Source organism: Pseudomonas sp. 8(2025), from assembly GCF_052665325.1.
Genome location: NZ_JBQOIE010000016.1, coordinates 55624 through 113294 on the forward strand (window position 1 = coordinate 55624; position 57671 = coordinate 113294).

26 protein-coding genes (1 of these 26 running past the window's edge) are annotated in these 57671 nt (G+C 67.6%); 8 read left to right on the forward strand and 18 right to left on the reverse strand.

Features of this window, described 5'->3' with window-relative positions; translation table 11 throughout:
- From ACUXVH_RS25955 to ofaA, 5 genes are all read right to left on the reverse strand, one after another.
- Positions 1 to 895 carry the 5' end (the start) of a MacB family efflux pump subunit gene (locus ACUXVH_RS25955; RefSeq protein ID WP_041117091.1) on the reverse strand. Its footprint begins 1064 nt before the window's first position, so 895 of the gene's 1959 nt are visible here — the first part of the coding sequence; its start codon is at positions 893 to 895; the stop codon falls past the left edge of the window.
- A 2-nt stretch (positions 896 to 897) separates the two neighbouring features.
- Positions 898 to 2049, reverse strand: coding sequence for a macrolide transporter subunit MacA (gene macA / locus ACUXVH_RS25960; RefSeq protein ID WP_011060449.1), 1152 nt, complete (start codon positions 2047 to 2049; stop codon positions 898 to 900).
- A 150-nt stretch (positions 2050 to 2199) separates the two neighbouring features.
- Complete coding sequence (ofaC, locus tag ACUXVH_RS25965) at positions 2200 to 16905, reverse strand: orfamide A non-ribosomal peptide synthetase OfaC (protein WP_123397596.1); 14706 nt, start codon at positions 16903 to 16905, stop codon at positions 2200 to 2202.
- Positions 16902 to 30005, reverse strand: a complete 13104-nt coding sequence (ofaB, locus tag ACUXVH_RS25970) for an orfamide A non-ribosomal peptide synthetase OfaB (protein WP_065363500.1) — start codon at positions 30003 to 30005, stop codon at positions 16902 to 16904. Before ofaB ends, ofaC begins: the two co-directional genes overlap by 4 nt.
- 317 nt (positions 30006 to 30322) lie before the next feature.
- Positions 30323 to 36688: an orfamide A non-ribosomal peptide synthetase OfaA gene (gene ofaA, locus ACUXVH_RS25975; protein ID WP_065363499.1), complete on the reverse strand. Its 6366-nt coding sequence runs from the start codon at positions 36686 to 36688 to the stop codon at positions 30323 to 30325.
- Positions 36689 to 37283: 595 nt separating this feature from the next.
- On the opposite strand from ofaA, the gene ACUXVH_RS25980 reads away from it, so the two are divergent.
- Both ACUXVH_RS25980 and ACUXVH_RS25985 read left to right on the forward strand, forming a co-directional pair.
- Positions 37284 to 38084, forward strand: a complete 801-nt coding sequence (locus ACUXVH_RS25980; protein WP_011060444.1) for a helix-turn-helix transcriptional regulator — start codon at positions 37284 to 37286, stop codon at positions 38082 to 38084.
- 59 nt (positions 38085 to 38143) lie between these two features.
- A complete protein-coding gene (locus ACUXVH_RS25985) occupies positions 38144 to 39574 on the forward strand; it encodes an efflux transporter outer membrane subunit (protein ID WP_011060443.1) in 1431 nt (476 codons plus the stop codon).
- Positions 39575 to 39926: 352 nt separating this feature from the next.
- Here ACUXVH_RS25985 and aepX read toward each other — a convergent pair whose 3' ends face one another.
- The 4 genes from aepX to ACUXVH_RS26005 all read right to left on the reverse strand — a co-directional run bounded on the left by aepX (position 39927) and on the right by ACUXVH_RS26005 (position 44507).
- The gene (gene aepX, locus ACUXVH_RS25990) at positions 39927 to 40817 is read right to left on the reverse strand and encodes a phosphoenolpyruvate mutase (RefSeq protein ID WP_011060442.1); all 891 of its coding nucleotides are present in this window, start codon (positions 40815 to 40817) and stop codon (positions 39927 to 39929) included.
- Positions 40818 to 40859: 42 nt separating this feature from the next.
- Entirely contained in the window at positions 40860 to 42245 is a 1386-nt protein-coding gene (gene fumC, locus ACUXVH_RS25995) for a class II fumarate hydratase (RefSeq protein ID WP_065363498.1), read from the reverse strand.
- A gap of 81 nt (positions 42246 to 42326) precedes the next feature.
- Positions 42327 to 43157, reverse strand: a complete 831-nt coding sequence (locus tag ACUXVH_RS26000) for a hypothetical protein (protein ID WP_015634930.1) — start codon at positions 43155 to 43157, stop codon at positions 42327 to 42329.
- Positions 43158 to 43277: 120 nt separating this feature from the next.
- Positions 43278 to 44507, reverse strand: coding sequence for a pyridoxal phosphate-dependent aminotransferase (locus ACUXVH_RS26005; protein WP_019094691.1), 1230 nt, complete (start codon positions 44505 to 44507; stop codon positions 43278 to 43280).
- Positions 44508 to 44673: 166 nt separating this feature from the next.
- Between ACUXVH_RS26005 and ACUXVH_RS26010 the strand changes: the two genes are divergently transcribed.
- The gene (locus ACUXVH_RS26010; RefSeq protein ID WP_065363497.1) at positions 44674 to 45609 is read left to right on the forward strand and encodes a LysR substrate-binding domain-containing protein; all 936 of its coding nucleotides are present in this window, start codon (positions 44674 to 44676) and stop codon (positions 45607 to 45609) included.
- Positions 45610 to 45680: 71 nt separating this feature from the next.
- On the opposite strand, the gene ACUXVH_RS26015 is transcribed toward ACUXVH_RS26010, so the two are convergent.
- The 3 genes from ACUXVH_RS26015 to ACUXVH_RS26025 form a co-directional block, all read right to left on the reverse strand.
- The gene (locus ACUXVH_RS26015; protein ID WP_065363496.1) at positions 45681 to 46916 is read right to left on the reverse strand and encodes an MFS transporter; all 1236 of its coding nucleotides are present in this window, start codon (positions 46914 to 46916) and stop codon (positions 45681 to 45683) included.
- Between the two features lie 102 nt (positions 46917 to 47018).
- Positions 47019 to 47843, reverse strand: a complete 825-nt coding sequence (locus ACUXVH_RS26020; RefSeq protein WP_011060436.1) for a hypothetical protein — start codon at positions 47841 to 47843, stop codon at positions 47019 to 47021.
- A 2-nt stretch (positions 47844 to 47845) separates the two neighbouring features.
- Positions 47846 to 49072: an MFS transporter gene (locus ACUXVH_RS26025; RefSeq protein WP_011060435.1), complete on the reverse strand. Its 1227-nt coding sequence runs from the start codon at positions 49070 to 49072 to the stop codon at positions 47846 to 47848.
- Between the two features lie 95 nt (positions 49073 to 49167).
- On the opposite strand from ACUXVH_RS26025, the gene ACUXVH_RS26030 reads away from it, so the two are divergent.
- Positions 49168 to 50085, forward strand: coding sequence for a LysR family transcriptional regulator (locus ACUXVH_RS26030; RefSeq protein ID WP_011060434.1), 918 nt, complete (start codon positions 49168 to 49170; stop codon positions 50083 to 50085).
- Here the strand turns inward: ACUXVH_RS26030 and ACUXVH_RS26035 are convergent, their stop codons facing one another.
- Both ACUXVH_RS26035 and ACUXVH_RS26040 read right to left on the reverse strand, forming a co-directional pair.
- Positions 50086 to 50784, reverse strand: a complete 699-nt coding sequence (locus ACUXVH_RS26035; RefSeq protein WP_065363495.1) for a pentapeptide repeat-containing protein — start codon at positions 50782 to 50784, stop codon at positions 50086 to 50088.
- A gap of 99 nt (positions 50785 to 50883) precedes the next feature.
- Positions 50884 to 51804, reverse strand: a complete 921-nt coding sequence (locus ACUXVH_RS26040; protein WP_254616247.1) for a hypothetical protein — start codon at positions 51802 to 51804, stop codon at positions 50884 to 50886.
- 254 nt (positions 51805 to 52058) lie between these two features.
- On the opposite strand from ACUXVH_RS26040, the gene ACUXVH_RS26045 reads away from it, so the two are divergent.
- A complete protein-coding gene (locus tag ACUXVH_RS26045) occupies positions 52059 to 52610 on the forward strand; it encodes a GNAT family N-acetyltransferase (protein WP_053157395.1) in 552 nt (183 codons plus the stop codon).
- Positions 52611 to 52720: 110 nt separating this feature from the next.
- Here ACUXVH_RS26045 and ACUXVH_RS26050 read toward each other — a convergent pair whose 3' ends face one another.
- Together ACUXVH_RS26050 and ACUXVH_RS26055 are read right to left on the reverse strand one after the other, a co-directional pair.
- Positions 52721 to 53563 (reverse strand): putidacin L1 family lectin-like bacteriocin, encoded by an 843-nt coding sequence (locus ACUXVH_RS26050; protein ID WP_011060428.1) that lies wholly within the window; start codon positions 53561 to 53563, stop codon positions 52721 to 52723.
- A 244-nt stretch (positions 53564 to 53807) separates the two neighbouring features.
- Entirely contained in the window at positions 53808 to 53978 is a 171-nt protein-coding gene (locus tag ACUXVH_RS26055; RefSeq protein ID WP_072444854.1) for a Com family DNA-binding transcriptional regulator, read from the reverse strand.
- 109 nt (positions 53979 to 54087) lie between these two features.
- Here ACUXVH_RS26055 and ACUXVH_RS26060 point away from each other — a divergent pair, with 109 nt between their 5' ends.
- The 3 genes from ACUXVH_RS26060 (at position 54088) to ACUXVH_RS26070 (ending at position 55467) form a co-directional block, all read left to right on the forward strand.
- Positions 54088 to 54816: an XRE family transcriptional regulator gene (locus tag ACUXVH_RS26060; protein WP_011060427.1), complete on the forward strand. Its 729-nt coding sequence runs from the start codon at positions 54088 to 54090 to the stop codon at positions 54814 to 54816.
- A 59-nt stretch (positions 54817 to 54875) separates the two neighbouring features.
- Positions 54876 to 55160: a hypothetical protein gene (locus tag ACUXVH_RS26065; RefSeq protein WP_019094684.1), complete on the forward strand. Its 285-nt coding sequence runs from the start codon at positions 54876 to 54878 to the stop codon at positions 55158 to 55160.
- 97 nt (positions 55161 to 55257) lie between these two features.
- Complete coding sequence (locus ACUXVH_RS26070) at positions 55258 to 55467, forward strand: hypothetical protein (protein ID WP_011060426.1); 210 nt, start codon at positions 55258 to 55260, stop codon at positions 55465 to 55467.
- A 284-nt stretch (positions 55468 to 55751) separates the two neighbouring features.
- Here ACUXVH_RS26070 and ACUXVH_RS26075 read toward each other — a convergent pair.
- Together ACUXVH_RS26075 and ACUXVH_RS26080 are read right to left on the reverse strand one after the other, a co-directional pair.
- Positions 55752 to 56887 (reverse strand): IS3 family transposase gene (locus tag ACUXVH_RS26075; protein ID WP_220803016.1). Its coding sequence is split into 2 segments (ribosomal slippage): positions 55752 to 56635 and positions 56635 to 56887, totalling 1137 coding nucleotides; the frame shifts between segments, so codons are not numbered across the junction.
- Positions 56888 to 57043: 156 nt separating this feature from the next.
- A complete protein-coding gene (locus tag ACUXVH_RS26080) occupies positions 57044 to 57352 on the reverse strand; it encodes a DUF2513 domain-containing protein (protein ID WP_065363492.1) in 309 nt (102 codons plus the stop codon).
- Positions 57353 to 57671 lie beyond the last annotated feature (319 nt).

Here is a 57671-nt window from a genome sequence, read left to right on the forward strand (position 1 = left end):
CCTCGCCGATGGCCACGATGGACACCACCGAGGTGATGCCGATGACGATCCCGAGCATGGTCAGCAGGGTGCGCATGCGGTGCGAGACCAGCGCCACCCAGGCCATCACGAAGGCCTCCTTGAACAGCCCCAGGCTGGCCACCAGGCGCCGCGCACCGGCGGGCCGCACGCTGACCGGTGGCTCGCTCGGCGCCTCGTCCGCCGGGCGCGGGTTGGCCCGGTCGCTGACGATCTCGCCGTCGCGCACTTCGATGATGCGCTGGGCGTTGGCCGCCACCTTGGGGTCGTGGGTGACGATGATCACCGTGTGCCCCAGGCCGTGCAGTTCCTGGAGGATGTTCATCACCTCCTTGCCGCTGGCGGTGTCCAGGGCACCGGTGGGTTCGTCGGCGAGTATCACTTCGCCGCCGTTCATCAGCGCCCGGGCGATGCTCACTCGCTGCTGCTGGCCGCCGGAGAGCTGGTTGGGCCGGTGGCCCAGGTGCCCGGACAAACCCAGGCGCGCCAGCAGTTCCCGGGCCCGGCCATGGCGCCTGACTTGCGGGGTACCGGCGTAGATCGCCGGCATCTCGACGTTGTGCATGGCGCTCAGGTGCGGCAGCAAGTGGTAGCGCTGGAAGATGAAGCCGAAGTAGTCGCGGCGCAGTTCCGCCAGGGCCTGGTCGTCGAGGTCGCGGGTTTCCCGGCCGTTGACCTTGTAGCTGCCGGCGGTGGCGTAGTCCAGGCAGCCGAGGATGTTCATCAGGGTCGACTTGCCCGACCCCGAGGCCCCGGTGATCGCCACCATTTCCCCGGCCTGGATGCTCAGGTCGATGTGCTTGAGGGCCAGGAACTCCCGATCCCCGGCGGTGAAGCTGCGGCTGATGCCGGTGAGGTGCAGCAGGGGCTCGCTCATGCTCAGGCCCCTGCCGTGCCGGGCAGCGGATCACCGATCACCACCCGGTCACCCTCCGCCAGGCCGTCCTTGATCTGCACCTTGACGTTGTTGTTGATCCCGGTGCTGACGTTGCGCGCCTGGGCATGGCCCTTGGCGTCCAGCACCCGCACCGCGAAGCTGCCGTCGGCATTGCGCGGGCCCAGGGCCGCCACCGGTACCATCAGCACGTCCTTGGCGGTATCCAGCACGATGCGTACCTGGGCAGTCATGGAAATGCGTAGCCTATGGTCCGGGTTGGGCACGTCGAACAGCGCGTTGTAGAACACCGCGGTGTTCTGCTTGGGGGTGCCGGCGGTCTGGGTTTCGAGAAAGTTCTGCGGCGCCGGCTCAGTGCCCCGCAGTTTGGCGTAGTAGCGTTTTTCCGCCTCGCCGAGGATGGTGAAGTACACCTGTTGGCCGGGGGCGATATGGATCACATCGGCCTCCGAGACCTGGGCCTTGACGGTCATGGTGTCCAGGTCCGCCAGTTTGAGCAGCACCGGCGCCAGCTGGTTGGCGATCACCGTCTGGCCTTCCTGGGTCACCACCCCCACCACATCGCCATCGATCGGCGCGACGATGCGGGTGTAGGCCAGGTTGACCTTGGCGGTGTCGATCTGGATGTGCGCGCTCTTGATCTGCGCGTCCAGGGACAGCAGGTTGGCCCGCTGCACCTCGTAGTTGGATTCGGCGGTCTCGTAATCCTGCTGGGAAATCGAGGCGTCGGACTGCAAGTCACGGTAGCGCTCGTAGATGGCCTTGGTTTCCTTGAGCTGGGCCGCAGTGGCGCGGCGCTTGGCCTGCAGGTTCTCCTCGTCCACCTGGGCCTGGCGCAGGGTGTTCTGCAGCACCAGCGGGTCGATTTCCGCCAGCCACTGGCCCTTTTTCACCTTGTCCCCGACCTTGACCTTGAGCGACTTCAACTGCCCGGAGACCTGGGCCCCGACATCCACCTGCTTGATGCCTTCGAGCAGGCCCGAGGCCAGGACCGCGTTCTCGATATCCCCCCGTTCGACCTTGGCGGTCAGGTACTGCGGCGGCTCCGCCGGCGCCTGCACCGTATAGAAAATCAACCCGGCCACAACCACCAGCAACAGCCCCATACCGATTTTGCGAAACTTCGACTTTTCCATAGATGACCACAAGTCCGTTGAGGGCGGGCTGCACCGGCCAGCGGCGAGCCCCCTTACAGAACACCGTGCTGCCGTAGTGAGCGGTGTTCCAGATGAATGAAACCGGGTGTCCAGGCGCCGGCAGGGCCAGCGCCTGTGTTGCCCCGCGCCCTATGACATGACCTCCCCCTGGGGCAGCGCCAGGCCGTCATGCCACCAGGCCGCCAGGTGGTAGACGTTGGGCGCCTTGAGCAGGCTGAAGTGGTTGCCCGGGCCGTACCACACCTGCAAGTGCGCAGCCTGCCGGCGCCAGCCCTGGACCATCCCCTGCTGCTCCCGGCGGTTGCCGGCGGCGTCCAGGCTCGGGTCATCCGCCAGCACCAGGCGCACCTTGCCCTGGTACGGGCGCAGAGGCTGGTAGCGGGTGCGCAGGGCGCTGGCGAAGGTTCGCGCCGGGCCGTGCATGGCCCGCGGGTCGGCGCGCGGGGACAACAGCCCGACCCGTACCATGCCGGCATGCAGCAGGTGCATCTGCATGCCGTCGTCCTCGGCGGCGAAGCGCTCGGGGTCGATGCCCATGTCCTGGCCTGCAGCCAGTTGCATGGATTCGATCAAGCGCCACAGCGCCGCGGTGGTGGTATAGGGCCGCCCTAGCGCGCCATTGCCTCCGGGAGCCTCACTGTCGATCAGGGTCAGCGACACCACTTCGCGACCGGCGGCCTGCAGGGCCCCGGCCATCTCGAATGCCACCCAGCCGCCGAAGGAATGGCCGATCAGGTGCAGCGGCCCGTCGGGGTACTCGGCGGTGATGGCCTCCAGGTAATGCCGGGCCGCCACTTCGACCTGGCCATGGGGCACCCCGCAGCCGTCCAGGCCCCGGGCCTGCAGGCCGAGGATCGGCCATTCGGCCCCCAGGGCCTCGCTCAGGCCGATAAAGCCGGTGATGCTGTCACCGGCCCCGGGCACGCAGAAGATCGGCGTGTGCCCGGGGCGCCCGCTCTGGATCCGCAGCAAGGGCTGGTGCGGCACAGCGCTCACCGCGCCCTTGGCCCTGGCAGCCGCCAGGGCCTGGCCCAGGGCGTGCCCCAGGGCCTGGATATGCGGCGCCTTCATCATGCTCAGGTGGTCCCCGGGTACGCTGATGCAGTGCAGTTCGCCCGCCGGCAGGATCTCGCCCCAGCCCAGGGTCGGGCTGCGCCGGGACAGCTCGGTGGGCCGTTCGGCGGCGCAGAACAGATGCACCGGCATGCCCAGGGGATGGACCCGGTAATGGGCCAGGGCATGGCCGTGGGCGACCTCGCGGTCCAGGTAATGGCCGAGCGCTTGCGGTGGCGCCGTGGCCAGTTGCTCGAACAGCAGCCCCTGGTCGCGGCAGCGTTGCAGCAGGTCGGCAAAGTCCAGTGGTTCCAGCAGCGCCTCCAGTTGTTCCAGGTGCGCCAGGGGCTGCACCCCGGCCGCGCCCTGGGCGCTCCAGTAGGCGCGGCACTGCAACAGCAGGTGGCGCTTGTGCGCGTGCTCGCCAGACCAGCGAGCCTTGCCCTGGTCGGTCAGGCGCGGCACGTAGCTGTCGATCAGGCCGAGGAACTCCACCTCCTGGTCCAGGCCCAGCAACTGCTGGGCGATCTCATAGGCCAGGACCCCACCGAAGGACCAGCCGGCCAGGCGATACGGCCCCTGTGGCTGGGCCTTGCGCATCACGTCAAGCAAGCGTGTGGCCAGGCATTCCAGGGTGCGCAACTGCGGCTCGCCGACCGCCACGCCGGGCAGGCCGTAGATCGGGAAATCGCCTTCCAGGTGCTGGCCCAGGGCCGGGAAATACACGTCCAGCCCGGTGAACTCATGGACCAGGAACAGCGCCGGGCCACTGCCGCCGGTGCGCACCGGGATCAGCTCGGTGGAGCGCGGCGCGGCCGTGCGCTCGCTCAACAGGCGCGCCATGGCCGCCACCGTGGCGTGCTGGAACAGCTCCGCCAGGGTCACGTCGAACGCCGCCTGTTGCAGGCGGTTGATCAACTGGATGGCCGAGAGCGAATGCCCGCCCTGTTCGAAGAAGTGGTCGTGGCGACCTACTTGCTCGAGCTTCAGCACCGCCGCCCAATGCCCGGCCAGGGCCTGCTCAAGCGCGCCCTGGGGCGCGGCATAGGCCTGGGCGAGCTGGGCCGCGCTGCCGGGCGCCGGCAGCGCACGGCGGTCCAGCTTGCCGTTGCGGGTCAGGGGCAAGGCCTGCAAGTGCACATAGGCCAGGGGCACCATGTAGTCCGGCAACTGCTGTTGCAGGTGGCTGCGCAGTTGCTCGGCATCCGGCGCCGGGGTGTGCTCGTGCAGGGTGTAGTAGGCCACCAGGCGCTTGTCCCCGGGGCTGTCTTCACGCACCACGACCACGCCGTCCCGCAGGCCGGGGAAGCGGGCCAACTGCGCCTGGATTTCCCCGGGTTCGATGCGCAGGCCGCGGATCTTCACCTGCTCGTCATTGCGCCCGATGCATTCCAGAAGACCATTTTCCAGCCAGCGGCCCAGGTCGCCGGTGCGGTACATCAGGGCCGGCGCAGCGGTGCCCTGGGTTTGCTGGTGAAACGGGTCGATGAGGAACTTCTGCGCCGACAGGTCCGGACGGTTGAGGTAGCCCAGGGCCACGCCATCACCCCCGATGTACAGCTCCCCCACCACCCCCACCGGCAGCGGCTGGCCCAGGGCATCGAGCACGTACACCCGGGTGTTGGACAGCGGCCGGCCAATGGGCACGCTGTCGGCATCCGCCGCCAGCTCACCGGGCTCATGGGTCACGGCAAAGGTGGTGGTCTCGGTGGGCCCGTAGCCGTTGACCAGGCGCAAGTGCGGCAGCTCGGCCTGGATCCGCCGGAAGGCCGTGGCATCCGCCCGTTCGCCGCCACAGAGCAGCATGCGCAGCCCCTTGAAGGCCTGGGGAATCAGTTGCACGTACTGGTTGAACAGGCTGGTGGTGAGGAACAGCAGGCTGACCCCGGTGCGTTCCAGCAGCGAGCCGAAGGCGTGCGGGTCCAGCAATGTCGCGTGGTCCACCACCACGACCCGGCCACCGTTGAGCAGCGGCCCCCAGACCTCCAGGGTGCTGGCGTCGAAGGCCGGGTTGGAGGCGAAGGCCACCCGGTCCTCGGGGTTGAAATCGGCATAGCCGTTGTTGATCACCAGCCGGGTGATGGCCCGGTGCGGCACCCGCACGCCCTTGGGCGCTCCAGTGGAACCGGAGGTGTACATGACGTAGGCCACCGCCTCGGACGACAACGCCAGGTTCGGGTTGTGCCCGGCCAGCCGGTCGAAGCGCAGGCGGTCCAGGTCGACCCGTTGCACCGCGGCTTCCAGCACCCGCTCGCTGTGGCTGAGCAGCACCGGCGCCCCGCTGTCGGCCAGCATGAACCCCAGGCGCTCGGCCGGGGCATTGACGTCCAGCGGTACATAGGCGGCGCCGCACTTGCTCACCGCCAGTTGGCTCACCAGCAGGTCCAGGGAGCGCGGCAGCAGCAGCGCCACGTGATCCCCGGGCTGCACCCCCAGTTGCAGCAGATGCTGGGCCAGCTGGTTGGCCCGGGTGTTGAGCTGGATATAGCTGAGCTGTTCGGCGCCCTGCACCGCCGCCACCTGCTGCGGCCGGGCCAGCACCTGCTCCTCGAAACACTGGTGCAGGGCCTGCTCGCGCGGGTAATCGCGCACCGTGTCGTTGAAGCCCTCCAGTACCTGTCGGCGCTCGGCCTGCGGCAGCACCGGCACCTGGCCGATGGCCTGTTCCGGTTGCTGCTCCAGGGCCAGCAGCAGCTGTTCCAGGGTGCCGTGCAGGTAGTCGCAGATGCGCCGGGCATCGATCCCGGCGGCCACGGCGGTGAGCATGAAGCCGTCCCCCAGGTCGTCGATGCTCAGGGTCAGCGGGTAGTTGCTGCGCTCCTGGGCATTGAGCAACTGCATGCCCTCCCAGGCACTGCCGGCCTGCCCCGCCTGGTTTGCCGCCGGGGCACTGTGGCGGTAGTTGAGCAGGCTGCTGAACAACGGTGTACCCGGCTCCACCCCACTGCAACGCTGGACCAGGGCCAGCGGCGCCTGTTCGTGGCCAAGCAGCTGTGCCAGCCGCTCATGGGTGGCCAGCAGGGCCTCGCGCACCGGCAACTCGCCCAGATCGACCCGCAGCGGCAAGGTGTTGATGAACACTCCCAGGGCCCTTTCGGCGCCCTCGCCGCCCTGCATCCGCCCCAGCAGCACGGTGCCGAACACCACCTGCTGCTGCCCCGCCAGGCTGCCCAGCACCCGGCCCCAGGCCAGGTGCATCAGGCTTGCGGCACTGACCCCCAGTTGCCGCGCCTGCAAGCGCAGGCGCCGGCTCAGCAGGCGGTCCAGGGGCTGGCGCGCTTCGCTGAGTTCGGCGCTGCCTCCCGGTACTTCCTGCAGGCCCAGCGGCAGGGTCGGCTGGTCGATATCACCGAGCATCTGGCGGAAGAACGCCTCATGCTCGGCCTCGCCGATGCCCAGGCGCGCCTGGGCCACGTAGTTGCGGTACGGCACCGCTTCCCCCAGGCGCTGCTGCTGGCCCAGGAGGAAGGCTTGCAGTTCGTGCTGCAGCACCTCCAGGGCCACGTGGTCCATCACCAGGTGATGGAACAGCAGCAGGGCCACCACTCGCTGGTTCACCGGGTCGGCGGCATACACCAGGCGCAGCAGCGGCGCCTGGGCGATGTCCAGGCGGTAGCGACGGCTGTCGAAGCGCGCCTGCAACTGGCCCAGCACCTCGCCGTCGCCAGGCTCCAGGGCGATCTCTTCGCAGCACAGCGGCGCCTGGCGCCAGACCACTTGCAGCGGCTGCTCCAGGCCTTCCCAGAGCACCGCGCTGCGCAGGATGTCATTGCGTTCGATCACCCCCTGCAAGGCCTGGGCGAAGGCCTGCAAGCGCTCGGTGCTGGCAAAGGCGAACTGCGCCTGCAACACGTAGGGGTCACCCGCTCCAGCCGCCAGATGGTGGAACAGGATGCCGGCCTGCAACGGCGCCAGCGGGTAGATGTCCTGCACATTGGCGGTACCGCCGGGCACCGTGGCCACCACCCGGTCGATGGCGGCCTGGTCCAGTGCCAGCAGCGGCAGCAGGTCCGGGGTGATGCGCGGGCAGTCGCGGTAGATCAGGTTGGCCGGTACCTGCACCTCGCGACCGCGGCCCACGGCAGCGGCCAGGGCCGCCAGGGTCGGCTGGCCGAACAGCACCCGCACATCCGCCGAGAGCCCGGCCCGGCGCATGCGGCCGATCAGGCTCACCGCCAGCAGCGAATGGCCGCCCAGTTCGAAGAAGTGGTCGTGGCGCCCCACCCGCTCGACCTTGAGCAGTTCGGCCCAGAGTTGCGCCAGGAGGATCTCGGTGTCGCCCACCGGGGCCTCGTACTCGCGCACCTGGGCCGCCTCCAGCCCCGGGGCCGGCAGGGCCTTGCGTTCCAGCTTGCCATTAGGGCTCAGGGGCAGCGCCGCCAGGTGCACGAACAGCGCCGGCACCATGAACTCCGGCAGGTGTTCCAGCAGCGCCCGGCGCAGTTGTTCCACCGCCAGGGCCGGCTGCCCGGCAACGGTGGTGTAGTAGGCCACCAGGCGCTGGTCGCCCGGCACATCTTCCCGGGCCAGCACCACCGCTTCCTTGACCCCTTCGAGCTGGGTCAGGCGCGCCTGGATTTCCCCCAGCTCGATGCGCAGGCCACGGATCTTCACCTGGTCGTCGTTGCGCCCCAGGTACTCGATAGTGCCGTCGGCCAGGTAGCGGGCCAGGTCGCCGGTGCGGTACAGGCGCGCGCCCGGTTCCTGGCTGAACGGGTCCTTGAGGAAGCGTTCGGCGCTCAGTTGTTCGCGGTTCAGGTAACCCCGGGCCACCTGCACCCCACCGATGTACAGCTCGCCCACCACGCCCCGGGGCACCGGCTGCATCTGCCCGTCCAGCAGGTAGATGCGGGTATTGGCGATGGGCTTGCCGATGGGGGTGTTGTCCGGGGTCTGTGCCAGCGGGCCGGCGCAATCCCAGGCGGTGACGTCCACCGCCGCTTCCGTGGGGCCGTAGAGGTTGTGCAGCGCCACCTGCGGCAACTGCTGCTTGAAGCGCCGCACCAGGCTGCCCGGCAGCGCCTCGCCGCTGCACATCACCTGGCGCAGGCCGGCGCATTCGCGGGTGTCGCCATAGGCCAGGAATACATCGAGCATCGAGGGCACGAAGTGCAAGGTGCTGATGCGTTCATCACGGATCACCTGGCGCAGGTAAGCCGGGTCCTTGTGCCCATCGGGGCGCGCCATCACCAGCCGTGCGCCGGTGAACAACGGCCAGAAGAACTCCCAGACCGAGACGTCGAAACTGAACGGGGTCTTCTGCAATACCGCGTCCTCGGCAGTGAGACGGTACTGCTCCTGCATCCACAGCAGGCGGTTGACCACGGCCCGGTGCTCGTTCATCGCGCCCTTGGGCCGGCCGGTGGAACCGGAGGTGTAGATCACATAGGCCAGGTGGCTCGGGGTCAGGCCGTTGAGCCGCGGGTTGACCCGGGGCTGGCGGTGCCATTGCGGCTGGTCGAGATCCACCAGGGGCAGCGCCAGGTTGCCCAGCAGCGGCCGGGTCGCGCTATCGGCCAGCAGCGCCTGGGGCGCGCTGTCGTCGAGCATGTAGGCAATGCGTTCGGCGGGGTAGCCCGGGTCGATGGGCACGTAGGCGCCGCCGGCCTTGAGGATGCCCAGCAGGCCCACCACCATGGGCAGCCCGCGCTCGACGCAGATCGCCACCCGGCTGTCGGGGCCGACGCCCAGGTGCAGCAGGTGCCCGGCCAGCTGGTTGGCCTGCTGGTTGAGCTCGCGGTAGCTCAACTGCTGCTCGCCGGCCTGCACGGCGATGGCCTCGGGGCTGCGCAGCACCTGGGTCTCGAACAGCCCGTGCAGGGTCTGTTCCAGGGGGTAGTCGCGGGCGGTGGCATTGAAGCCGTGCAGCAGCTGTTCGCGCTCGGCGGCATCCAGCAGCGGCACCTGTGCCAGCAGCATCTGTTCATCGGCCACCATGGCCTGCAGCACCCGCTGCAGGTAGCCGGCATACCGCAGCATGGTGGTTTCATCGAACAGCGCCGTGGCGTATTCCAGGCTGCCTTCGATGCGGTCCTGCACCTCCCCCAGGCTCAGGGACAGGTCGAACTTGGCGAAGTGGCTGGCCTCGTGGATGCCCTCCAGTTGCAGGTCCCCCAGCTCCAGCTGCGGGCCGTCGCCGTTCTGCCAGGTGAACAGGGTCTGGAACAGCGGGCTGTGGGACAGGCTGCGCAACGGCCGCAGGATCTCCACCACCTGCTCGAACGGCAGGTGCTGATGAGCCTGGGCCTCCAGGGTGCGGGCGCGGACCTGGGCCAGCAGCGCCTGGACCCGGGGCGCCGCCTCCAGGTCCAGGCGCAGGGCCAGGGTGTTGACGAACAACCCGATCAACCCTTCCACCTCGGCGCGCATGCGGTTGGCCACCGGGGTACCGATCACCACCTCGGACTGCCCCGAGAGCCGCCCCAGCAGCAGCGCCCAGGCGCCCATCAGGGTCATGTACAAGGTGGTGCCATGGCGCTGGCTCAGGGCGCGCAGGCCGGCGGTCAATTGCGCATCCAGGCGCACCTCGACGCTGCTGCCGGCGTAGTCCTGCTGGGCCGGCCGTGGCCGGTCGGTGGGCAGCATGAGCAACGGCGGCGCCCCCTCCAGGGCCTGGCGCCAGTACTGCGCCTGCTGCTCCAGCACCGCGCCACTGAGCCAGTGCCGCTGCCAGTGGGCAAAGTCGCTGTACTGCACCGCCAGCGGCGCCAGGGGGTCGGGCAGGCCACGACTGAAGGCCTGGTACAGCGCCACCAGTTCCCGGGTCAGCACGCCCATGGACCAGCCGTCGCTGACGATATGGTGCAGGGTCAGCAACAGCACATGGTGGTCGTCCGCCAGGCTGACCAGGCGCCCGCGGATCAGCGGCCCGCGTTGCAGGTCGAACGGCGCCGAGGCCTCGCCCTGCACCAGGGCCTGCAAGGCGTCGCTGGCCTGGGGGTGGCCCCGCAGGTTTTCCAGCAGCAGCTCCAGCCCGGATTCGGCCGGGGCGATCAGCACCTGGGCTTCGTCACCGTACTGGGCAAAGCGGCTGCGCAGGGTTTCATGGCGCGCGACGATGCGCTCCAGGGCCTGCTGCAGGGCCGCGCCGTCCAGTGGCCCGCGCAGGCGCAGGCCGATGGGAATGTTGTAGGCGGTGTTGGCCCCTTCCATCTGCGCCAGGAACCACAGGCGCTGCTGGGCGAAGGACAGCGCCAGCGGCTGGTTGCGCGGCGCCGGCAGCAGGTCCGGCAGGCTGCTGCGCTCGGCCCGGGCCAGGGCCGCGGCCACGGCGCACAGTTCGGCATTGGCGAACAGCTCGCCCAGGGCCAGCTCCACCCCCAGGCGCTGCCGCACCTGGGACAGCATGCGCATGGCCAGCAGCGAATGGCCGCCCAGTTCGAAGAAGTGATCGTGGCGCCCTACCCGCTCGACCTGCAGCAGCTCGCTCCAGATCTGCGCCAGGGCGATCTCGCTGTCGCCCTCGGGGGCCACATAGTCCCGGCTCAGCAGCGCCTCCAGCGGCGGTTGCGGCAACGCCCGGCGGTCGAGCTTGCCGTTGGCGGTCAGGGGCAAGGCAGTGAGGTGCACATAGGCCGCCGGCACCATGTACTCCGGCAGTTGCTCCAGCAGGCGCCTGCGCAGCTCGGCCGGGCTCGGCTCGGCGCCGGGGGTTGCACTGAAATAGGCCACCAGCCGGGTCTGCCCCGGCTGGTCTTCCCGGGCCAGCAGCACCGCCTCGCGGATGCCCGGAAGGCGGTTGAGGCAGGTCTCGATCTCCCCCAGCTCGATGCGCACGCCACGCACCTTCACCTGGTCGTCGTTGCGCCCCAGGTAGTCGATGCGCCCGTCCGCCCGCCAGCGCGCCAGGTCGCCGCTGCGGTACATGCGTGCGCCCGGCACGGTGCTGAAGGGGTCTTCAAGAAAGCGTTCGGCCGTCAGCTCCGGGCGGTTGAGATAACCCCGGGCCACCCCGGCGCCGCCCACATACAGCTCACCGGCGACGCCGATGGGCACCGGCCGCTGCTGCGGGTCCAGCAGGTAGATCCGTGCATTGGCGATGGGCCGGCCGATGTCCAGGGGCCCGCCGGCCAGCAGCCGCCCGGAGCTGGCCACCACCGTGGTTTCGGTGGGGCCGTAGTTGTTGACCACGGCAAAGCTCGGCTCCTGGCTGAACTGGCGCAGGCGGTCGCCACCGATCAGCAGGGTGCGCAAGGTCGGGTGGCCCAGGCCCTGGTTGAAGGCGTATTCGGCCACCGGGGTCGGCAAAAAGCTCAGGTCCAGGGGCTGGGCCTGCCACCAGTGCAGCAGTTGGTCGAGGTCCTGGTGGCCGATACCGGCCGGCGGCAGGTGCAGGGTGGCGCCGCCGCAGAGCGTCGGCCAGAGTTCCCAGGCCATGGCGTCGAAGCCGAAACCGGCGACGCTGGAGGCATGTCGCCCCGGCCCCAGGTCGAAGGCCTGGCAATGCCAGTCCAGCAGGTTTTCCAGGCTGGCATGCTCCACCATCACGCCCTTGGGCAGGCCGGTGGAACCGGAGGTGTAGATCACATAGGCCAGGTGCGCGCAGCTCATGCCCGGCACCTGCAGGTTGCCCTCGGGGCGGGCCTGCCACTCGGGCTGGTCGAGGTCCACCCGGGCCATGGCCGGTTGGCCCACCAGGGCCCGGGTGCTGCCCTGCACCAGCAGCGCCAGCGGCGCGCTGTCCTGCAGCAGGTAGGCGATGCGTTCCGCGGGGTGACCCGGGTCGATGGGCACATAGGCGCCACCGGCCTTGAGAATCCCCAGCAGGCCGATCACCATCCCCGGCCCGCGCTCGACGCAGATCGCCACCCGCTGATCCGGGCCCACCCCCAGCTCCCGCAAGTGCCAGGCCAGTTGGTTGGCCCGGGCATTCAACTGGCCATAGCTCAGGCGCTGCGCGCCCACCTGCAGGGCCGTGGCCTCGGGCTGCCGAGCGGCAAAGGCCTCGAAGCGCTGGGCCAGGGTCAGGCCCCGTGGGTAGTCCACGGCGCTGGCGTTGAAATCCTCCAGCAGTTGCCGGCGCTCGGTCTCATCCAGCCACTGCACCTGGGCCAGGCATTGCTGATCGTCGGCCACCATGGCCCGCAGCACCTGCACCAGGTAGGCGGCATAGCGCTGCACCGTGGCCTCATCGAACAGCGCGGTGGCGTAGTCCAGGGTTCCGCGGATCTGCCCCTGGCTTTCTCCCAGGCTCAGGGTCAGGTCGAACTTGGCCACCGCGCTGGCCCCGGCCACACCTTCGAGTTTCAGGTCCCCCAGTTGCAGGTCCTGGGCGAAGTTGTCCACCCAGGTCAGCACCACCTGGAACAGCGGGCTGTGGGACAGGCTGCGCTGGGGCCGGACGATTTCCACCACCTGCTCGAACGGCAGGTCCTGGTGCGCCTGGGCCTCCAGGCTGCGGGCACGGACCTGGGCCAGCAGCCCGCTCACGCTCTGCCCCGGGTCCAGGTCCAGGCGCAGGGCCAGGGTGTTGACGAAGAGCCCGATCAGCCCTTCCACCTCGGCGCGCATGCGGTTGGCCACCGGGCTGCCGATCAGCAGATCGTCCTGCCCCGAAAGGCGGCTCAGCAGCAGCCCCCAGCCGGCCAGCAGGGTCATGTAGAGGGTGCAGCCATGGCGCTGGCTCAGGGCCTTGAGCTGGTCGCTCAGGGCCCGGTCCAGCAGCAGCTCGATGCTGCCACCGCTGAAATCCTGCTGCTGCGGCCGCGGCCGGTCGGTGGGCAGCATCAGCAGGCTGGGCGCGCCGGCCAGGGCCTGGCGCCAGTAGTCGCTCTGCTGCTGCAGCACCTCGCCGCTGAGCCAGCGCCGTTGCCACAGGGCAAAGTCGCTGTACTGCACCGCCAGCGGCGCCAAGGGATCGGGCCGGCCCTGGCTGAAGGCCTCGTACAGGGCCACCAGCTCCCGGGTCAGCACGCCCATGGACCAACCATCGGCAACGATGTGGTGCAGGGTCAGGAGCAGCACATGGTGATCGTCCGCCAGGGCCAGCAGGCGCGCGCGGATCACCGGCCCCTGCTCCAGGTCGAAGGCCTGGGCGGCTTCGGCACGCACCCGTCCGGCCAGGGTCAGCGGCGCCTGGCGCAGGTCTTCCTCGTGCAGTTCCAGAGCGCTGTCCAGGGGCCCGATCAGCACCTGGGGCTGATCCTCTACGCGCACGAAACGGCTGCGCAAGGTGGCGTGGCGGTTGACGATGGCCTGCAGCGCCTGGCGCAGCGCCGAGCGATCGAGCTGCCCGCGCAGGCCCAGGCCGATGGGAATGTTGTAGGCGCTGGCGGCACCGTCCATCTGCGCCAGGAACCACAGGCGCTGCTGGGCGAAGGACAGCGGCAGGTCGTGATCCTGCACCGCCGGGAAGATCTCCGGCAGATGGCTGCGCCCGGCACGCTCCAGCACCGCGGCCACCGCGCTCAGCTCGGCATTGGCGAACAGCTCGCCCAGGGCCAGTTCCACCCCCAGGCGCTGGCGTACCTGGGACACCATGCGCATGGCCAGCAGCGAATGGCCGCCCAGCTCGAAAAAGTGATCCTGGCGCCCGACCCGCGGCAGGTGCAGCACCTCCTGCCAGATCGCGGCCAGGGTGGTTTCGGTGGCGCCTTGCGGGGCCTGGTATTCACGGCCAAACAGCGCCGCCTGATCCGGCGCCGGCAGGGCCTTGCGGTCGAGCTTGCCATTGGCGGTCAGGGGCAAGGCGTCGAGCCGTACATAAGCCACCGGCACCATGTAGTCAGGCAACTGCGCCAGCAGGTGGGCGCGCAACTGCGCCACGTCCAGGGCGACATCCTGCTGCTGGGTGAAATAGGCCACCAGCCGCGGGTTGCCCGGCTGATCCTCGCGGGCCAGCAGCACCGCCTCCTGGATACCGGGGAACTGGCAGAGGCGGGTCTCGATTTCCCCCAGCTCGATGCGCACGCCGCGGATCTTCACCTGATCGTCGTTGCGCCCCAGGTAGTCGATGCGCCCGTCCGCCAGCCAGCGCGCCAGGTCGCCGCTGCGGTACATGCGCGCCCCAGGCTGGTCGCTGAAGGGATCGTCGAGAAAGCGTTCGGCGGTCAATTGCGGGCGGTTGAGGTACCCCCGGGCCACCCCGGCGCCGCCCACATACAGCTCACCGGCGACGCCGATGGGCACCGGGCGCTGCTGGGAATCCAGCAGGTAAATGCGCGCGTTGGCCACCGGCCGGCCGATGTCCAGCTCGCCACCGGCGTGGATCGGCCCGGAACTGGCCACCACCGTGGCTTCGGTGGGGCCGTAGTTGTTGATCAGGGCAAAGCCCTGGTCGTGGCTGAACTGGCGCAGGCGGTCGCCGCCGATCAGCAGGGTGCGCAGGCTCGGGTGGCCCTGCTCCTGGCTGAAGGCGTACTCGGCCACCGGGGTCGGCAGGAAGCTCACGTCCAGGGGCTGGGCACGCCACCAGGCGAGCAAGGCATCCAGGTCCTCGCTGCCGTCCTGGGCCGGTGCCAGGTGCAGGGTCGCGCCCACACACAGCGCCGGCCAGACCTCCCAGGCCATGGCATCGAAACCGAAGCCGGCCAGGCACGAGGCCTGGCTGCCGGGACGCAGGTCGAAGGCCTGGCAGTGCCAGTCCACCAGGTTGCCCAGGGTCCGGTGCTCCACCATCACCCCCTTGGGCAGGCCGGTGGAGCCGGAGGTGTAGATCACATAGGCCAGGTTGGCCGCGCTCAGCCCCGGTACCTGGGCATTGTCCGCCGTCTGATCGAGCCACAACCGCTGGTTGAGTTCGATCACCGGCACCGCCAGGGCCGGCAGGCGCCCCAGCAGCTCGGCCTGGGTCAGCACCGCCCGCGGGCCGCAGTCCTGGAGCAGGTAGTTCAGACGCTCGGCCGGGTGGGCCGGGTCGATGGGCACATAGCAGGCCCCGGCCTTGAGAATCGCCAATAGGCCCACCACCGTTTCCAGGCTGCGCCGGGCAACGATGGCCACCCGGTCATCGGGCTGCACCCCCAGCCCGCGCAGTTGCCGGGCCAGGACATTGGCCTGTCGGTTGAGCTCGGCATAGCTCAGCGAGCGGCCCTGGTAGCAGGCCGCCAGGGCGTCTGGGGTGCGCTGCGCCTGGGCCTCGATGCGGCCATGGATAGCCTGCCCCGGGGGGTAGTCCACCGCGCTGCGGTTGAAGCCTTCCAGCACCTGCTCGCGCTCCGCCACCGGCAGGATCGGCAACTGCTCCAGGGCCAGTTGCGGCGTCTGCTCCAGGGCCTGGGCCAGGTTCTCCAGGGTGCACAGCAGGTAGCTGAGGATGCGCCGCGGGTCGACCTGGGTGCTGGCCAGCAGGGTCAGGCTGAAATCCTGCCCGAGGTCGTCGACGCTCAGGGTCAGGGGGTAGTTGGTGCGCTCCTCGGAGCTCAAGGTGCTGATCCCGGCCCAGGCGGCCTGGGCCGCGGCACTGGCCCCGGCAGCACTGTGCCGGTAGTTGAGCAAGGCGCTGAACAGCGGGGTCGGTGCGCTCACGCCGCTGCAACGCTGGGCCAGGGCCAGGGCCGCGTGTTCGTGGCGCAGCAAGGTGGTGAGCCGGGCGTGGGTGGCCTTGAGGGCCTCGCCCAGGCCCTGGCTGTCCACATCCAGGCGAAACGGCAAGGTGTTGATGAAGATCCCCAGGGCCCGCTCGGTGGCTTCGGCGCCTTGCAGGCGGCCCATCAGCACAGTGCCGAACACCACCTTGTGCTTGCCCGCCAGGGTGCCCAGCACCCGGCCCCAGGCCAGGTGGAACAGGCTGGCCGCGCTGACCCCGGCCAGCCGGGCCCGGGTCCGCAGGCGCTGGCTCAACTCGGTTGGCAGGGCCTGGGTGCATTCCTCGATGGCCCGGCCATCGCCCTGCACATCCTGCAGGCCGTAAGGCAGGGTCGGCTCGTCGATATCGCCGAGCATCTGGCGGAAGAACGCTTCGTGCTCCTGTTCGCTGATGCCCAGCCGCGCCTGGGCCACGTAGTTGCGAAACGGCATGGCCGGCCCCAGGCGCTCGGCCTGCCCGGTGAGGAAGGCCTGCATCTCGTGGCGCACCACATCCAGGGCGCTGTGGTCCAGGGCCATGTGGTGGAACAGCAGCATGGCGACGATGCGCTGCCCGGCTTCATCCCGGGCATGCACCAGGCGCAGCAGCGGCGCCTGGCTGACGTCCAGGCGATAGTGGCGGGCGTCGAAACGCGCATGCAACTGGGCCAGAACCTCACCGGCCGCAGGGTCGGTCTCGACCTCTTGCAGCTCCAGCCCGGCCTCGCGCCAGACCACCTGCATCGGCTGCTCCAGGCCATCCCAGAGCACCGCGGTGCGCAGGATGTCGTGCCGCGCAATGACCCCGCGCAGGGCCTCGGCAAAGGCTTCCAGGCGTTCCTCGCTGGCGAAGGCGAACTGCGCCTGCATCACATAGGGGTCGCCCTGCTGCGCACTGACGTGGTGGTAGAGAATGCCCTCCTGCAGGGGCGCCAGGGGGTAGATGTCCTGCACGTTGGCGACCCCGCCCGGGACGCTGGCGACAATGCGCTCGATGGCCTCCTGGTCGAGGTTGGCCAGGGGCAGCATCGCCGGGGTGATGCGGCTGATGCCCGGGGTGATGCCATTGGCCGGCACCTGCACCTGCCCGGCCTTGCTCGGCGAATACTGGCCGGCGCGGATCAGCTCGATCAGCTCCGGCTTGTGCTCGCGCAAGCGGGCCAGCAGCTGCGGTTCGCTCAGGGCCTGCTTGTTGCCCTGGACCACCAGCTGGTCGTCCTTGAGCACCAGTTGCACATCCTTTTCCTTCAGTGTCGCCAACAGTTCGATCACGCTCACAGGACGATCTCCATTCGTTCGGTCATGGCCGCGTAGGCCGCCAGGGTCGGCTGTTCGAACAACGCCCGGACATCGGCTTCCATGCCTAGCTCACGCATGCGGCTGATCAGGCTGACCGCCAGCAGTGAGTGCCCACCCAGTTCAAAGAAATGATCGTGACGCCCCACCCGCTCGACATTGAGCAGTTCGGCCCACAGCCGCGCCAGGGCGATTTCGGTGTCGCCCACCGGGGCCTCGTACTCGCGCACCTGGACCGCCTCCAGCCCCGGGGCCGGCAGTTCCTTGCGCGCCAGCTTGCCGTTGGCGCTCAGGGGCAGCGCCGCCAGGTGCACGAACAGCGCCGGCACCATGAACTCCGGCAGGTGCTGCAGCAGTTGCGTGCGCAGGTGCTCGACGGGCAGGCGCCGGGCGCTGTCGTGGGTGGTGTAGTAGGCCACCAGGCGCTGGTCGCCGGGCACATCCTCGCGGGCCAGTACCACCGCCTCCTTGACCTCCTCCAGCTGGGTCAGGCGCGCCTGGATCTCCCCCAGTTCGATGCGCAGGCCGCGGATCTTCACCTGGTCGTCGTTGCGCCCCAGGTACTCGATAGTGCCGTCGGCCTGATAGCGCCCGAGGTCGCCGGTGCGGTACAGGCGCGCCCCCGGTTCCTGGCTGAACGGGTCCTTGAGGAAACGTTCGGCGCTCAACTGCTCGCGGTTCAGGTAACCCCGGGCCACCTGCACCCCGCCGATGTACAGCTCGCCCACTACCCCCAGGGGCACCGGTTGCATCTGCCCGTCCAGCAGGTAGATGCAGGTATTGGCGATGGGCTTGCCGATGGGCGTGTGGTCCGGGGTATCGGCCAGCGGGCCGCTGCAATCCCAGGCAGTGACGTCCACCGCGGCCTCCGTGGGGCCGTAGAGGTTGTGCAATGCCACCTGTGGCAGTTGCTGCTTGAAGCGCCGCACCAGGCTGCCCGGCAATGCCTCGCCGCTGCACATCACCTGGCGCAGGCCCAGGTCCTCGGCGCCCTCGCCCTGGGCCAGGAACACATCGAGCATCGAGGGCACGAAGTGCAAGGTGCTGATGCCCTGCTCGCGGATCACCTGGCGCAGGTAGGCCGGGTCCTTGTGCCCGTCGGGGCGCGCCATCACCAGGCGCGCGCCGGTGAACAGCGGCCAGAAGAACTCCCAGACCGAGACGTCGAAACTGAACGGGGTCTTCTGCAACACCGCGTCCTCGGTGCCAAGGCGGTACTGCGCCTGCATCCACAACAGGCGGTTGACCACGGCCCGGTGCTCGTTCATCGCGCCCTTGGGCTGGCCGGTGGAACCGGAGGTGTAGATCACATAGGCCAGGTGCCCCGGGGTCAGCCCCTCTACTTGCGGGTTGCCCGGCGCCGGCCCGCTCCAGGCCAGCTGGTCGAGGTCCACCAGGGGCCGCGCCAGTTCGCCGAGCAATGCCCGGGTCGCGCCCTGGGCCAGCACCGCCAGGGGCGCGCTGTCGTCGAGCATGTAGGCGATGCGTTCGGCGGGGTAGCCCGGGTCGATGGGCACATAGGCGCCGCCGGCCTTGAGGATCGCCAGCAGGCCGACCACCATTTCCAGCCCGCGCTCGACACAGATCGCCACCCGGCTGTCGGGGCCGACGCCCAGTTGCAGCAGGTGCCCGGCCAGCTGGTTGGCGCGCCGGTTGAGTTCGCCGTAGCTCAGTTGCTGCTCGCCGGCCTGCACCGCAGTGGCCTCGGGGCTGCGCCGCACCTGGGCCTCGAACAGCCCGTGCAGGGTCTGCTCCAGGGGGTAATCCACGGCCGTGGCGTTGAACCCTTGCAGCAGGTGCTGACGCTCCTGCGGCGGCAGGATCGGCACCTCGCGCAGGGGCCGCTGCGGCGCCGTCTCCAGGTTCTCCACCAGGGCCAGCAGGGCCTGCTGCATGTAGCCGCAGATACGCTCGGCACCGATCCGCGCCAGGGTCATGGCGGTGAGACGGAACCCCTGGCCCAGGTCGTCGACGTTGAGGCTCAGGGGGTAGTTGGTGCGCTCCTCGCTGTGCAGGGTCTCGATGCCCTGCCAGGCCTGTTGCACGGCCTGGCTCGGCACCCCGTCGCTGCCGTGGCGGTAGTTGAGCATGGCACTGAACAGCGGCAGCGGCGCGGCCACCCCGCTGCAACGCTGGGCCAGGGCCAGGGAGGCGTGTTCATGACCCAGCAGGGCACTGAGCCGGGCGTGGGTGTCCTTGACCGCGGCACGGCTGCCGCGCGCATCCAGGTCGACCCGCAGCGGCAAGGTGTTGATGAACATGCCCAGGGCCCGGTCGGCGCCCTGCCCGGCGCTCAGGCGCCCCAGCAGCACGGTGCCGAACACCACCCGGTCCTGGCCCGAGGTGACGCTCAGGACCCGGGCCCAGGCCAGGTGGAACAGGCTCGCCGCACTCACCCCCAGCAACCGGGCCTGGGTTCGCAGGCGCGCACTCAGTGACGGCTCCAGGGCCTGCTGGCGCTCTTCGATGGCATCGCCATCGCCCTGCACGTCCTGCAGGCCGAACGGCAGGGTCGGCTCATCGATATCGCCGAGCATCTCGCGAAAGAATGCCTCGTGCTCTTCACGGCTCACACCCAGGCGCGCCTGGGCCACGTAGTTGCGATAGGGAATCGCCGTGCCCGCGGGCGACTGCCCCAGCAGGCAGGCCTGGATTTCCTCGCGCACCACCTCCAGGGCGGTGTGGTCCAGGGCCATGTGATGGAACAGCAGGATGGCGACGATGCGCTGGCGGGCCGGGTCCTGGGCATACACCAGGCGCATCAGCGGCGCCCGGGTCAGGTCCAGGCGCAGGTGCCGGGCGTCGAAGCGCGCCTGCAGTTGCTCCAGGACCTCGCCCTGGGCGGGGTTCGCTTGCACCTCTTGCACCTGCACCCCTGCCTGGCGCCAGACCACTTGCAGCGGCTGCTTCAGGCCTTCCCAGAGCACCGCGGTGCGCAGGATGTCGTGGCGCTCGACCACCCGCTGCAGGGCTGCGGCGAAATCATCCAGGCGTTGCCGGCTGGCGAAGGCCAGCTGCGATTGCAGCAGGTAGGGGTCGCCCTGCCGGGCACTCAGGTGGTGATAGAGGATACCCTCCTGCAACGGCGCCAGAGGGTAGATGTCCTGCACGTTGGCCACGCCGCCGGGCACGCTGGCCACCACTCGGTCGATGGCTTCCTGGTCCAGTTCCACCAGCGGCAGCAGGTCCGGGGTGATGCGCGGGCAATCCGCGGTGATCCGGTTGGCCGGGACCGCGACCTCGCGGCCACTGCCCACCGCAGCCGCCAGCGCAGCCAGGGTCGGCTGGCCGAACAGCACCCGCACGTCGGCGTCCAGGCCGATCTGGCGCATGCGTTCGATCAGGCTCACCGCCAGCAGCGAATGCCCGCCCAGTTCGAAGAAGTGATCATGGCGCCCCACCGCCTCCACCTGCAGCACCTCGCTCCAGATCCGCGCCAGGGCCTGTTCCACCTCGCCTTCGGGGGCCACGAATTCCCGGTTCAGCCAGGCCTCTTCCCCCGGCGGTGGCAGGGCCTTGCGGTCGAGCTTGCCGTTGGCGGTCAGGGGCATGGCCGGCAGGCGCACATAGGCCACCGGCAGCATGTAGTCCGGCAGCCGGCCTTGCAGGTGGTCGCGCAGGTCTTCGGCGGCGGCTTGCACGCCCTCGGTACGGGAAGTGAAATAGGCCAGCAGGCGCCCCTCGCGGACCAGCACCAGGGCTTCCTTGAGGGCCGGATGGGTGAGCAGCGCCGCCTCGATTTCCCCAGGTTCGATGCGCATGCCGCGCACCTTCACCTGGTCGTCGTTGCGCCCCAGGTAGTCGAGGTTGCCGTCGGCGCGCCAGCGGGCCAGGTCACCGGTGCGGTACATGCGTGCCTCGGGCTCGGCGCTGAAGGGGTCGTTGAGAAAGCGTTCAGCGGTCATTTGCGGGCGGTTGAGGTAACCCCGGGCCACCCCGGCCCCCGCCACATACAGCTCGCCACTGACCCCCTGGGGCACCGGGCGCTGCAGTTCGTCCAGCAGGTAGAGCCGCGCATTGGCCACGGGCCGGCCGATATGCAGGGCGCTACCGGCCTCGATCCGCCCGGAGCTGGCCACCACCGTGGCTTCGGTGGGGCCGTAGTTGTTGATCACTGCAAAACCCGGGTCGGCGGCGAACTGGCGCAGGCGGTCGCCACCGATCAGCAAGGTGTCCAGTGTGGGGTGGCCGAGCCCCTGGCTGAAGGCGTATTCGGCCACCGGGGTCGGCAGGAAGCTGACATCCAGGGGCTGGGCGCGCCACCAGTGCAGCAGCGCTTCGATATCCTGGCTGCCCACATCGGCGGGCGGCAGGTGCAGGGTCGCGCCGCTGCACAGGGTCGGCCAGACCTCCCAGGCCATGGCGTCGAAGCCCAGGCCGGCGACGCTGGAGCTGTGCCGCCCCGGGCCCAGGTCGAAACTCGCGCAGTGCCAGTGCACCAGGTTTTCCAGGCTCTGGTGTTCCACCATCACGCCCTTGGGCAGGCCAGTGGAACCGGAGGTGTAGATCACATAGGCCAGGTGCGCCGGGGTCAGGTGCGGCAGCAGCGGGTTGCCCAGCTCGGCCTCCTGCCAGGCAACCCCATCGAGATCGATCGACACCACCGCAAGGCTGCCCGGCAGCTCGCGGGTGGCGCTTTGCACCAGCACCGCCAGCGGCGCGCTGTCCTGCAGCAGGTAGGCGATGCGTTCGGCCGGCAGGCTCGGGTCGATGGGCACATAGGCCGCCCCGGCCTTGAGGACCGCCAGCATGCCCCGCAACAAGTGCGGCCCGCGTTGCAGGCACAGGGCCACGCGATCGTCTGGGTGCACGCCCAACTCCAGCAGTTGCCGGGCCAGCTGATTGGCCTGCTGGTTGAGCTGGCGGTAGCTCAGGTGCAACGTCCCCTGTACCAGCGCCACAGCGTCGGGAGCCTGTGCCGCTCGCGCCTCGAACAGCCCGTGCAGGGTCTGCCCGCGGGGGTAGTCGGCGGTGCTGGCATTGCAGCCCTCCAGCAGTTGCTCGCGCTCTTGTGGCGGCAGCACCGAGCACTGTTCGAGGGCCGCCTGCGGGTTGTGTTCCAGGGCCTGGGCCAGTTGCTCCAGGGCACTTTGCATATAAGCGCCGACACGCTGCGCACCGATTCCGGCCTGGGCCAGCAGCGCCAGGCTGAAGCCTTCGCCCAGGTCATCGACGCTGAGGCTCAGCGGGTAGTTGCTGCGCTCCTCGCCCCCCAGCAGTTCGACGCCCTGCCAGATATCCAGGCCGTCCGGCGCCGCCGTGTTCGGCACGCTGTGGCGGTAGTTGAGCAAGGTGTTGAACAGCGGCGCGCCGGCCGCCACCGCGCTGCAGCGCTGGGCCAGGGCCAGGGAGGCGTGCTCATGGCCGAGCAAGGCGCTGAGCCGGGCGTGGGTGGCCTTGACCGCGGCACGCACGCTGCCCTGCACATCGACCCGCAGCGGCAGGGTATTGATGAACACCCCCAGGGCGCGGTCGGCGCCCGCGCCGCCCTGCATGCGGCCCATCAGCACGGTGCCGAACACCACCTGGCGACGGTTGGCCAACTGCCCCAGCGCCAGGCCCCAGGCCAGGTGCATCAGGGCCGCGGCGCTCACCCCCAGGTGCCGCGCCTGTTGCCGCAGGCGCTGGCTCAGGGCCTCGGGCAGCACCAGCGCGGCCTCTTCGATACCCAGGCCGTCACCCTGTACATCCTCTACGCCGAAGGCCAGGGTCGGCTCGTCGATGTCCCCGAGCATGTCGCGAAAGAACGCCTCGTGTTCCGCCTGCCCGGCACCCAGGCGTGCCTGGGCCACATAGTTGCGGTACGGCACCGGTGTGCCCAGGTGCTGCGCGCGGTCGAACAGCAGGTCGCGCATTTCCTCGCCGATCACCTCCATGGCGGTGTGATCCAGGGCCAGGTGGTGGAACAGCAGGATCGCCGGCACCCGCTGCTGCCCGGGCTCTCGCGCATAGACCAGGCGGATCAGCGGCGCCTGGGCCAGGTCCAGGCGCCAGTGACGGGCGTCGAAGCGCTGCTGCAACTGCGCCAGCAGGTCACCCTCGGCCGGGTCCAGGTGCTGTTCCTCGACCCGGAGCTCGGCATGGCGCCAGACCACTTGCAGCGGTTGCGGCAGGCCTTCCCAGAGCACCGCGGTGCGCAGGATGTCATGGCGCGTGATGACCTGCTGCAGGGCCCCGGCGAAACGCTGCAGGCGCTCCAGGCTGTCGAAGGCCAGGCGCGATTGCAGCAGGTAGGGGTCGCCCTGCCCGGCGCTCAGGTGGTGATAGAGAATGCCCTCCTGCAACGGCGCCAGGGGGTAGATGTCCTGCACATTGGCCACGCCGCCCGGCACGCTGGCCAGCACCCGGTCGATGGCCTCCTGGTCCAGTTCCACCAGGGGCAGCAGGTCCGGGGTGATGCGCGGGCAATCAGCGCTGATGAGGTTGGCCGGCACCTGCACTTCCCGACCGCTGCCCACGGCATCGGCCAGGGCGGCCAGGGTCGGCTGGCTGAACAGCACCCGCACATCGGCGCTCAGGCCGATCTGGCGCATGCGCTCGATCAGGCTCACCGCCAGCAGCGAGTGCCCGCCCAGTTCGAAGAAGTGGTCGTGGCGCCCCACCTGCTCCACCTTGAGCAGCTCGCTCCAGATCCGCGCCAGGGCGATTTCCACCTCGCCCCGGGGGGCGACGAATTCACGGCTGAGCAGGGCCGACGGGGCCGGCGCCGGCAGCGCCTTGCGGTCCAGCTTGCCGTTGTTGGTCAGGGGCAAGGCCTGCAACTGCACGTAGGCCAGGGGCACCATGTAGTCCGGCAGTTGCTGCTGCAGGGCCGCGCGCAGGGCTTCGGCCGGCAGCGGCGCGGCGTCCGCCTGCAGGGTGTAGTAGGCCACCAGGCGCTTGTCCCCGGGCTCGTCTTCCCGGGCCAGGACCACGGCCTCCTTGACCCCGGCGCAGGCAGTGAGGCGCGCCTCGATTTCCCCCAGTTCGATGCGTAGGCCACGGATCTTCACCTGATCGTCGTTGCGTCCCAGGCATTCGAGCAGGCCGTTGCCCAGCCAGCGGCCAATGTCCCCGGTGCGGTACAGCAAGGCCCCGGGCTGTTCGCTGAAAGGGTCGCGGATAAATTTCTCGGCGTTGAGTTCGGGGCGGTTGAGATAACCCAGGGCCACGCCGTCGCCGCCGATCACGATCTCCCCCGGGGCACCGATGGGCAGCGGCCGCTGCTGGGCGTCCAGGACATACACCCGGGTGTTGCCGATCGGCCGGCCGATGGGCACGTGCTCGGCGTCATCGGCCAGGGCGGTGACTTCATGGGTGGTGGCGTAGGTGGTGGTTTCGGTGGGGCCGTAGCAGTGCACCAGGCGCAGCCGCGGCGCCAGCGCCAGCAGGCGGCGAAAGGCCGCCGGGTCGGCACGCTCGCCGCCGCAGAGGAGAATCCGCAGGCCCTTGAGGGCCTCGGGAATCAGTTGCACGTACTGGTTGAACAGCGCCGTGGTGACAAACAGCACCGTGGCCCCGGCCGTGCTCAGGGCCCGGCCGAAACGCGCAGGTTCCAGCAGGGTGTAGTGATCGATCACCAGCACCCGGCCGCCATTGAGCAAGGCGCCCCAGACATCCATGGTGCTGGCGTCGAAGGCCGGGTTGGAGGCGAAGGCCACCCGGTCCTCGGGGTTGAAGTCGGCATAGCCGTTGTTGAGCACCAGGCGGCTGATGGCCCGGTGCGGCACCTGCACGCCCTTGGGCACGCCGGTGGAGCCGGAGGTGTACATGATGTAGGCCACGGTCTCGGACGACTGCGCCAGGTCCGGGTTGTGCCCGGGCAATGGCGCCAGTTGCAGGCGGTCCAGGTCGACCCTTCTGGCCGGGCACGCAAGCACCTGGTCGCTGCGGCTGAGCAGCAGCACGCTGGCGCTGTCTTCCACCATGAAGGCCTGGCGCTGGGCCGGGGCGTTGATATCCAGGGGCACATAGGCCGCGGCGCATTTGCAGACGGCCAGTTGGCTCACCAGCAGGTCCAGGGACCGGGGCAACAGGATCGCCACCCGGTCGCCGGGCTGCAGCCCGAGCTCCAGCAGGTGCCGGGCCAACTGGTTGGCCCGGGTATTGAGCTCGCCGTAGCTGAGCTGCGCCTGGCCTTCAACCGCCGCCACCCGCTGCGGGTGGGCCTGGGCCTGGGCCTCGAACAGCCGGTGCACGGTGTGCTGGCGCGGGTAGTCGCGGGTGCTGGCATTGAACTCCAGCAATACCTGGCGGCGCTCGGCCGCCGGCAGTACCGGGATGTTCTCCAGGGCCAGGGCCGGGGTCTGCTCCAAGGCCTGGGCGAGGTGTTCCAGCACGCACTGCAGGTAGCCACAGACCCGATCGCCGTCCACCTGCGCCACGGCCTGCACGGTCAGGCGCAGGCCGTGGGCGTCATCGTCGATATTCAGCGCCAGGGGGTAATTGCTGCGCTCCCGGGAGTCGAGCACGCGGATCCCCTCCCAGCTCGCCGGCCCCTGCTGCGCGGTGTCGGCAGCGCTGTGGCGGTAGTTGAGCAGGCTGTTGAACAGGGGCAGCGATGCCGGCACGCCGCTGCAGCGCTGGGCCAGGGCCAGGGAGGCGTGCTCGTGGCCCAGCAATCGGGCCAGCCGGGCGTGGGTGGCGCGCAAGGCCTCGGCCACACCCTGCTCCCCTACACTGACCCGCAACGGCAAGGTGTTGATGAACATGCCCAGGGCCCGGTCGGCACCGGCGCCGCCCTGCATCCTTCCCAGCAGCACGGTGCCGAACACCACGTCATCGCGGCCCGCCAGTTGCCCCAGCACCCGGCCCCAGGCCAGGTGCAGCAGGCTGGCCAGGCTCACTCCCAGGTGCCGCGCCTGTTCCCGCAGGCGCCGGCACAGCGCCGGGTCGAGGCGCAGTTGACGCTCCCGGATGCCGCTGCCGTCGCGCTGCACGTCCTGCAGGCCGAAGGCCAGGGTCGGCTCGTCGATGTCCGCCAGCATCTCGCGGAAGAACGCCTGGTGCTGCTCCTCACCATGGCCCAGGCGCGCCTGGGCCACATAGTTGCGGTACGGTGCCGGCGCCGGCAACTGCGCGGCGGCGCCCTGCAGCACCGCGCTGATCTCCTCCACCAACACCTCCAGGGAGCTGTGGTCCAGGGCCAGGTGGTGGAACAACAGCAGGCCCAGCCAGCGCTGCTGCCCCGGGTCCGCGGCGCAGGCCAGTTGCAGCAGCGGCGCCCGGCTCAGGTCCAGGCGGTAGCGACGGGGGTCGAAACGCGCCTGCAGCTGCTCCAGCACCGGGCCCTGGGCCGGGTCCGCCTCGACCACCTGAATGTCCAGGGGCGCCTGGCGCCAGACCACCTGCACCGGCTGTTCCAGGCCTTCCCAGGCCATGCTGCTGCGCAGGATGTCGTGGCGCGCGATGACCTGCTGCAAGGCCAGGGTGAAGGTTTGCAGGGCGTCTTCGCCGGCAAATTCGAACTGCACCTGGAGCACATAGGGATCGCCCTCGGCGCTGCTCAGGTGGTGATAGAGGATCCCCGCCTGCAAGGGCGCCAGGGCATAGATATCCTGGACGTTGGCGGCGCCGCCGGGCACCCGCGCCAGCAGCCGGTCGATGGCGGCCTGATCGAGGTCCGCCAGGGGCAGCAGGTCCGGGGTGATGTGGCGGCAATCGGCGGCGATGCGGTTGGCCGGCACCTGCACCTCGCGCTGCCCGCCCACGGTCGCCGCCAGGGCGGCCAGGGTCGGCTGGCCGAACAGCACCCGCACATCGGCGCACAGGTCCACCTGGCGCATGCGCTCCATCAGCTTGACCGCCAGCAGCGAGTGCCCGCCCAGCTCGAAGAAGTTGTCCTGGCGCCCGACCTGCGGCAAGCCCAGCAGCTCTTGCCAGATTGCCGCAATGGCCTGTTCCACCTCGCCCTGGGGCGCTGCATATTCACGCCGGGCCAGGGCCTGGCTGTCCGGCGCCGGCAGGGCCTTGCGGTCGAGCTTGCCATTGGGGGTCAGGGGCCAGGCCTGCAACGTCACGAACGCGCTGGGCAGCATGTGCTCGGCCAGGCTCTGTTGCAGTTGCTCGCGCAGTTGCGCAGCGCTGGCAGCGGCCCCCGGCCGGGGGATCACATAGGCCACCAGGCGCTTGTCCCCCGGGGTGTCTTCCCGGGCGATCACTACCGCTTCGCGCACGCCGTCGCAGGCCGCCAGGCGGGCCTCGATCTCCCCCAGCTCGATGCGAAAGCCGCGGACCTTCACCTGGTCATCGTTGCGCCCCAGGTACTCCAGGCTGCCGTCGCTGCGCCAGCGCGCCAGGTCGCCGGTCTTGTACAGCCGCGCCCCCGGCTCGTGGCTGAAGGGGTCGGCGATAAAGCGCTCGGCGGTCAGCTGATCGCGGTTGAGGTAGCCCCGGGCAACCCCGGCGCCGCCCACATACAACTCACCCACCACGCCGCTGGGCAGCGGCTCGCGGTGGGCATCGAGCACATACAGTTGCAGGTCGGGAATGCGCCGGCCGATGGGGCTGCTGCCCACCAGCTGGGCATCCGCCGCCTGCAACGGGCGATAGGTCACGTGCACCGTGGTTTCGGTGATGCCGTACATGTTCACCAGCTGGGTGCCGACGTTTTCCAGGTGGGCATACCAGGGCTTGAGCATCCCCGGTTCCAGGGCCTCGCCGCCGAAGATCACCTGGCGCAGGGAGTGCTTGAGGGGGCTCTGGTCCTGGGCCGCGATCAGCGAACGGAAGGCGCTGGGGGTCTGGTTGAGGATGCTCACCCGGGCTTCGCAGAGCAGCCGGTAGCAGTCATCCGGCGAACGGCTGACGGCCTGGGGCACCACCAGCAACTGGCCGCCATGCACCAGCGCCCCCCAGATCTCCCACACCGAGAAATCGAAGGCGAAGGAATGGAACAGCGCCCACACGTCCCGCCAGTTGAAGTCGAACCAGTCGCGGGTGGCGCTGAACAGCCGGGCCACGTTGCGGTGCTCCACCATCACCCCCTTGGGCAGGCCGGTGGAGCCCGAGGTGTAGATCACATAGGCCAGGTGGGCCGGGGTCAGCCCCGGCACTTCGGGGTCGTCCTGGGCTTCATGGGCCAGGGTGCGGCTGTCGAGGTCGATCAGCGGCACCCGCAGGTCGGCCACCAGGGACTGGGTGCCGGCCTGCACCAGCAGCGCCACCGGGTCGCTGTCCTGCAGGGTGTAGGCGATGCGCTCGCGGGGGTAGGCCGGGTCGATGGGCACGTAGGCGCCGCCGGCCTTGAGGATGCCCAGCAGGCCGACGATCATTTCCACGCCGCGCTCGACACAGATCGCCACCCGCTGGTCCGGGCGTACGCCCAGCGCCAGCAAACGGTGGGCCACCTGGTTGGCGCGCCGGTTGAGCTCGCCGTAGCTCAGCCGCAGCTCGCCGAACAGCAGCGCCGGGGCCTCGGGCTGGACCCGGGCCTGGGCTTCCACCTGCTGGTGGATCAGCGGGCTGTCCGGGTAGTGCCCCAGCGGCGTGTTCAGGCCCTGCAACAGGTAGCGGCGCTCGCTGGCCGGGAGCATCTCCAGGCTGTGCAGCGGTGCCTGCGGAGTGCTCTGCAAGGCCAGGGCCAGGCTCTCCAGGGCGGTCAGCAGGTAGCCGGCGATGCGCTCGGCGCCCAGTTGCCGATCCACCAGGGCGGTGATGCAAAAATCCTCTCCCAGGTCATCGATGTTGATGGTCAGCGGGTAATTGGTGCGCTCTTCGGCGCCCAGTACCTGGATGCCCGGGGCCACCTCCTGCACCTGGGCGCCATCGGCGGCGTGGCTGTGGCGGTAGTTGAGCATGGCGCTGAACAGCGGCGTCGGCGCACTGACCCCGCTGCAGCGCTGGGCCAGGGCCAGGGACGCATGCTCATGGGCGAGCAAGGCACTGAGCCGCTGATGGGTGGCCAGGACCCCGGCGCGCACGCCCTGGGCGCCGACATCCACCCGCAGCGGCAAGGTGTTGATGAACATGCCCAGGGCCCGCTCGCCGCCTTCGCCGGCCTCCATGCGGCCCAGCAGCACGGTGCCGAACACCACCGCTTCGCGCCCCGACAGCTGGCCCAGCACCCGGGCCAGGGCCAGGTGCATCAGGCTGGCGCTGCTCACCCCCAGTTGCCGGGCCTGGGCCCGCAGGCGCTGGCTGAGCTCCCGGTCCAGGGTCAGCCGGGCCTCTTCGATCACCCGCCCGACGCCCTGCACATCCCCCAGGCCGCACGGCAGGGTCGGCTCGTCGATATCGCCGAGCATCTCGCGAAAGAAGCGTTCGTGGGCCGCCTCGCTGCGGCTTGCCAGGGCCTGGGCCAGATGGTTGCGAAACGGTACCGGGGCCGGCAGGCGCTCGCTGTGCCCTTGCAGGCGGGCGTGGATTTCCTGGCGTACCAGGTCCAGCGCGGAGTGGTCCAGGGCCAGGTGATGAAACAGCAGCAGCGCCACCTGGCGCTGGTTGGCCGGGTCCTCGGCGTGCACCAGGCGCAGCAGCGGCGCCTGACGCAGGTCCAGGCGAAAGTGCCGGGAGTCGTAGCGGGCCTGCAGCTGGCCGAGCACATCGCCGTCGGCCGGGTCCAGCGCCACGGCCTCGATCACCAGCGGCGCCTGGCGCCAGACCACCTGCAACGGCTCATCCAGGCTTTCCCAGGCGATGGCGGTACGCATGATGTCGTGGCGGTCGATGACCCATTGCAAGGCTTCGGCGAAGGCTTGCCGTCGCTCGGCACTGGCAAAGGCGAAGCGCGCCTGCAGCACATAGGGGTCGCCCTGGGCGGCGGACAAATGGTGATAAAGCATGCCCTCCTGCAGCGGCGCCAGGGGGTAGATGTCCTGCACGTTGGCGGCGCCACCGGGCACTGCGGCGACGATACGCTCGATGGCGGGCGGGTCCAGCTGCACCAGGGGCAGCATGTCCGGGGTGATCCTGAAAGCCGGGCTCAGCCAGCTGCCGCCCTGGCCGTCGAGCAGTTCCAGGAGCCGGGCCTTGTGCTGCACCAGGCTGTCCCAGAGCCCGTCGTCCAGCGCCTCGTCATCGCCCTGGACGAGCAGGTCCTCCTGTTCCCGTTGAAGACGGATCGCCAGGGTCGAAAGCACTGCCATCAATTCGCTGAACTGCATCTTGTAACCTGCCTGAGAATTCGGAAACGGTTGAAGAGAACGTCCTTGTTTCAGATGCAACCTTTCACCAGCGCCCCGCTGCCCGGACGGGCGACAAGCGCCGCTGCCAGGCACCGCGCGGGGCTGTCGCGCCGTTGCGCAAAAAGCACCAGGGACAGTGAGCCCGCCAGGCTTGCTGGCAGCTCGCAGACGCTAAAACATCCGCCGCAGCGGGGCTGACATGGGAAGCCGGGACATGGCGCGGGGCCTGTCCCGCTGAGGCACCACGGCCCGCGCCGGCCCTGGGGCCGGCGCGGGGAAAAGCACTTGCAGCGGCCTCAGAGACGCCGCTGGCGCTTGAGCTGGGGGATGGTGGTGGCGGGGATTTCCAGGCGCTGCAACTGGCCCAGGGTATGGGCCGCCAGCGCCGCCAGGGTCGGCTGGCTGAACAACAGGCGGGCATCGGCGTGCAGGCCTTCCTGGCGCATCCGCGCCACCAGGCTGACCGCCAGCAGGGAATGCCCGCCCAGTTCGAAGAAGTGGTCGTGGCGCCCTACCCGCTCCACTTGCAGCACCTCGGCCCAGAGCCGCGCCAGGGTGGTTTCAAGCGGCCCCTGGGGCGGCTCGAAATCGCGGCTCAGCACCGCTTCCAGGCCCGGCTCCGGCAGTGCATCGCGCGCCAGCTTGCCGTTGGCGCTCAGGGGCAGCGCCGCCAGTTGCACATAGGCTGCCGGCACCATGTACTCCGGCAGACGCTCCAGGACATGGGCCCGCAGCGCCTCGATCCCTGGCGCCGCCACCCCGGGGTGCAGGCTGAAATAGGCCACCAGGCGCTCGCCACGCATCAGCACCGCCACCTCGCGCAGGGCCGGGTGGCTGGCCAGCCGCGCCTCGATTTCCCCCAGCTCCAGGCGCAGGCCCCGCAGCTTGACCTGGAAGTCGTTGCGCCCGAGGAACTCCAGGTCGCCGTCAGCGTTGTAGCGCACCCGGTCACCGCTGCGGTACAGCCGGTCGCCGGCGACGAAGGGGCTGTCGATAAAGCGCTCGGCCTGCAACTGCGGCAAGCCCAGGTAACCCCGGGCAACCCCGACCCCGCCAATGTGCAGCTGGCCGCTGACGCCCTGGGGCACCGGCTGGTCATGGGCATCCAGCACATACAGCCGGGTGTTGGTGATGGCCTTGCCGATCGGCAGTTGCACCGGCGGCACCGCTGCCCCTGGCTCCAGGGTCCAGGCGCTGCTGTCCACGGTGGCCTCGGTGGGGCCGTAGACGTTGTGCAAACGTGCTCCGGGCAGGCGCTGGCGGAACAGCCGGGCAATCGCCTCGGTCAGCTCGCCGCCGCCGCAGAACACATCGGTCAGGCTGTGGCACCGGCCGGCCTCTTCCAGCTGCAGAAATTGCAGGAGCATGGCCGGCACGAACTTGATCATGCTCACCTGCTCCTCGCGCACCAATTGCGCCAGATACAGCGGATCGCGCTGGCCGTCGGGCCGCGCCAGCAACAGGCGCATGCCGGTGACCAGGGGCCAGAACAGCTCCCAGACCGAGCCGTCGAAACTGAACGGCGCCTTTTGCAGCAGGGTGCCCCGGGCCCGCTCGCCACACAGCTGCGAACTCCAGTGCATCAGGTTGCCCAGGCCGCGGTGCTCCACCATCACCCCCTTGGGTGTACCGGTGGAACCCGAGGTGTAGATCACGTAGGCCAGGTGCGAAACCGTCAGCCCTGCCACCACGGGATCATGCTGCGGCGCCTGCTCCCAGGTACTGCGGTCGAAGTCGATCAGCGACAGGGGCAGCGGACCCAGCAGCTCGCGGGTCGGCTGGTGCACCAGCACCGCCAGTGGCTGGCTGTCCTGCACCAGGTAGCGCAGGCGCTCCAGCGGGTAGTCCGGGTCCAGGGGCACATAGGCACCGCCGGCCTTGAGGATGCCCAACAGGCCGATCAGCAGTTCCGGGCTGCGCTGCACGCAGAGCCCGACTCGCACATCCGGCCCCACACCCTGCTCGCGCAGGTAATGGGCCAGCTGGTTGGCGCGCTGGTTGAGCTGCCGGTAGCTCAGTTGCCGCGCGCCGGCCTGCAGTGCAATGGCCTCGGGCGTGCGTCGCACCTGGGCCTCGAACAGGGCATGCAGGGTCAGCTCCCGCGGGTATTGCGAACGGGTGGCATTGAGCGTTTGCAGCAGGTAGCGCGACTCCACCGGCGGCAGGATCGACAGGCTGTGCAACGGCGTCTGCGGCGCCTGTTCCAGGGCCAGCACCAGCGCTTCAAGAGCGGTGTTCAGGTAGCCCAGCAGGCGTTGCGCGCCGATCCGCCGCGGGGCCCGGCAGCCCAGGCGGAAACCCGGTTCCAGGTCGTCCACCGCCAGCATCAGCGGGTAGCTGAGCACCTCTTCGCTGCTCAGCAACTCGACCCCAGGCAAACCCTGCAACAGGTCGCCGCCGAGGTTGTGGCGATAGTTGAGCAAGGCATTGAACAGCGGGGTCGGCGCCGCCACCGCGCTGCAGCGCTGGGCCAGGGACAGCGGCGCCTGCTCGTGGGCAAGCAAGGCACTGAGGCGCTGCTGGGCCTGGCCCAGCCCCTCGGCCACCGTCAGCCCCGCCAGCTCCAGGCGCAGTGGCAAGGTGTTGATGAACATGCCCAGGGCCCGGTCGGCCCCCGCCCCGGCTTGCAGGCGGCCCAGCAATACGCTGCCGAAGAGCACGTCCTCACGGCCGCTGGTACGCCCCAGTACCAGGGCCCAGGCCAGGTGAAACAGGCTGGCGGCGCTGACCCCGAGCTGGCGCACCTGGGTCCGCAGGCGCTGGCCAAGCTCGGCTTCCAGCAGGCCGCTGGCGTGCTGCAGGTCCAGTTGTTCCCCGGGCCGTTCCTGCAGTTCGAAGGCCAGGGTCGGCTCGTCCACCGTGCCCAGGCCGGCCTCGAAGAACGCCTTGTGGGCGGCCTGCCCCTGGCGCGTGCGAGCCACGTAGTCACGGTAGGCATAGGCCGGCGCCAGGCTGGCTTGCCGGCCTTGCACATGGGCGGCGATTTCCGCCAGCAGCACCGCGGTACTGGTGGCGTCGTTGACCAGGTGATGGAAGCGCAGCAGGCCGATCCAGCGCCCATTGGCCCGGTCCTCGGCCCAGGCCAGGGCCAGCATCGGCGCCTGGCGGATATCCAGCGGGTTGTGCTGCGGGTCGAAGTGCTCGCGCAGTCGATCCGCTACATGGCCGCCGGGCCCGGCCTGCCACTCTTGCACCGTCAGCCGTGCCTGGCGCCAGACCACCTGCAGCGGCTGCTCCAGCACGTCCCAGACCAGGCTGGTGCGCAGGATGTCGTGGCGCTCGATCACTGCCTGCAGCGCCAGGGCGAAGGCGTCCAGGTCCTCGCGCCGGGCGAAGGCGAACAGCGCGTGCTGCTGGTAGGGATCGCGGGCGGCGGTCATGTGGTGATAGAGCAGGCCCTCCTGCAACGGCGCCAGGGGGTAGATGTCCTGCACATTGGCAGCGCCGCCGGGGATGCAGGCCACCACCCGGTCGATGCTGTCCTGGTCCAGCTCCACCAAGGGCAGCATCGCCGGGGTGATGCGCTGGCAGTCGGGCGGAACGCGGTTGGCCGGGACCTCGACGACCTGCCCGGTGCTCACCGCCGCAGCGAGACTGGCCAGGGTCGGCTGGCCGAACAGCACCCGCACATCGGCCTGCAGGCCGGCCTGGGCCATGCGCTGGATCAGTTGCAGGGCCAGCAGCGAATGCCCGCCCAGTTCGAAGAAGTGATCGTGGCGGCCCACCTGCTCCACCTGCAGCAGCTCGCTCCAGAGCCCGGCCAGGGTGATTTCCAGCGGGCCCTGGGGCGCCTCGTAGGCGCGGCTGATCAGGTCCTCGGGCCCCGGCGCCGGCAGCGCCCGGCGGTCCAGCTTGCCGTTGCCGGTCAGCGGCCAGGCGTCGAGCGGTACGTAGGCCATGGGCAACATGTACTCCGGCAACTGCTGGCGCAGAAATTCCCGCAGTTGCAGGGCCGTGACCGCCTGGCGCGGAATGAACCAGGCCAGCAACTGGCCGTCCCGGGCCTGGACCAGCGCCTCGCGCACTGCCGGGTGATCCCCCAGGCGGGTCTCGATTTCCCCCAGCTCGATGCGCAGGCCGCGGATCTTCACCTGATCGTCGTTGCGCCCCAGGTATTCCAGGCTGCCGTCCTCCCGCCAGCGAGCCAGGTCGCCGCTGCGGTACATGCGCGCGCCGGGACGGTCGCTGAAGGGGTCCGCAAGGAAGCGTCCGGCATTCATCCCATCGCGGTTGAGGTAACCCCGGGCCACCCCGCCACCGCCCACATAGAGCTCGCCGGGCACGCCGATGGGCAGCAGTTGCTGCTGTTCATCCAGCAGGTAGATCCGGGTATTGGCGATGGGCCGGCCGATATGCAGGGCCTGCCCGGCCTCGATGGCACCGGAAGTGGCGACCACCGTGGCCTCGGTGGGGCCGTAGTTGTTGATCACGGCAAACCCGGGGTCAGCAGGCAACTGGCGCAGGCGGTCGCCGCCGATCAGCAAGGTGCGCAGGGTCGGGTGGCCCAGTTGCTGGCTGAGGGCGTACTCGGCCACCGGGGTCGGCAGAAAGCTCACCTCCAGCGGCTGGGCGCGCCACCAGGCCAGCAGGCGGTCCAGCTCCTCGGGGCCGTCGCTGACCGGCGCCAGGTGCAGGGTCGCCCCGGCGCACAGGGCCGGCCAGACTTCCCAGGCCATGGCATCGAAGCCGAAACCGGCAAGGCATGAGGTGTGGCTGCCAGCCTGGAGGTCGAAAGCCCGGCCATGCCAGTCCACCAGGTTCGACAGGCTCTGGTGCTCCACCATCACGCCCTTGGGCTGGCCGGTGGAGCCGGAGGTGTAGATCACGTAGGCCAGGTGCTCGGCGGTCAGCCCGGCGGCCTCGGCAATCTCGCCCGGGCCATCCAGCCACTGGCCGTTGTCGAGGTCGATCAGCGGCACGTTCAGCGTCGGCAGGCACTGGCGCAGGGCGCCCTGGGTCAACACCGCCCGCGGTGCGCTGTCGTGCAGCAGGAAGGCCAGGCGCTCAGCCGGATGGGCCGGGTCCAGGGGTACATAGCCCGCGCCGGCCTTGAGAATCGCCAGCAGCCCCACCAGGGTTTCCGGGCTGCGCCGGGCGACGATGGCCACCCGCGCATCCGGCCCCACTCCCAGCTCGCGCAGGTGCAGGGCCAGGGCGTTGGCCCGGCGGTCGAGCTGTTCATAGCTGAGGGCCTGGCCCTGGGCGACCAGGGCAATGGCCTGGGGCGTGCGCCGGGCCCAGGCTGCGACCCGGGCGTGAATCCGCTGTTCGGCGGCGGCTGGCTGTTCGTTGGCGTTCCAGGCCTGCAAGCGGCGCAGCTCGGCGGCAGGCAGCAGGGAGAAGCGGGCTACCGGCAGTTGCACATTGTCCAGCCCCTGCTCCAGCACATGCAGCAGGCGCGCGGCCAGGGCCTCGATTTCCTCGGGCTGGAAATACGCCGAGTCGTAGACGTAGTGCATCCAGGCGCTGTCATCGAAGCTGTTGCTGCGCAGGTGGATGGCCAGGGGCGTGGGCTCGTGGCGGTTGGAGACTTTCACCGACGAGGCCGCCGCCTCGCCGTAGCGGTAGTCCAGGTCTTCCAGTTCGTAGGACAGCGACAGCTCGAACAGCTGCGCGCGGTCTTCGCGCAGCAGGCCGAGGGCGCGGTTGAGTTCGCTCAGGGGAAAGCGCTGGTGGCGGAAGTCCTGTTTCAGTACATCGCGCACCGCCCCCACCAGGGCCTCGAAGCTCAGTTCGCGGCCGAAGTCCATGCGCACCGCGCTGACCTGGGTGAAGGAACCCAGGGTCACCTTGAAGGCCGCATTGGGGCGGTTCAGCACCGGCATGCCCAGGACCCATTCGTCCCGTTGCAGGGTGCGGGTGAAGTACACATGCAGCGCCGCCAGCAGCACATGAAAGGCCGAGGCCCCGGTGCTCTTGCCCAGGGCCTTCATGCGTTCGTGCAAGGCCGCGGGGAACGCCTGGACCAGGGTCGCCCCCGGGGTCGCGGCGTCGGCGGCGGGCCGGTAGCGCGGGCGCAGCACCGGCTCCGGCAGGCTCTGGTACTTGTCCAGCCAGTAGTCGCGGTCCCGCGCATAGCGGCTGGATTGGTGGTAGCGGGCGTCGTCCTCGATGAAGTCGACAAAGGACGGCGCCGTGGCCTGGGGCTCCTCGCCGCTGGCCAGGGCGCTGTAGAGCCCGCCCAGGGACTGGGACAGCTGGGCGAACCCCCAGCCGTCGAGGATCAGGTGATGGGCCTCGACTTCCATCAGGTGATGCTCGGGGCCCACCCGGAACAGCGAGAAGCGGCACAGCCGTTCGCCGTCGAGCTTGAACGCCTGCTGCATCTGCCGGCGGATCTGCGCCTGGGCCGCCGCCAGCGGATCGGCCGCCGCGGACAGGTCATGGAACACCAGCTCCACCGGCCACTGCCGGTCGAAGTGCTGCAAGGGCAGGCCGTCGACGCTGCCCTCCAGGGACAGCACCGTGCGCAGCACGTCGTGCTTGTCCACCAGCAGCTCCACGGTGCGCTGCATCAGCTCGGGCCGGAACGGCCCCTTGAGCACGGCATAGCCGCCGATGTTGTACAGCGGCGAGTCGCCCCGGCTCAGTTGGTCGAGCCAGATATCGCGCTGCCCGGCGGTCAGCGGCAGGCCCCGGGCCTGTACCGGACCGGCGTTCATGCGCGCCCCCGGGCGGGGTGCCCGGCCCATGGCGGGCAGTGGCTGGCTGGGGTGACTGGCGCGACGAAAGCGCCCACGGCTGCGGCGGAAAAATGCGTCATAAGATCCTTCTCATGTGATGGGCCCGGGCACCGGCGTCCGCGGATTTAAGCATCGGCCCCAGGGCCTGTATGTCACCCGAAACCCGGACAGTTCCGGCCCCGGTCGGGCACCTCGGGCAGCACCGCGCCGGGCTGTTGCAGCAGCTCTGCTGATCAGCTGAATCGGCTGTAGGAAATTGGCTACGCGTGAACGACGCTCATGGCCTGGCGGAGGGCTTTTGCGTTCCACCGCAGGCTTGCCCCTCGGGCAACCTTGACGCAGGGAAACACCCCGCCGGCGGGCGCGACGGGGCCGTCGCAAGGGCTTGACCCAGAGCCTTGGCGAGGCCCTGGCAGGGCCATGATGTCCCGGTTTCCCCCTACAGACGCCAGGCAAAGCCATAGGCTTAAATCAACGCCCGGGAACTGGATCAGGTTCATCGGGAATCTGCCACGGCATGCCGCGGCAAGCGCGCGTCGATCAGCGATTTGTCTCGATCAAGGATGATAAGGATATGAGTCTGACCAGCAGTATTGCGAACCTGGAAACCCCGCACTTCTACTTCGAACTGGGGCAGTTGATTTCCAGCTCCGGCCACCCGCAGTTCGCCAGCGAAATGCTGCAACTGGTGGACAAGCTGGTGCCTCTGACCCAACTGGTACTCAGCGAATGGACCCTGGACGAACGCCAGGCCAGCCCCCTGGCCATTACCCTGCTGGGGCGCGCCGGGCTGCACAAGGACCTGCCACTGCCGGAGCCGCCGCGACGCCATGACCCGCTGCTGCAGCAGATGCTGGAAATGGACGACTCGCTGCTGATTCAAATGAATGCCCAGGCCCGCAGCGGCCCTTCCCGCACCACCGCGCACCAATGCCACCTGGTCTCGCGCAAAGCCAATCGCCGCTGTGTCATCGCCCTCTACCGGGCTCCCGACCAGGGCGGCTTTTCCCTGTCCGAACTGTCGTTTCTCAAGAGCCTGTCGCAGACCCTGCTGCCGTTGCTGGAACGCCACGCCCAACTGCACCGGCAACAGGCCCTGAAGAACTTGCGCAGCTGGAGTGCCAAGCCCGCCGATGCCTTGCAGCAGACACCGCTGCAACGGGAGTTCGATGAGCGCCTGTCCCTGGGCGACATCACCCTCTCGGCGCGGGAAAAGGAAGTCTGCCTGGGGTTGCTGACCGGCGGCACCGTGCCGGAAATGGCCCAGCGCCTGAGCGTCAAGAACAGCTCGGTGGAAACCTACCTCAAGCGCGCCGCAGCCAAGCTCGGGGTCAGCGGCCGTCACGGGCTGGCCAAGTGGATGGTCGGCGCCTGAAACCGCCCGCACGCCCCTGGCTGTCCGCCATCAGGATGTCCTTGTCACGAGGCTGATCAATGCGTAATTCCCCACTGACCCTGGCGGCCCTGGCCCTGGCCCTCGGCGGCTGCTCCCTGGCCCCGGACTACCAGCGCCCGACCGCTCCCGTGGCGCCCCAGTACCCACAGGGCGCAGCCTTCGCCCCCGCTGCCGGCAACCCGGGGGCCGACTGGCAGGGACTGTTCCAGGACCCGTTGCTGCAGCAATTGATTCACAGCGCCCTGCAGAACAACCGCGACCTGCGAGTGGCGGCGCTGAATGTCGCGGCCTACCAGGCCCAGTACCGCATCCAGCGTGCCGACCTGTTCCCGGCGGTGAGCGCCGGCGTCTCGGGCAAGCGCCAGCGCCTGCCGGAACAGATGACCGGCAGCAAGGCACTGATCAGCTCCAGCTACTCCGCCAACCTGGGCATCAGTGCCTATGAGCTGGACTTCTTCGGGCGCATCCGCAGCCTCAGCCAGCAGGCGCTGATGACCTACCTGTCCAGCGAAGAGGCACGGCGCAGCGCGCAGTTGAGCCTGGTGGCCAATGTCGCCACGGCCTACCTGAGCTGGTGTGCCGACCAGGAGTTGCTGGAGCTGACCCGCAAGACCCTGGCCGCGGACGAACAGAGCCTGCGCCTGACCGCCCGCAATGGCAGCGCCGGCAAGATCTCGGCCCTGGATGTGGCCCAGGCCCGCACCAGCGTCGACAGTGCCCGCGCCAGCCTGGCCCGCTACCAGCGCCAGGTGGCCCAGGACCTGAACAACCTGACGCTGCTGGTGGGGGCGCCGCTGCCCGACGCCCTGCCCCGGCGCGGGCTGGCCGAGGGCATGCTGGCCCAGGTGCCCGCGGGCCTGCCCTCGGACCTGCTGCAGCGGCGCCCGGACATTCTCCAGGCCGAGTACCAGTTGCAGGCCGCCAACGCCAATATAGGCGCGGCCCGTGCAGCGTTCTTCCCCAGCGTCAGCCTGACCGCCAACGCCGGCAGCGCCAGCAAGGAGCTGTCCGGGCTGTTCAAGGGCGGTGCCGGGGCCTGGACCTTCCAGCCGCAGATCAACCTGCCGATCTTCAATGCCGGCAGCCTGCGGGCCAGCCTGGATTACGCCCGGCTGCAGAAGGACATCAGCGTCGCCCAGTATGAAAAGGCCATCCAGACCGCCTTCCAGGAGGTCGCCGACGGCCTGGCCGCGCGCCAGACCTTCCAGCAGCAACTGAGTGCCCAGCACAGCCTGGTGCAGGCCAGCCAGGACTACTACAACCTGGCCGAGCACCGCTACCGCATCGGCGTCGACAGCAACCTGGTGTTCCTCGATGCCCAGCGCTCGCTGTTCAGCGCCCAGCAAGGGCTGATCAACGACCGCCTGGCGCAGTTGCTGGCCGAGGTAAATCTGTTCCGGGCCCTGGGTGGTGCCTGGGAGGATGGCGCGCAGGCACCGAGCCTGGCCCGCGCCCAGACCTTGCCCTGAGCCACTGGCGATGGCCGGGTATCAGGGGGCTGGGGCGATGAGATGTTGAGGGGATGCGGGGACCGGGGCCATGAGTGCCCCACGCTGTAGAACCAACCCGGTCAGCCTGGGCAGTAGGCGAAACATGGACCGGGCAGGCAGGTACAGCCGTGTTGCAGCCCGCCCTGACCAACCACCGCCATTCAGCGTGTTGCCTGTGGTAGCTGGCCGGGCGAACGGGGAGCAAGTCTAGACAGCGCCCCCCACAGCGTCTGTAGGAAAATTCTGAATTCAGAACGTTCCGAATCTCGGAGTGGAATCGGATAAAGCACGCCCGTTCCACGGCCCTGCGAAGGGGGTTGGCCGCGAGTGCCTAACGGGTGCCCGGCACCAGGTCGAGGATCTCGTCGATGCCCAGGCATCGCGGCTCCACCTCCAGGGTCCGGCCATGCTCGAGAATCCCCACCGCCACATCACGCATGGCCATGTAGGCACTGCGCAGCATGTGGTTGGCGTAGATCACCGCGTTGAAGCCGGCCCCCTCAAGCTCGTCGAAACTCAAGTGAGCGTAGCTGGTGGGCACACAGATCAGCGGCACCCGCGGGCAGTGGCGGCGGAACAACCGGGCGAACTCGAGGATCTCCAGGCCGTCCTTCTTGCGGCTGTGGATCATGATCCCGTCGGCGCCGGCCGCGACATAGGCCAGGCAGCGCTCGATGGCATCGTCCATGCCCTTGTCGAGGATCAGGCTTTCACAACGGGCGATGATCAGCAGATCCTCGTGGCTGCGGTTGGCGCAGCCCACGCGGATCTTTTCGCAGAACTCCTCGATGGAGTCCTGGAGCTGGCTCACCGCGTTGCCGAACAGCGAGTTCTTCTTCAGCCCGCACTTGTCCTCGATCACCACCGCCGAGACCCCGGCCCGGTCCAGCATCTTCACGTGGATGGCGAAGTGCTCGGCCTTGCCCCCGGTATCGCCGTCGAAAATCATCGGCAACGAACACACATCGAAGATCTCGCGGATGCCGTGCAAGCGGTTGCTCGGCGAGAGGATCTCGATGTCCGGCAGGCCCTTGTGGGTCGAGTCGGTAAGGGAGCTGGACCAGATGGCGTCGTAGACCAGGCTCGGTCCGCTGCCCCGCTCCAGCCTGGATTGCTCCGCCAGCAGGGCGGAGATCGGGCTGTGGGCTTCGAGCACGCGAAGGCAGCGCTTGCGGCGCAGCAACTGGCTCAGGTTGGTTCGGCGAATATCAGCTTCCTGCATGGGATTCACACGCCTCTTGTGGTTGGGGAACACCGGGTTCGCTCAGGGGTGGGTCATGTCCAGGGCCACCACGTAGCGGTCGAAATCCGCCGCCGAGACATAGCCCAGCTGCTGGGCCACTTCCCGCAGCGACTTGCCCTCGTGGTGGGCGGTCTTGGCGATGATCGCGGCCTTGTCATAGCCGATGTGGCGGTTGAGGGCGGTCACCAGCATCAGGTTCTTCTCGATATTGGCCTCGATGCGCGCCCGGTTCGGCTCGATGCCCACCGCGCAGTGGTCGTTGAAGGCCCGGCAGGACTCGGCCAGCAAGGTGATGCTTTCCAGCACGTTGTGCACCATCACCGGCTTGTAGACGTTGAGCTGGAAATTGCCCTGGCTGCCGGCGAAGGCCACGGTGGCGTCGTTGCCGAAGACCTGGGTACAGACCATGGTCAGCGCCTCGCACTGGGTCGGGTTGACCTTGCCCGGCATGATCGAGGAGCCCGGCTCGTTCTCTGGAATGTCGATCTCGCCGATGCCGCAGCGCGGCCCGCTGGCCAGCCAGCGCACGTCGTTGGCGATCTTCATCAGGGCCATGGCCAGGGTGCGGATCGCCGCCGAGGTGTTGACCAGGGCATCGTGGGCCGACAGGGCGAAGAACTTGTTGGCGCAGGACTTGAACGGGTAGCCGGTGAGCTCGGCGATGACCCGGGCGCATTCGTCGCCGAACTGCGGATGGGAGTTGAGCCCGGTGCCCACCGCCGTGCCGCCGATGGCCAGGTCGTAGAGGCCGGTGAGGTTGTGCTGGATGGCCGCCAGGGCGTAGTCGATCTGCTCGACCCAGCCACCGATCTCCTGGCCCAGGGTGATGGGGGTGGCGTCCTGCAAGTGGGTGCGTCCGACCTTGACCACATCGCGGTACTGCTCGGCCTTCTCGAACAGCGTGTCGCGCAGCACCGAGACGCCCGGCAGCAGGGTTTCGAAGATCTCCGTCACCACCACCATGTACATCGCCGTGGGGAAGGTGTCGTTGGACGACTGGCCACGGTTGACGTGGTCGTTGGGGTGGATCGGCTTCTTGCTGCCCAGCTCGCCGCCGAGCATCTCGATGGCCCGGTTGGCGATCACTTCGTTGGCGTTCATGTTGGACTGGGTGCCGGAACCGGTCTGGAACACCACCAGCGGGAAATGCTCGTCCAGTTGCCCGCTGATCACCTCATCCGCCGCCTTGACGATGGGCAGCGCAATGGCTTCCGGCAGCTCGCCGAGCTTGAGGTTGGCCAGGGCCGCGGCCTTCTTCAGGATGCCCATGCTGCGGATCATCGGCGCCCCCCACTGGAAGCGTGCACGGCCAATGGGGAAGTTGTGGATGGAGCGTTCGGTCTGGGCTCCCCAGTACTTGTTGGACGGTACCGAAATGGAACCCATCGAGTCGGATTCAAGACGCATGTGGGTAGTTCTCCAATAAATGAATGAGGGTCCGGCCTGCGGTGCCGGGCAGGCGCCCTGCCCGGCCTGGTTGGCAGGCGCTTATTCCTTGAGTACGGAGGCCATCTTCTCCAGGTGCTGGCAGGCGCGCAGCACGTACTCATCGGACAGCGCTGCGATGCGCCGGTAGTTGACCTGCTGGCCGGTGGCCTGGGTGTAGAGCTTCAGGGCGTCGGTGGCGTGGCGGAAATGCCGGGCCTCGACGGCGCCGCAGTGAACGCTGAGGAAGCCGGCGATGCGGTTGGCTTCCCCGGCGGGGTAACCGCAGGATTCGCGCAGCCAGTTCTTCCACAGCGGTGTCATCAGGTTGTACTCGCCGGTGTTGAACAGCTCGGTCAGGGCCATCATCTCCAGGGCTTCCACCAGGTTCGGAGCCAGCGGGCGCTTCTCGCCGACCCAGGTGGAGAACTCCTTGGTGATGGGGTTCAGGTACTTGTCCTGCAGGCGCCAGTTGTCCGAGCCGCAGATGGCCGAGGCCATGCGGTGGTAGAGCTTGGAATGGTGGGGATGGCCGTGCATCTCGCCCAGGCCGACGTCCTCGACGATGATCTCGCCGCAGTGCCGGGCCGCCTCCAGCAGCTTGAGCTTGTTGTCATCACCGGGCAGGTCCTCGGACTCCTGCAGCAGCCGCACGATGATGCTGGACACCGCATGGGCCGCGCCATCCGGGCTGCGCCAGCCGCAGAAAAAGGTGCACAGCGAGTCCTCGGACCACTTGCGCGAGGTCATGCGCTGGTAGGTCAGGCAGTAGCCGTCCAGCTTGTCGGGGTGGTTTTCAAAGCCCGTCAGCAGGGCCTCCACCAGGTTGCGGTCCTCGACATCCACCAGGGCCTGGTGCACGTAGCCGATGAACTCCTTGCGGGAACTCTCCATGTTTTTCTCCTGTAATTGTTCTTCACTTCACGGACAACAAGATGAACGACGCCGGCCCGGGCCACGGCGGGCTCGGGAACGGGCTTGATCCCGCTGGGGGCTGGGCTGCCGGGAGCCGCTTCAGTCGATGACGATCGCCGAGATGAACTGGGCGAAACGGCCCAGGCCCTCGATCAGTTCCTCATATTCCACGGCGTAGGAAATGCGGATGCAGTGGGGGTCGCCACAACCGGAGCCGGGCACCACCGCGATGTGCGCCTCGGTCAGCAGCAGGTCGGCCAGGTGATCCACATCGCGCACCGCTTCGCCGTGGTAGTAGCCGCCGAGCCGGGAAGAGACATCGATATACAGGTAGAAGGCGCCTTCCGGCGGCGCATAGCTCACCCCTTCCAGGCGGTCGAGGTAGGTGCGTGCGGCGTGCAGCTGGCGTTGCAGGAACGGGTTGACCAGGTCGGCAAAGTGCGACGAATCGGCGTTCAGGGTATTGAGCGCGGCGTACTGGGACAGGCTGCTGGGGTTTGAGGTGGTGTGCCCCTGCAGGTTGTGCATGGCCGCGATCACCGGCGCCGGGGCGCAGGCGTAGCCGACCCGCCAGCCGGTCACCGCCTGGCTCTTGGAGAAGGAATCGATCAGCACCGTCTGCCCTTTCAATGCCGGGCACAGCGCCAGGATGTTGTGGTGCTCGTGGCCTTCGCGCACCAGGCCGCGATAGCACTCGTCGAACATCACCCACAGTTGCCGCTCCTGGGCCAACTGGGCGATGGCCAGCAGTTGCTCGCGTTCATAGACGGTGCCGGTGGGGTTGTTGGGGGTGTTGATGACGATCATCCGGGTGCGCTCGGTGAGCGCGCCACGCACCGCGTCCACCGTCAGCCGGTAGTGGTCGGCGCGGGTCTGGACGCACACCGGGGTGGCGCCGGCCAGGCGGATCTGGGTGGGAAAGGTTTCCCAGTACGGGGTGGGCACTATCACCTCGTCCCCGGGGTTGAGCAGCACCATGCAGGCGTTGTAGAGCGCCTGCTTGGCCCCGGCGGTGACCGCCACTTCATTGGCGGCGAACTCCACCCCGGTGCGCTGGCTGACCCGTTGCGCGAGCTTCTCGCGCAGGGCCGGCAGGCCGATGGGCGGGGTGTAGCGGTTGCGCGCATTGGCGATGGCTTCGATGGCCCCGGCGCGCATGTCCTCGCAGGCATCGAAGGACAATTCGCCGGCGGCAAAATTGATCACCTTGATCCCGCTTTCCTTCAGGGCGTTGGCTTTGCTGCGCATGCTCGAGGTGCCTGGAGCACTGAGGCCCAGCGCACGCTGGGACAAGGAAAAACGGACGGCCGTGGCTTCGCTGCTTGTCATTTTTATACCTGCGAAAACAATCGGAAAACAGAGTGAACCGAGCCTGTACCCATGTGCCCCCGGCAACCTGGAAAGCTGGTCTAGGCTGGTCGTCTTACATTCTGATGACAGTCGCAAATAGCGGCCAATACTGTTTGCGTCGTGATTGATACTGGAAAAACAAGAAATGCTAGAGCTCCGTCGTCTGCGTTATTTCGTCACCGTTGCCGATGAATTGCACTTCGGCCGCGCCGCCCTGCGCCTGCGGATCGCCCAACCGCCGCTGACCCGGCATATCGCCGCCCTGGAGGCGCGCCTGGGCATCCGCCTGTTCGAACGCTCGACCCGCACCGTGTGCCTGACCCCGGAGGGCGAACTGTTCCTGCAGCAGGCCCGGGGGGTGATCAGTGCCGTCGGCGAGGCCGAGGCCACCGCGCGCAAGATCGCCCATGGCGCCATCGGCCGTATCGTCATCGGCTATGCCAGCTCGATTCCCCTGTCCAACGCTTTCTCCGAGATGATCCGCAACACCAGCCGCAGCCTGCCGGAGGTGGAGCTGGCGTTTCGCGAGGTGTCCACCGCCAGCCAGCGCCAGCAGTTGATCGATGGCAGCCTGGATATCGGCTTTGGCTGGGGGGCGCCCAACTTGCCGGCCCACGGTTTGCAGTCGCTGGTGAGTTCGCGCGATTCCCTGGTGGTGGCGGTGCCGTCGCGCAGCGCCTTCGCCGGCAGGAGCAGCCTGGGGTTTTGCGAACTGGCGGAGGAATCCTTCGTGACCTTTCCCAGCGCCTACGGATCGGCCCTGAACACCGCCCTGGAGGACCTCTGCGCCCACAGCGGGATCATCCCGCGCCTGGGGCCCACGGCGTCACAGATGACCACCCTGGTGTCCCTGGTGGCGGCGGAGCGCGGGGTGGCCGTGGTGCCCGACTACACCGCGACCCTGCAGCGTCCCGGGGTGGTCTATGTGCCGCTGGCCGAGCCCTATGTACTGGAACAGACGGTCAGTTGGCGCACGCCCCTGGGGTCGCGCTGCCTGGAGCGCTTCGTCGAACTGGCCAGGACCCTGGCAGCGCCGCTGCCGGCCCCTGCCGCGGGGCCCGAATGGCGCCTGCGCGGCTAGCGCTCCACCAGCAAGCAGCAGGCCCGGACAATCCCGCTCCGGGCCTGCGCTTTCAATGCATTGGCGGGACCTCAGCCGGGGCTGGGCAAGGACCGGGCATCGGCGTCCAGGCCACGCTGCACGTACCAGGACAGCGGCAGGGTCAGCAGCAGGGTCGCGGCCAGGGCCATCACCGCCAGGGGAATCCCGGTGACGTCGCCGAGGCTGCCGAACAGCACCGGCGCCAGTGCCCCGCCGCCGATGGTGCCGGTGTAGAACAGCGAGAACGCCTGCTCGCGCTTGCCCGCCCCCGCCAGGTCCGGCACCGCGCCATAGAGCACCGACGAGGTGCCGTTCAGCGCCAGCCCCAGCAGCGGCAGCATCACCATCAACCCCACATAGGGCAGGAACACCGCCAGCACGATCAGGCTGGCGGTGGTGAACTCGGTGATCCACACGGTCTTCATCATGCCGATGCGCGCCCCGAGGTAACCGCACAGCAGCTTGCCGAAAGCGCCACCGACGAACAGCAGGGTCAGGGCCAGGCCGATACCGGCGGTGCCGGCGCCCTTGGCCTTGAGCAGGAACGGCAGGAAGGTCAGGAAACCCATGCGTACCGCACTGTCCAGGGTGCCGGTGAGGATCAGTGCCCGCAGGCCGCCGACCGAGCCCTGGCCCTTGACCGTCTTCGGCGCCTTTTCCTGCATGGCCAGGGTCGCCGCCCGGGACGGGATCAGCCACCACAGCGCCAGCGCAGCGGCCAGCCCCAGGAGGCCGATCAGGGTCACGCTGGCACGCCAGCTGATCACGGTCAGCAGCAGCCCCACCAACCCGGGAATCAGGGTCTTGCCGATGTCCCCGGCGAAGTTGTACTGGGACAGCGCTTCCTTGACCCCGCCGCCAGCCTCGTGGGTGTCGGTGATGATCGAGGACGCCAGCGGGTGCTGGGTACTGGCCCCCAGGCCGCCCAGCAGCAGCGCCAGGAGCAGCACCCCCAGCCCCCCGGCCTGCCCCGCCAGCAGGTAGGCCAGCCCGGCCAGGGCAGTGCCCCCCACCAGCAGGCGCTCGCGCCCCCAGCGCTTGGCTCCACGGCTGGCCAGCAACTGGAAGCCGGCCATCATCCCGGAATAGGCACCGCGCAGCAGGCCGATCTGGGCGTAGCTCATGGCGAACTGCGCCTGCCAGATCGGCAGCAGTACATAGATCACGTCAGTCAGGCCGTCATGCACCGCGTGGGCGCCGCAACCGGCCACCAGGGAACGGCGGCGCACCGACACATCGGACGCCGGCAATGCCTCCGGGGAGGCGTGATGGTTCAGGTCATTCATTGTCGAGGCAGGCTGCAAAATGAAAAGGAAGGGTCAATCAGCAACAGGATAGGCGAGCCTGGGTCAGCCACAAGCCCCGTTGCCGGGGCCGGGCCGGAGCCATCAACGCAACAGCTGGGCACAGTCGCGCATTACCCGAGCCTTGCGCTGCAGGTATTCGGCGAAGATTTCCCGCGCGGCCTGCGGGTCGACCCGCACCTGCATGGCATCGACGAACTCGTTGACCGCCGCCACCGCATGGGCGAAGTGATTGCTCTCGGTGCCGCCGGTGTGCACCGTGACCCAGGCCACGGTGGTGCGCGCCTTCTCTGCCGGCACCCCCATGTCGCGGACGAACCACTGCTTGTACAGCGGGTGGATGAACTCCACTTCGCCGTGGGTGTAGACCTCGTGGATCAGGGTGGTCAGCAGCCCCTGCAGCAGGTCGCGGTCACGCAGGCGGCGAAAATCCGTCCAGTCCTTGAAGCCCTGGGCCGAGGGCAGGCAGTTTTCCTTGAGCAGCCACTGGTCATCACCGCAGATCGGCGTGGCCATGTTGTAGAACAGGTCCGAATGCAGGGTATTGCCCAGGGCGCCCAGGTCTTCATCGGTGATCCGCTGCAGGCTGCCGCAGGCCCGGTACAGGCCGTCGGCGGCTTCCGAGCCCTGCCCGGAGCGGGCCAGCAAGGTGATGCGGTTGGCCAGCCCGGACACACTGGTGGCGGAGTTGTTGGTCTTCGACCAGCTGGCGAAGAACTTGCGCAGCACCGCCGGCTCGTGGCGACGAGAGGTGAGCTTCTCGAAGGCATGCTCGATGTCCACCAGGGCGCCCTCTTCGCTCCAGAACGCCTCGAACAGCGCATGCTTCAAGACACTGGCCGGCATGTCGTTCAACACAGGTTCGACAATCTTCAGCAACTGGCTCTGCCGGGTCAGTACGTTATTCATGGTCACCTCACGTATTCCTTGTTGGATGATGAATCTATCGGGTTGGACGGTTCGCGAGCCGCGACCGGGGTTTGGGGTTCGAGGGGCTTCCAGCCGCCCCAGGCAATCAGCAGCGACAGCAGTTGGAACAGCACGATCAGCGCCACGCAGCCCTGCCAGCCCCAATGGCTCCAGAGCAGGGCCGGGACCACGGCGCCAAAACTGCCGCCCAGGTAGTAGCAGGTCAGGTACAGGCCCACGGCGCCGGCCTTGTTGTGGCGGGCGGTGGCGGTGGTAAAGGAGTTGGCGGCGGCCTGGGCCAGGAACACCCCGGTGGAACTCAGGGCCAGGCCCAGCACGATCAGCCACAGCGACGGCAGCAGGGTCAGGGCCGAACCGCAGACCCCGAGCAACGCCGCAGCCACCAGCAGCTCGGCCTGGGGCCGCGACTTGCTCAGGCGCCCGGCGATGGGGATCACCACCAGGGCCAGCAGGAACACGCTGTAGATCGCGCCCAGGGCTGCGGCCCCCAGGTCGAACGGCGCCTGGCTCAGGTAGAGCCCGGCGTAGGTAAAGGTGGCCACTTGCGAGAACAGCACGCAGAAGCCCACGCCGTACGCTGCCAGCAAGGGCCGCCGGCACAGCTCGCGCAGGGCACTGAGGCCGCCGGATGCCCGGGGCGCGGTCAGGGGCGGGTTGGCCGGCAGCAGCAAATGAATGGCCACCCCGATCAGCAGGCTCAGGCCCGCGAGCAAGGCAAAGGCTTCGCGCCAGCCCACGTATTCGGTCATGAAACCGGTGACAAAACGCCCTGCAAAGCCGCCCAGCACGGTGCCGGCGACATACAGGCTGGTGACTTCGGTCACGGTGCCGCCGCTCCAGCGGTCGCCGATGTAGGCCACGCTGGTGGCGAACACCACCGGGATCAGCATGCCCTCCACCAGGCGCCAGACCAGCAGCTGGGTAAAACTGCCGGCATAGGCCGCCAGCCCCGCCGGCACCGCCAGCAACAGCGCGGCCACCACAATCACCCGGCGCTGATCGAAACGCCCGGTAAAGCGGCTGACAAAGGGCGCAGTGAGGGCCACCGCCAGGGTGGTGACGGTGATGCTCCAGCCGGCTTCCCGGATGCTCACCTGAAAGCTCTGGGCAAATTCCTGGAGAATGCCCTGGGTCGCATACAGGTTGAGAAATGCCGCACAACCACACAGAAACAGGGCGATGCGCGCACAATGCTGACGCGAATTCATGAAACCTCTCGTTTTATGACCAAAGGCCTTTATAAAATACGTCGCCAAGCCAAGACCAATACCGAATTCCGACCGATCAATACCCAGGGAACAGGATGCTCGATCTACGCAAGTTGCGTTATTTTCTGACGGTCGCCGAAGAGCTGCATTTTGGTCGCGCCGCCCTGCGCCTGCACCTGGCGCAACCGCCGCTGACCCGGCAGATTTCGGCCCTGGAAACCGAACTGGGGTTTCGCCTGTTCGACCGCACCAGCCGCACCGTGACCCTCACCGCCCAGGGCCGGCATTTCCTGCCGTACGCCCGGGCCGTGCTGGAACAGGTGGACCTGGCCCAGGTCATGGCCGGCAAGCTGGCTGCAGGTTGCGCCGGGCAACTGGCCCTGGGCTACGCCAGTTCCATCGCCCTCTCGGACCTGTTCAGCCAGGCGATCCAGGCCTTCGCCCAGCGCTTCCCGGACGTGCAATTGACCCTGGTGGAAGGTGCTTCGGTCAGCCAGTGGTCGCAGATTGTCGACGGGCGCATCGACATCGGCATGAGCCGCATGCAACCGCCGAGCGAGCAGAGCGATATCCAGTCCCTGTCCCTGGGGGACGAACCGCTGGTGGCGGCGATCTCCAGCGACAGCCCCCTGGCCGCGCAGGCGCAAGTGACTCTGGCCGAGCTTAGCGAGCATCCGCTGATCCTGTTTCCCGCCGACTACGGCTCGGGGCTCAACGAAGCCATCGAACAACTCTACCGACGCAACGGCCTGCCATTGCGCCCGGGCCCCAGCGGCCGGCAGATCACCTCGATCATCGCCCTGGTCGCCGCCGGCCAGGGCATTGCCCTGGTGCCCCGCTGCACCCAGACCCTGGCGAAAAAAGGCGTGACTTACCGCCCCCTCGCCGACCCCAGCGCCACCGCCCAGTTGCTGGTACTGACCCGCAAGCAGGGCCGCAGCCAGTTGGTGGAAGCCTTCATGGGGGTGCTCGACGAATTGCTGCAAGCCCAACCCGCAGCGGCCGGGCTCTAGTCAGAGCACGGTCAGGCCCAGCCCGGCCAGGAGCATGCCGGCCTGGCTGCGGGAAATGATCGCCCCCTTGAACAGCTTGGCATCCACCAGGCGCAGCCCATGCAGGCTGGCTTCGCGCAGGTCGGCGTCATCGAAGCGGGCATTGTTGACCCGGGCCATGGACAGGCTGCCGCCGTCGACAAACACCGCCTTGCGAAAGTCGCAGTAGGTCAGGTCGGCTTCGCTGAAATCAATGTTGTGCAACTGCGACTTGTAGAACGAGATGCCCGAGAGCATGGCGCTGTTGAGCAGGCAGTCGGAAAAGCTCAGGCCCAGGGCCGACACGTCGCCGAAGTGGGCGCCGGTGAGCTTGCAGCCATCGAAGCTTGCATGGGCCACCTTGCTGCGCTGCCATTGCGTGTTGTTCAGGTCACAGCGTCCGAAACGGGCATCGGTAAGCACTGCAGAACGCAGGTTGGCCTGGCCGCCGCGGCAGCTGGTCCAGCGGGTATTGATCAGGTTGGCCGCGGTGAGATCGGCGCCGGTCAGCAGGCAGCGTTCGAACCAGGCGCCGGGCAGGCTGATGCGGGACAGGTCCTGGCCGCTCAGGTCCAGCCCTGCGCAGCGCAGCGGCAGCGGCTGCCCGGCGGCCAGCTCGGCCAGGGAGCGGTCCTGCAGCGCCTCGGCGTCGATAGTGAAGTAAGCGTCATGAGCCTGCATGCCCTCTCCCGAGACTGGATACGAAGGGCCGCATCTTCTGGGCGTCGGCCAGGGAGGTCAATCTTGATCTTTGCCGCGCGCTGTGAGCAATGCGCGCCCCTAGCGGCACGCGACCTTGGCCAGTGCGCCGGCCTGGGCGATGGCCAGGTCATTGCCGTTGGCATCGATGCCGACAAAGGTGCTGATGTAGGAATACACCTGCTGATAGGCCTTGCCGTCGTACCGGTAGAAGGTGTCGTTGTGCTCCCCGGCACTGACCCGTGCACTGGTCATCAGGTCGGGCATGCCGTTGCAGGAAGTCGCCAGTACGCCCAGGGGGCCATCCTCGACGGCGAACAGCGGCTCGGCGTGTGCCTTGCCGGCACGATAAAGCCATTGGCTTGAATTGACCTGATTGCCGCTCATGCCACAGCTCAAGAACAGCAATTGGCCATGGGGGCCGTGGCAGGTTGTGGCAATCACCCCCTCCTGCGCGCATTGCGCATTGATCTGCTGACGGGTGTCAGCGCCCAGAACCGCCAGGGCCTGGTTCGCCGGGCTGTCCACCGGCTCGCTGGCGCACAGCCCCTTGCCCCTGGGCCAGGCCCGGCGGGCGCCGAGATACACCGGCGCCAGCGCGGCAATCACTGCATCCAGCTCGCGGCCCAGGCATTGGGTATCCGGGCAACGGCTGATGGCGCGGTTCTGCCTGTCGACCTGCCGTGCCAATTGCCACGGGGTGAACACCTGCGTGATCGAGCCGTACTGCACAAAGCGCGCCTTGAACAGTTTCTCCACCAGCGCTGCGTCGTTGCAGGTTCCCGCAGGCAAGGCCTGGCGCGCGGCGGCGGCATCGTGCAGGGCGCTGTCGTCCGCGCTGAAGCCCAGCGTCGTCACGTCCGTACAGGGCTTCAGCAACAATTGCGACGAGAGATAACCCGCCTCGACCTGCTCGCTACCTGGAATCACCCGCTTGCCCTGCGCCCACGCGGGCGAGGCCAGTAAGAGCGTGCATGCCAACAGGCTAATGGGGTATTTCATCGTCGCATTGCCATCCATTGATGTGCTCAGAGCGCTCGCGCTCTTGTTGAGTATTGCGCGGGGTTGACCAGGTGATGCGCCACAGGCCGATCAGGGATACTCGCGGCCAACAGCAGCCGTGCCGCGCTATTCAGGCCTGCCAGAGCCTTGTTAAGGTTCCGGCTCCCGCGTAGCCGTGATGCAACCGGAGCATATTGCTCATCCAGCAAGCCTCGCGCAACGAAACAGATGCATTCGTCCTTTGGAGATCACTGATGCAATCGCTGCCCCTCTCGCCCCTGCTCGTTGGTGAATCACTTGAACTGCGCCCACTTGAGGCCGTGGACTTCGCGGCGCTGTATGGCGTCGCCTGCGATCCCTTGATCTGGGCTCAGCACCAAAGCTCGACCCGCTATCAGGAGCCGGTATTTCGCCAATGGTTCGACGACGCACTGGCGGCCAGGAGCACCCTGATCGTGATCGACCGCGACAGCGGCAAGGTTGCAGGCAGCTCCCGCTACTACGAGTTCAACGAGGACCAGCGTGAAGTTGCCATCGGCTACACCTTTCTGGCGCGCGAAAAATGGGGGGGCAGTGCCAACAAGGAACTCAAGTACCTGATGCTCGGGCACGCCTTTCAGTGGGTCGACACCGTCTGGTTCCATGTTGCGGGTTCGAATATCCGCTCACAGCGAGCCATGGAGAAAATCGGCGGGCAGTTGTCGCACACCGTCCTGAAGCAGGTGAATGGCGGTACTCAGGAGAATCTGTTTTTCAAGGTTGAACGCACAGCCTTTGAAGGCCAGCTGTCGCTTGCCCGTTCGTGACCCCGTTCAATCTGCGCCACCAATGGGCAGAGCCCGGCAGAACAAGCCTGCCGGGCCCTTGAGTGAAGCCTGTAGAAGCCCCGCATCGTCGCGGGGCCTCTTGCAGGCCGTTAGAACACGTTGTCCCAGGTGTAGCTACCGGTTTTCCACTTGTGATCGGGGTAGAACACACGCGGCGGCTTGATGGTCGGGGTATAGCCGAAGCGGGCCCAGATCGGCCGCTCGGTCACTATCGTGAAACTGCCGTTGGCCTGCAGGCGGATGGTTGCGCCGGGGTGACCAGCCGTGCCGCTCTGCCAGACGACCGCATTGTTCGCGGCGTAGATCACCAGGTTGCCGTCTGCCTGCATGACGCAGCGCACACCACCTTTGTTCTGGGTATAGGTCGCCCAGACCACGCTCCAGTTCGGCCCGTACACCACCAGGTTGCCATCGCCCTGGAAGACCAGAGCGTGATCGCCAGCGCTGTAGAGCTGGCCCGGTACCAGCTCGGCCGGACCGCTGATGATCATTGCCGTACCCACCGCCGGGGTGAATACACGACCATTGGGCGCATACCAGTGCGGGATGGTGTCGACAGTGACGATGTTCCCGTCGTCCTGAAGCTGGGTGAACGCACGCAGCGAGGCATCTTCGCGCGAACCCATGGTGGGGTCACTCGGAGTGGTCGACCAGATACGGCCACGCAGCGGGTCATCCAGGACAAAGCCGTAGTTCATGAAGACCATCATCGGATCTTTCTTGTTGCCCTTGCTCACGTTGGTGAACGGCGTGTTCTGGTCAGCCACCCATGCCAACTGGGCGCCGTCATACAGTGCCAGGTTGCCATCGGGCTGGAAGAGCAGCTTGAAGCGCTTGTTGGGGGATTGAAGATACTGGTTCGGCGCCATGTAGTAGCGAGCCGGCAGTACAGAAGAGCCGTTATCGGTAAAGTCGTATCGAATCCAAGCCATGTTGTTACCTATTGAGTCGAATGATGGATGCGGAGGATTCCGCCTGCATGTCGCTCAAAGGCGAGGAAATCGAAGCTCTTGGCTTTCACGAAGGGGGCGATAGCTTCAACGCGCAGTTATGACCGCCACGGCGTGAGAGCTCCACCCATTCCAATAATGACTGCGACAGCGCTACGCGTGGCCTGGAACCGTCATGCAACAGCAGTTCGGACCTCTGGCCCGGACGAGCCGTTGCATCACAGGCTCAATGACCGACGCCGCTGTCACACCTGGCCGCTCCTGGCGATAGCTCGAGACTCGCGGCCTTTACATGATTCAAGGTTCCACAGCGGGAACATTTGATCTGGAGCTCAGTAAACTCGCCCACTCGAGCGAGAAGTCGATTGCAACTTCCACATCTGCATTCTTTTAACATCTGCAAATCCATTTGATTATCTGCCTGACGCCCTTACGGGAACACCCATATAGTACAATATAGGAATACCCATTTGCAAGCTTATGGGAACCCCCGTAATACTGGGCGGATGGAATTTAAAGATCGACTCAAAACAGCTCGTCGCCACGCCCAGCTCAATCAAACAGAGCTCGCTGAACGTGCCGGCCTGACCCAAACCTCAATCTCCGACCTGGAACGTGGCAAATCGAAGGCCACGGCCTTTGTCGCCCAGATTGCCTCGGTATGCGGCGTTTCCTCCATGTGGCTCGCTGAAGGCGTTGGAGAAATGCTCAAGGCCGCGGATACCGCATCGGCACGCACCCAGCCAAGCGTGCATTTGGACGATATCGAGACCTGGGACGATGCGACCCCGCTCGATGACAACGAGGTCTACGTCCCCTTTCTTCACGAGGTGGAGCTGGCTGCAGGCTCGGGCCGGTTTGTCATCGAAGAAAGCGATACCGCCCGGCTGCGCTTCTTCAAGAAAGATCTGCGTCAGAACGGCGTGCAGTTCAACAACGCCAAGTGCGTGTCGGTCAGCGGCAACAGCATGGTCCCGGTGCTGCGCGACGGCGCAACCGTTGGCGTGAACGTCGGCAGGAATGCCCTGAAGGATGTAGTCGATGGGGAGATGTATGCACTCAACCACAATGGCCAGTTGCGCGTGAAGCAGGTTTACCGTTTGCCGGTCGGGCTGCGCCTGCGCAGCTTCAATCGGGATGAACATCCGGACGAAGACTATAGCTTCGCCGAAATCCAGGAACAGCAGATCTCGATCCTGGGCCATGTGTTCTGGTGGGCGATGTACTCGCGATGATTGCCCGGGGCTGGCTGGCCGGGATAGGGCGGCAACCTCGTCGACAGGAGTGTTCAGTGATGCGTAATCTGCGTGGCCTTGTCTTGCTTGTCGTCGCTGCGGCTTCGGTCTCGGCTTGCACCACACAACTGACGGAAGCAGGAAGGCAGGTCGATCTGGTGACGGCCTCCTCGGCACAGGCCTGCAAGGTTCTGACGGCATTTACCGTGAAGGGCTCCTCCAACGGGGACGCGCTGAATATGGCCTTCAATAAAGCAGCCGAACTTGGCGCCGACAGCATGAGCGTCGTCAACGTCGGTAGCGCCTCCGACATACAAGCCGCGGCCTTGAAATGTCGTCAGTGACAGGCCTTCCATGAATCTCGCCAGACCGAACCGGAAACCGAACACTGGCAAACCCATCATCCAGTTCGCCAACAAACCACAATCGAGGCCTCAGCCCATGCCTAGAAAAGAGCCGGAGGATGCCAAGGCAGTCACTGCCGCCGATATCGAGCGCTCCATCCAGGCCTTGAACAAGATGGCCGAGCGCCTCTGGGGTCAGGGTCGGGAAACCGAGGCACAAGCCTTGCTCAATGCCCTGGACGCACTCAACCGAGCGCTGGACCGAATCAGGATTGGCGAAAACCGGCGCATTGCCACCCTCCACTAGGCAGAGTGAGCCAGCCGCAACAAGCGCCAAGTCATGGACGTGGCAGGAGTAGTTGCCACCCGTGCGCCCTCCCCCCCATCGAGCCGATAACCTAGCAAGCCAGGCCGAACCCGCTCATCAATCCGGGCACCAAGCCCCAGATTGGAACCCGGTCACAGCTACTCCTTGGGAACCCAATCAACCGCGCAGGAAAATTGAATTCCACGAGCGCGGATTCAGTCCACAACTATGAACACAGTAAATCTGACGTGGACTACCCTCATTCCAATAGACATTTCCCAGCCTCATAACAAGGCGCTTTCAAAGGCCTCGGGGCTGACGCCACCCAAGTGGCTATGGCGACGGGTTCGGTTGTAGAAAACCTCGATGTAGTCGAATAAGTCGGCCCGGGCCAAGTCTCGGGTTTTGTAGATGCGTTTGCGGATGCGCTCTTTCTTCAAGCTGCTGAAAAAGGTCTCGGCTACCGCATTGTCCCAGCAATTTCCACGTCGGCTCATGCTGGGCTCCAGGTTGTTGGCAGCGCAGAAACGCTTCCAGTCATCGCTACCGTATTGGCTGCCCTGATCGGAATGTACGATGACGCGCGTTTTCGGTTTTCGCCGCCAAAGCGCCATAAGCAAGGCGTCCAAGGCAAGTTCGCGAGCCAGCGTTGGCTTCATAGACCATCCAACCACCTTGCGCGCATACAGATCCACTACCACTGCCAAGTACAGCCAGCCTTGCCAGGTTCGAATGTAGGTAATGTCGGTCACCCACGCCTTATTGGGGGCGTCGACGGTGAACTCCCGATTGAGATGGTTGGGAGCGATGATTGAAGGCCGCCCGGTGATCGGCCGGGGGGCCTTGTAGCCACGCAGTGCCTTGATCTTGTGCGTGCGCATCAAACGAGCAACACGGTGCTTACCGCAGGTTTCGCCCGCTTCCCGAAGATCGCCAAAGACACGTCGTGCGCCATAAACACCGCGACTTGCCGCGTAGGAACTGCGAATCAACTGGAGCAGTCGGTGATTGTCCTGATCGCGGTCGGAAACGGGCTTGTGCAGCCATTGATAGAACCCAGCACGAGCAATCCGCAGTACTTTGCACATTGTGGTAATTGCGTGCTGATGGCGATGCTCGTTCATGAAGCGGTACTTCACTCGGGCTCCCTGGCAAAGTACCGCGCGGCTTTTTTTAAAATATCCCGCTCCTCTTCAAGGCGACGCATCTGGGCCCGCAGTCGCAAGATTTCGCTCTTGGCTTCCAGTAGTTCGCTGGCTTGCTTCTCCGACTTGTCGGGAGTGACGGCCTTTACCCATTTGTAGAGGCTGTGAGTAGAGACGCCGAGGCGTGCGGCAATTTCTGCCACTGAGTATCCGCGTTCGATGATCTGCCTGACGGCTTCGGCCTTGAATTCCGGGGTGAATCGCTGGGTGCTCATAGACTTCCTCCTATGCTCAAAGCGTAGGCCGGGGATGTCTATCGTACCGGGGGCAGTCCAAATACCGCGTCCAGGCCCACCCTAGCTGTGTTCACTTCACAAAACATAAAGCGCCGCGCAATGTCGGAGGGCCAACTTGAAAACTTCAACAGATGGTCACTTTTCGGGGATGTACCCAGGAGAGTTGCACTCTAGATAGTCATGTCCTGCCCAAGTCATTTGAAAGTAATCGGATTGGGACCACCCTTTTATCTCTTCATCTTTGGTTAATTTTACGAAGCCTGCCGTTTCGAGAATGTGAAGATGATAGTCGGCCACCCTCCGCAGGTCTGAAATGCCGAGGCCTGAACTCAAAGCGCTGTTGACGAACTCCTGGCGCAGTTCGTAGCGCTGGATGGCGAACCCGCCAGGTTCTTCAGCCAAGATGTTCAGCAACTGCAACGCGATATCTTTGTTCCTGCGCATTCATATCCCTCTGCAGATAATGCCAAATGGCCACGCCGAGGTTATCGCACTTGCGCATAAACGAAAACGCCCCGGCGGATGCCAGGGCCTGAATAGGTGCACGCGTCTTCCTGCGCTGTCTGCCAAAGACCAGCGTCGACGCCCCGTTGCATCGATCTCGCCAGGACCAGTCTCGCGCCACCCCGACAGCATGGTGAGGTAAGGGTGCGCGGGCTGCCGGTGTTTTTCCGTTGTACTGCACTTGCCGGCTTATCAGTAGCCAGGCCTTCCGTGAGGCTGCGCTCGCTGCAGGGAATCCGAAAGACATCCGGGAAAACGT

Bases quoted from the DNA above. Each gene is read 5' to 3' on its own strand.
- macA (WP_011060449.1), bottom strand. From the start codon at position 2,049: ATGGAAAAGTCGAAGTTTCGCAAAATCGGTATGGGGCTGTTGCTGGTG.
- ofaB (WP_065363500.1), bottom strand. From the start codon at position 30,005: ATGCAGTTCAGCGAATTGATGGCAGTGCTTTCGACCCTGGCGATCCGT.
- ofaA (WP_065363499.1), bottom strand. From the start codon at position 36,688: ATGAACGCCGGTCCGGTACAGGCCCGGGGCCTGCCGCTGACCGCCGGG.
- ACUXVH_RS25980 (WP_011060444.1), top strand. From the start codon at position 37,284: ATGAGTCTGACCAGCAGTATTGCGAACCTGGAAACCCCGCACTTCTAC.
- ACUXVH_RS25985 (WP_011060443.1), top strand. From the start codon at position 38,144: ATGCGTAATTCCCCACTGACCCTGGCGGCCCTGGCCCTGGCCCTCGGC.
- aepX (WP_011060442.1), bottom strand. From the start codon at position 40,817: ATGCAGGAAGCTGATATTCGCCGAACCAACCTGAGCCAGTTGCTGCGC.
- fumC (WP_065363498.1), bottom strand. From the start codon at position 42,245: ATGCGTCTTGAATCCGACTCGATGGGTTCCATTTCGGTACCGTCCAAC.
- ACUXVH_RS26000 (WP_015634930.1), bottom strand. From the start codon at position 43,157: ATGGAGAGTTCCCGCAAGGAGTTCATCGGCTACGTGCACCAGGCCCTG.
- ACUXVH_RS26005 (WP_019094691.1), bottom strand. From the start codon at position 44,507: ATGACAAGCAGCGAAGCCACGGCCGTCCGTTTTTCCTTGTCCCAGCGT.
- ACUXVH_RS26010 (WP_065363497.1), top strand. From the start codon at position 44,674: ATGCTAGAGCTCCGTCGTCTGCGTTATTTCGTCACCGTTGCCGATGAA.
- ACUXVH_RS26015 (WP_065363496.1), bottom strand. From the start codon at position 46,916: ATGAATGACCTGAACCATCACGCCTCCCCGGAGGCATTGCCGGCGTCC.
- ACUXVH_RS26020 (WP_011060436.1), bottom strand. From the start codon at position 47,843: ATGAATAACGTACTGACCCGGCAGAGCCAGTTGCTGAAGATTGTCGAA.
- ACUXVH_RS26025 (WP_011060435.1), bottom strand. From the start codon at position 49,072: ATGAATTCGCGTCAGCATTGTGCGCGCATCGCCCTGTTTCTGTGTGGT.
- ACUXVH_RS26030 (WP_011060434.1), top strand. From the start codon at position 49,168: ATGCTCGATCTACGCAAGTTGCGTTATTTTCTGACGGTCGCCGAAGAG.
- ACUXVH_RS26035 (WP_065363495.1), bottom strand. From the start codon at position 50,784: ATGCAGGCTCATGACGCTTACTTCACTATCGACGCCGAGGCGCTGCAG.
- ACUXVH_RS26040 (WP_254616247.1), bottom strand. From the start codon at position 51,804: ATGAAATACCCCATTAGCCTGTTGGCATGCACGCTCTTACTGGCCTCG.
- ACUXVH_RS26045 (WP_053157395.1), top strand. From the start codon at position 52,059: ATGCAATCGCTGCCCCTCTCGCCCCTGCTCGTTGGTGAATCACTTGAA.
- ACUXVH_RS26050 (WP_011060428.1), bottom strand. From the start codon at position 53,563: ATGGCTTGGATTCGATACGACTTTACCGATAACGGCTCTTCTGTACTG.
- ACUXVH_RS26055 (WP_072444854.1), bottom strand. From the start codon at position 53,978: ATGTTAAAAGAATGCAGATGTGGAAGTTGCAATCGACTTCTCGCTCGA.
- ACUXVH_RS26060 (WP_011060427.1), top strand. From the start codon at position 54,088: ATGGAATTTAAAGATCGACTCAAAACAGCTCGTCGCCACGCCCAGCTC.
- ACUXVH_RS26065 (WP_019094684.1), top strand. From the start codon at position 54,876: ATGCGTAATCTGCGTGGCCTTGTCTTGCTTGTCGTCGCTGCGGCTTCG.
- ACUXVH_RS26070 (WP_011060426.1), top strand. From the start codon at position 55,258: ATGCCTAGAAAAGAGCCGGAGGATGCCAAGGCAGTCACTGCCGCCGAT.
- ACUXVH_RS26080 (WP_065363492.1), bottom strand. From the start codon at position 57,352: ATGCGCAGGAACAAAGATATCGCGTTGCAGTTGCTGAACATCTTGGCT.